This window comes from Streptomyces sp. NPDC017993, assembly GCF_044328065.1.
Taxonomy (GTDB): Bacteria; Actinomycetota; Actinomycetes; order Streptomycetales; family Streptomycetaceae; genus Streptomyces.
This window is the reverse complement of sequence record NZ_JBIRGO010000005.1, coordinates 282,811-338,991: the sequence shown is the minus strand read 5'-3', so window position 1 is coordinate 338,991 and position 56,181 is coordinate 282,811. Positions and strand designations below refer to the sequence as shown.

The following is a 56,181-nucleotide window of genomic DNA, read 5'->3' as shown; positions in this document are numbered from 1 at the left end:
ACCGTGAGCACACCCTGCACTACAGCGTAGGAATGTTTAACCCGATTCGCCCCTTTCGGTGCGCACTACACCTCTGCGTCATCCTTGAGGCCCGCCCCACCCTCACTCCGCGTCACCGTCACCGGCCCGCGCCGCGCGCGCTCCCTCGGCCCGTACGGCAGCGACCGGGCACCCGGCACGGGCAACCGGCCGCAACCGCCGAAGGGGCCATCCGGCCCTGCCTACTCCCCCGGCCAGTCCGGGTCCCGCTTCTCGTTGAACGCCGCGACGCCCTCCGCCCGGTCCCCGGAGAAGGCCACACTGCGCCAGGCGCCGTCCTCCAGGTCCAGCCCCGCACGCAGATCCAGCCCGTGCCCGAGCCGCATGGCACGCTTCGCCGCCCGCAGGCCGACCGGCGAATTGCGGGCGATCCGGGCCGCCAGCGCCAGCGCCTCCGTACGGTCCTGGCCGTCCGCCACCACCTCGTCGACCAGCCCCAGCTCCCCGGCCTCCGCCGCCGGCACCCGCCGCGCGGTGAAGACCAATTCGGCCGCCCGCGCCGCGCCCACCCGGCGCGGCAGCAGCTGCGTGCCCCCACCCCCGGGAATGACGCCCACCGACACCTCCGGCAGGCCGACCACGGCCGTACCGTCCGCGACGATCAGATCGCAGGCCAGCGCCAGCTCGAAGCCACCGCCCAGCGCGAAGCCGTGCACCGCCGCGATGGTCGGCATCGGCAGCTCCAGAACTCCGGTATACGCGGCGCGGGTGTGCGGACGCTGACGCATCAGGTCCGCATCCGTGAAGGAGTTCCGCTCCTTGAGGTCGGCGCCCACACAGAACGCCCGCTCATGGGTGGAGCTGAGCACCACCGCCCGTACGGACCCGTCCGCGGCCAGCTCGGCACACGCCTGCGCCAGGCTGTCGGCCATCGCCGTCGAGACCGCGTTCATCGCCTTCGGACGGTCCATGACGAGTTCCGCCACGAAGCCGTGCCGGTCCACGCCGACGAATTCACCGAACCGTTGCATACAGCCCTCCCGGTTAACGACCGTTGACCTGACTGACCGGGATCATGTCAGGTCGCGGCCCGGCAGGACCAGGACGGGTCGTTCAGCCCCTTCGGCTGAGCAGCCACGGCTCGATGACACCGAGGCCACGCACGGGGCGCTGCCACATCGGCTGCAACGCGAAGCGGTACGACGGCGGTGGGCTGCCCGTGCCCTCCCGCGCGGCCTTCTCCGCGGCCGCGGCCTCCGCCTCGGACACCGGCGCATCGCCCGTACGCCCCAGCTCCTCCGCGAACGCCTCGTCCACCAGCACCGTGTCCTTCGGCGCTATCGACGTGAGCCGGCTGGCGAGGTTCACGGTCGTGCCGAAGACATCGCCCATCCGCGTCGTGACCGTGCCGAAGGCGATGCCGACCCGCAGCTCGGGCATCGTCTCGTCGTTCGCCATCGTCTCGATCAGCCGCAGCCCGATCTCGGCGGCCAGACCCGCGTCATCGGCGGCGTAGAGGACCTCGTCGCCGAGGGTCTTGATGAGCCGGCCGCCGTGCGCCGCCACCAGGTCGGAGCAGGTGGTCTCGAACGCCTCCACCAGCTCGCCCAGTTCCTCCTCCTCCAGCCGGCGGGTCAGGCGGGTGAAGCCCACGAGGTCCGCGAAGCCGACGGCCAGCCGCCGGTCGACCATCTCCTCGTCGTCCTGGGCCCGCACGACCCGGCCGGTGGCCGCGGCGAGCTGCCGCCGCCAGACGTAGACGAGGAACTCCTCCAGCTCCGGGAGCAGCAGCTCGACCAGGGGATAGGTGATTTCCGTACGCGTCAGCCCGGAGTCCTGCGGCTCGGTGAGCCCCTCCAGGAAGGAGTCGATCTGCCAGTCGGCGAGACGGGCCGTGGTCTGGCCGGTGGAGCGCGCGACCTGAACGGCCATCGCCTCGCTCAGCAGCCCCGCCTCGACGAGACCGGCCAGTCGCCGCAGCGCCAGCACATCGGCCTCGGTGAGCGCCTTGACCTGGCCGATATCGGCGAAGCCCATGGCGCGCCAGAAGCGGGCCGCGAGATCCATCGAGACACCGGCGCTACGGGCCGCCTGGAAGGGCGTGTAGCGGCGGTCGGCTCCGAGGATGAGCTGTTCGAGGCGGACGGCGATGTTGTTCTCGTCGTTGTCGACGTGCTCCTCGGCCCCTGTGGGGTCGCCGGTGGTGGGGCCGACGCCTGCGGCACCGTCACCGGCACCGGCAGCGTCGTCGTTATCCGTATCGCGCGGGGTGGCGCCCGAGTCGTCGGCGTTCACCGGCCGCTCCCTGTCCGATCCCTGCGCACTGCCCTTCCGATCACTGCTCGCCCGAGGCCCGCTCCCTGGCGAACCGCCTCAACGATACGGCAGGTGTGCTCTGGCTCACTCTCACATGTCCGCTCTGACCACGGAAGGGGTCTTGACGCGTCGGCGCGCCGGACCCAAGGCGGCGGGGCTACGACGTGCCACCCACCGCGGCCACGAAAGTCCGTGAGACGGGTGCGGCCGTTCGGTGCGAATGCCCGCCGGACGGGGGCGGGGCCCGGGGGCGGGGCCCGGGGTCGGGGTCGGGGTCATGGACGCCTGCCCTGCGCGGCGGGGCTCTGAGGCAGTCTTCCGTCCGGCGCGGTGCCACCGGGTGGCAGACGGCCACGAAGGTCGGAGGGGACGTACCGGGGACTCCCCGCAGGGACCGGAGCGAGACGCGGGGTGCTCAATCCACGTAGCTCCGCGCCCGGCCCGTGGGGGTACCTCCCGGCCGAAGGCCGGGGGAGAGAGGCCCCGGTGCGGCCCCTCCGGCCCCCCGAGGCGGACAACCGCCCCCGCACGGCCCATACGACTCAGCAGAGGGAATCCGACGCCCTCAGCTCGACGAGGCGTCCCCGCCGTCCCCCGCCGGACGCAGATGCACGATGTCGCCCGCTCCGACCGGCTGCTGGACGCCGTCGCCGGTGGCCAGGACCAGCCGGCCGTCGCCGTCGATGGCCACGGCCTCGCCGACGATCGCGGTGTCGCCGGGGAGTTCGGCGCGTACGGTGCGGCCCAGCGTGGCGCAGCCCGCCGCGTACGCCTCCTGCAGGCGGCTGGCCACGGGGTCGCCGTCCGCCGCCTGCCACTCGCCGTACCAGTGGGCGAACGACCGCAGGACGGCCCGCAGCAGCGTGTCCCGATCGGTGTTGTGCGCCCCGGCGAGCGCCAGGGAACCCGCGGTGGGCACCGGCAGCTCCCGCTCGTGCAGCGAGACGTTGAGGCCGATGCCGACGACCACGCCCTCAGCCGCCCGTTCGGCGAGGATGCCACCGGCCTTGCGCTCGGCGCCGTCGACGGTCACGAGCAGGTCGTTGGGCCATTTGAGTGCCGTGTCGACCCCGGCCTCGCGGGAGAGCGCGGCGGCGGTGGCGACGCCGGTGAGCAGCGGCAGCCAGCCCCAGCGCTCCTGCGGCACACGCGGGGTGAGGTAGACCGAGAAGAAGAGCCCGGAGCGGGGCGGTGCCGACCAGCGGCGATCCAGCCGCCCGCGGCCCGCCGTCTGTTCCTCGGCGACGAGTACCGCCCCCTCGGCCACGCCCTCGGCGGCTCGTAGCGCGAGGTCGGTGTTGGTCGAGCCGGTGGTGGTGACGATGTCGAGGCCGGTCCACAGCGTCTCGGGACGCAGGAGGGCCCGGCGCAGCGCCGTGGCGTTCAGCGGCGGACGCTCCAGGTCGGTCCAGCGCCCGGCGTCGGCATCTCCGGAACCGCGCTCCCCGGCCGAGGGGCGGCCATCTTTGTCCCGGTTTTCCGGTGGTTGAGGCGTCATGGGACCAGCCTAGGTGTGGTCAACGACGCAGTGCCTCAGAGCAGTCCCGCCGATACGCTACGAGGCGGTAGCCAACCCCGTATCACTCTCCGTACGAGCACCAGTCCAGGACGAGCAGGAGCCGCATCCCGATGTCCGAGCCGGAAGCAAACATCCACACCACCGCGGGCAAATTGGCGGATCTGCAGCGGCGGATCGATGAAGCCACCCATGCCGGTTCCGCCCGTGCGGTGGAAAAGCAGCATGCAAAGGGGAAGCTGACGGCGCGTGAGCGCATCGATCTGCTTCTGGACGAGGGCTCGTTCGTCGAGCTGGACGAGTTCGCCCGGCATCGCTCGACGAACTTCGGTCTTGAGCAGAACCGCCCGTACGGCGACGGCGTGGTCACCGGCTACGGCACCGTCGACGGTCGCCCCGTGGCGGTGTTCTCCCAGGACTTCACGGTCTTCGGCGGCGCGCTCGGCGGCGTCTTCGGCGAGAAGATCGTCAAGGTGATGGACTTCGCCCTGAAGAACGGCTGCCCGGTCGTCGGCATCAACGACTCCGGTGGCGCGCGCATCCAGGAGGGCGTCGTCTCGCTGGGCATGTACGGCGAGATCTTCCGCCGCAACACCCACGCCTCGGGCGTGATTCCGCAGATCTCGCTGATCGTCGGCCCGTGCGCGGGTGGCGCGGTCTACTCCCCGGCGATCACGGACTTCACGATCATGGTCGACCAGACCTCGCACATGTTCATCACCGGCCCGGACGTCATCAAGACGGTCACCGGCGAGGACGTGGGCTTCGAGGAGCTGGGCGGCGCCCGGACGCACAACAGCACCTCGGGCGTGGCGCACCACATGGCGGGTGACGAGAAGGACGCCGTCGACTACATCAAGGCGCTGCTGTCCTACCTGCCCTCGAACAATCTCTCCGAGCCGCCGTCCTTCCCCGAGGAGGCGGACCTGGAGACCTCGGACTACGACCGCGAGCTGGACGTTCTGATCCCGGACTCCGCGAACCAGCCGTACGACATGCTGAGCGCCATCGAGCATGTGCTGGACGACGGCGAGTTCCTGGAGACCCAGTCGCTGTACGCGCCGAACATGATCACCGGCTACGGCCGCGTCGAGGGCCACTCGGTGGGCATCGTCGCCAATCAGCCGATGCAGTTCGCCGGCATCCTGGACATCAAGGCGAGCGAGAAGGCCGCGCGATTCGTGCGGACCTGCGACGCGTACAACATCCCCGTCCTGACCTTCGTGGACGTGCCCGGCTTCCTGCCCGGCACCGACCAGGAGTGGGACGGCATCATCCGGCGCGGCGCGAAGCTGATCTACGCGTACGCCGAGGCGACCGTCCCGCTGATCACGATCATCACCCGCAAGGCCTTCGGTGGCGCGTACGACGTCATGGGCTCCAAGCACCTGGGCGCGGACCTCAACCTCGCCTGGCCGACCGCGCAGATCGCGGTGATGGGCGCGCAGGGCGCGGTCAACATCCTCTACCGCCGCACGCTCGCCGAGATCGAGGACCCGGCGGAGCAGGACAGCAGGCGCCAGGAGCTGATCCAGGAGTACGAGGACGCGCTGCTGAACCCGTACGTCGCGGCCGAGCGCGGCTACGTGGACTCGGTGATCATGCCGTCCGAGACCCGCCGGCACGTCGTCCGGGGGCTGCGCACCCTGCGCAACAAGCGTGAGTCGCTGCCGCCGAAGAAGCACGGCAACATCCCGCTCTGATCCGGCAGCATCCAGCCGAGGAGGCCGATTCCGATGTTCAAGGTCGTACGGGGCAACCCGACCCCTGAGGAGCTGGCCGCCGCACTCGCGGTGGTCCAGGCCCGCGCGGCGGCCGCCGCTGCCGTCGCGCCGGGCACCGCCGCGGGCAACGAGTGGTCCGATCCGGCGTCGGCGATTCCGGCCCGCCGGCTGCCGCACCCGGGTCCGCACGCGTGGCGCACGAGTTATTGGCCGCGCTGAGCCCGACGCGGTGACTGCCGGGCGTCGCGGCCGGTGGTCACCGCGCCCGGGACAGATCGGTGCACAGTGCACTGACTAGTTCTTTTGCGTCGTGACGCCTGAGTACGCGTACTCAGGCGTCACTGCCGTAACGGGCGCAGGATCGACGTCATGCTGTGGTCAGATCCGCCCGATGAGCCACCCGAGGAGCTGCGCGAGGCGCAGGCGAAGCTCCGACGGATGGGCATCGTGCTGGCCGTGGCCGCGGTGGTGCTGATGGTCCTGCTCGCGGGGAGATGACCCCGCAACCCCGTGGCGGGGTGCCTCCCGGCACGCGCCGGAGGCCGCCGGTGGTTCCCCCTCACGGCGAGGTGACCCTCACAGCGCACACGCGCAACCATCCCCACAGGAAACTCATCTTTCACTCCCGAAGAGAGCAATTCGGGCAGGCGTCGGCGCGGGCAGACCGCCCACGGTGCCCGTGCCGGGAGTGGGAGAGCGATGAACAGGCCGCTGAGGCACATAGCCGTCTTCTGCGGGCTGCTGGTGCTCGCTCTGCTGGTGCGGGCGACATGGGTGCAGTTCGTCCAGGGCGACGCACTCGCCAACGACGCGAACAACCGCCGGGTCAAGATGGAGGCGTACTCCTACCCCCGCGGCAACATCATCGTCGGCGGCAAGCCGATCACGGGGTCCGTGGCGACCCCGGGCGACTTCCGGTACAAGCGGACGTTCAAGAACGGTCCGATGTACGCCCCGATCACCGGATACGCCTCCCAGGCACAGGGCCCGAGCCTCCTGGAGGGGGTCTACGAGAAGGTCCTCAACGGCAAGGACGACCGGCTCTTCTTCCACCGCGCCCAGGACATCCTCACCGGCGAGAAACCGCGCGGCGGCGATGTGATCACGACCATCGACGAGAAGGCCCAGAAGGCCGCCTACAAGGGGCTGACCGACCTGCACGCCAAGGGCGCGGTGGTCGCCCTCGACCCCCGCAGCGGCAAGATCCTCGCGATGGCCGGCACACCGTCCTACGACCCGTCCGACTTCGCGGGCATCTCCGAGGCGGAGGGCAAGCGGTTCCTGAAGCTCGACGCGGACAAAAGCAAGCCGATGAGCAACCGGGCGCTGCGTGAGGTCTATCCACCCGGCTCGACGTTCAAGATCCTCACGGCGGCCGCGGCCCTGGAGCACGGCGCGGTCAGCGACATCAACGCCTCCTCCGGAGCCCCCGCCCCGTACACCCTTCCGCAGACCCGCACCCAGGTCGGCAACGACATCAGCTCCGCCCCCTGCGACAAGGCGTCCATGAAGACCGGTATGCAGTGGTCGTGCAACAACGTCTTCCTGGACGCCGCCCACAAGCTGGGCACGGCCAAGATGCGTCGGACGGCGGAGAAGTTCGGCTTCAACAAGGAGCAGTTCACCCCGGTCCGGTCGGCCGCGAGCGGCTACCCCGCCAAGCTCGACCAGCCGCAGACCGCGCTCACCGGCATGGGCCAGGGCAGCCTGACCAGCACGCCTCTGCAGATGGCAATGGTCACGGCCGGCCTCGCCAACGACGGCAAGCTGATGAAGCCATACATGGTCGAGGAACTGCGCGGTCCTGACCTGTCCACCCTGGAGAAGTTCGAGCCCACGCCGCTGAATCCGAAGGACCCGCAGGCAGTCTCCGAGAGCACCGCGAAGAAGGTGCAGGAGATGATGGAGTACACCGTTTCGGACGGCACCGCCTCCAAGGCCAAGATCGACGGAGTCACCGTCGGCGGCAAGACCGGCACCGCGCAGCACGGTGCGGACGTCGGGGACGAACGCCCCTACGCCTGGTTCGTCTCCTACGCCAAGCAGAGCGACGGCAGTTCCCCCGTCGCGGTCGCCGTCTTCGTCGACCCCGAGGACATGGACATCCCCCGCTCGGAGATCGCCGGCGGCAAGCTGGGCGGCCCGATCGCCAAGTCGGTCATGGAGGCCGTGCTCGGCCGATAGCGTCCGGCGGACGCCACACGCTGTGCGCCGCGCACGGCCTCCGTACGATGGCGGGCATGACCGAAGAGCCCCGCCCCCGCCGTCTCGTACTCGCCTCCCAGTCCCCCGCGCGCCTGGCGCTGTTGCGTCAGGCAGGACTGGCGCCGGAGGTCGTCGTCAGCGGCGTCGACGAGGACGCGATCACCGCCGGGACGCCCGGCGAACTGGCCCGTGTGCTGGCCGAGGCGAAGGCGGCCGCCGTCGCGGCCCGCCCGGAGTCCGGCGGAGCGCTCGTCGTCGGCTGTGACTCGGTGCTGGAGCTGGACGGCCGGGCACTCGGCAAGCCGGCCGACGCCGAGGACGCCACGGCGCGCTGGAAGTCCATGCGCGGCCGCTCCGGCGTGCTGCAGACCGGCCACTGCGTCATCGACACCGCGGCCGGCCGCCAGGTCTCGGCCACCGCCTCCACAACGGTCCGCTTCGGCGAGCCCACGGACGCCGAGATCGCCGCGTACGTCGAGAGCGGCGAACCGCTCTTCGTCGCGGGCGCCTTCACCCTCGACGGCCGCTCGGCGCCCTTCATCGACGGCATCGACGGAGACCCCGGCAACGTCATCGGCCTGTCCCTGCCGCTCCTGCGCCGCCTGCTCGCCGACCTGGACGTGGCGATCACCGATCTGTGGACCTGAGCGACCGCGGTGGCCGCGTGACGCGCGGGCCGTCACGCACTTCTTCGACGCCGGCAAGCCCGTCGCACAGCGCCACAACGAAGGTGCGGCGGGCGGCAGGTGAGCAAAACGGCCGCCTCTCCCGCCGCGGGAGCGCCGCCCGCCCCGGCGCGCCGCCGGGCGGAGTTCAGGCCGAGCTCGGGGCGCCAGGCGCGCCGTTCGGGGTGCCGTCGCCGGTCGCCGGCCGGGTGCCGTCGTTGTCCGGGGCGTCGTAGCCCAGGAGGGTCAGAACGAGCAGCGCCAGCACGACCATCGCCCCGAGGAACGCGACCCAGCCGACCATGCCGACGGCGAAGGCGCCGACCACGCCGTGCACCACCGCGCAGCTGATCAGCGCGATGCGGGTGAAGCCGCCGGGGGCGCGGTCACGCACCGCGGTGCGCACCAGGACGACGGCGCAGAACAGCAGATAGAGCCCGAAGAGGCCGCCGGCCACCCATGCACCCGTGGACATCGCGCGGGGATGCAGGCCCGCCATCGACATCTGCTGTCTGTCCACGACGATGCTGAGGATCCAGTTGAGCAGCACGATCCCGACCGCCTCCAGGACCAGAACCACCGCTGCTGCCAGAGCCACCGGTCTGCGTGCCGTCACCCCGCCCACCCACTTCCGCCGTTTGCCGAACGCTCCGCGCCCCACGGGGCGCCTGTTACCGAGAAGTACAGAAGACATCGCGCACGCTAACGGCGCGCCCCCCTGCTCGTGAAGGGCCCGGGGACGGGTAATCGTCGGACGAGGGGTCGACGCGGTGCGGGCCACGCCTGCTCGCCATGACGGCGTCGGGCGGAGACGCACGCAAAGTTTCCTTCGCCCATTCGTAGGGATTCCACAAAGAATTGACGATTCGCTGAACAACCGGGGCCAGAGACCTAGGCCACACCCAGGAAGGTCCCCGAGGCCGGGAATCCGGGCCTACCCTGGGGTTTCAGGGGGCTTCAGTCCCTCACTGGCGCCCTCTGCACGCTCCGTGTGGGCAAGGTCACCCCTGGGAACGGGTCGGCACGCGGTGTCGTCAGTCCCTAAACTCGCGTCGTTAAATTTGTTGCGGCGAAGCGCCAAGGAAGGATCCATCGTGCGCAAGGTGCTCATCGCGAACCGTGGCGAAATCGCTGTTCGCGTTGCCCGTGCATGCCGGGACGCCGGGATCGGGAGCGTAGCCGTCTACGCCGACCCTGACCGGGACGCCCTGCACGTCCGCGCGGCAGACGAGGCATACGCCCTGGGCGGTGACACACCTGCCACCAGCTACCTGGACATCGCCAAAGTTCTCGCGGCCGCAGCCGATTCGGGCGCGGACGCCATCCACCCGGGCTACGGCTTTCTCTCCGAGAACGCCGAGTTCGCGCAGGCCGTCCTCGACGCGGGCCTGACCTGGATCGGCCCGCCGCCGCAGGCCATCCGTGACCTCGGTGACAAGGTCGCCGCACGGCACATCGCCCAGCGTGCCGGCGCTCCGCTGGTAGCCGGCACCCCCGACCCGGTCTCCGGTTCGGACGAGGTCGTCGCCTTCGCCGAGGAGCACGGCCTGCCGATCGCGATCAAGGCGGCGTTCGGTGGTGGCGGTCGTGGTCTGAAGGTCGCCCGCACCCTCGAAGAGGTGCCGGAGCTGTACGACTCCGCGGTCCGCGAGGCGGTCGCCGCGTTCGGCCGCGGCGAGTGCTTCGTCGAGCGCTACCTCGACCGCCCCCGGCACGTCGAGACCCAGTGCCTGGCCGACCAGCACGGCAACGTCGTCGTCGTCTCCACGCGTGACTGCTCGCTGCAGCGCCGCCACCAGAAGCTGGTGGAGGAGGCCCCCGCGCCGTTCCTGTCGGACGAGCAGAACGCCGAGCTGTACCGCGCCTCCAAGGCGATCCTCAAGGAAGCCGGCTACGTCGGCGCCGGCACCGTCGAATTCCTCGTCGGCCAGGACGGCACCATCTCCTTCCTCGAGGTCAACACCCGCCTCCAGGTCGAACACCCCGTCACCGAAGAGGTCACCGGCGTCGACCTGGTCCGCGAGATGTTCCGCGTCGCCGACGGCGAGGAACTCGGCTACGACGACCCGGCCGTGCGCGGCCACTCCTTCGAGTTCCGCATCAACGGCGAGGACCCGGGCCGCAACTTCCTGCCCGCCCCCGGCACGGTCACCCGCTTCGACGGCCCTGCGGGCCCCGGTGTCCGTCTGGACGCGGGCGTGGAGTCCGGCAGCGTCATCGGCCCCGCCTGGGACTCGCTGCTGGCCAAGCTGATCGTCACGGGCGCCACCCGCGAGCAGGCGCTGCAGCGCGCTGCCCGTGCGCTGGACGAGTTCACCGTCGAGGGCATGGCCACCGCCATCCCGTTCCACCGCACGGTGGTCAAGGACCCGGCGTTCGCCCCGGAACTGACCGGCTCCGCCGACCCGTTCACGGTCCACACCCGCTGGATCGAGACCGAGTTCAAGAACGACATCCCGGCCTTCGCCGCGCCCGGCGCGGACGAGGGCGAGTCCGACTCCCGCGAGACGGTCGTCGTCGAGGTCGGCGGCAAGCGCCTGGAGGTCTCGCTGCCGTCGTCGCTCGGCATGCCGCTGGCCCGTGCCGCGGTCGCCGGTGGCGCCAAGCCCAAGCGCAAGGCCACCAAGAAGTCCGGCAGCGCCGCCTCCGGTGACGCGCTGGCCTCGCCGATGCAGGGCACCATCGTCAAGATCGCCGTCGAGGAGGGCCAGCAGGTCGCCGAGGGCGAACTGGTCGTGGTCCTGGAGGCGATGAAGATGGAGCAGCCGCTGAACGCCCACCGCTCCGGCACGATCAAGGGGCTGACCGCCGAGGTCGGCGCCGCGCTCACGTCCGGCGCCGTGATCTGCGAGATCAAGGACTGACGCGGTAGCACGCACGAAAAGCGCCCGGCGGCTCGACCGCCGGGCGCTTTTTTCTGCCCCCCCGCCCTGAGCGCCTGCCTACGAGGCGCCGACCACGTCCTCGGGGAAGGTCAGGGAGGAGCTCATCCAGCGGAGCGCGGCGGGCAGTTCGCGCCGCCAGGTGGCGAAGTTGTGGCTGCCGTGGTCGAGCACGAGGGCGTCCGCCCGCATCGGCGGCCGGACCGCGTCCAGGAACTCCCGCGCCGCAGGATGATTCCGCTCCCCCGTGCGGCTGGTGCCCACCAGCACGTTCACCTGCGGCACGGGCAGATGCGCCAGCCGCCAGAGCAGGTCGTGCTCCTGGCGCCGGCGGACGCGGTCCTTGCCGTCCCCGAAGAGGTTGCCTGTGGTGGGGTCGTTGGCGACCCGGAAGTCGGGCGAGAGGGCGGCCGCCGAGGTGTACGTCCGCGGGTGCCGCATCACCAGTTGCAGGGCGCAGCTGCCGCCCGAGGAGTAGCCCAGGACGCCCCAGCCGCCCGGGTCGTGCCCGACGCGGTAGTGCGAGCGCAGCGCGTCCGGCACCTCGCGCGTGAAGAACGTCTCGGCCTGCGGGCCGTCCGGGACATCGACGCACTGGGTGTCGCGCGGCGGCGCGATGGTGGGCCGCAGCATGACGATGACGGTGGGCTGCATCCGGCCGGCCCGGATCAGCGCGGCGGCCGTCTGCGGCACCCGCAGGTGCTGTGCCAGCAGGAACGTCCCGCCCGGGTAGCCGCTGAGGGCGACGATGACGGGGAACCGCTGCCGGGCGTACTGCGGCTGGAAGTACTGCGGCGGCAGGTAGACGTAAGCGGGGTTCACGACCCGGCTCCGTCTGCCGACGATCCGGACGGTCTCCACCTTGCCTGCCAGCTCAGGTGGCCCCTTCGGCAGCCCGTGGACCGTGTCCAGGCCCTCGGGCCCCGAGGGCTGTACGAGACCCTTCGTCGGGTCGCCCGCGGGTGCCGCGGCCCCCGCGTCCGCCCACTTGCCGACGGCGGCCGGGGCGTCGTCGTAGCGGCCGAGGAGTTCGTGCCAGGAGGTGTAGAACTGGAAGTTGGCGTTCACCGCCAGGCCGAGGGTGGCGAGGACGGTCAGCTGGGTCCCGGCGAGCATGCCGAGCCGCCCCAGCAGCGCCCGCGGCCCGCGCCCGGCGAACCGCGGCCACAGCCACAGGGTGAGCAGCACACCGACCACGGCGGCCGCGGCCATGACGTACAGCAGCGAGCGGCTGGTCAGTCCCATGACATGTCCTCGGATTCCCGCGACGTGTTCCCCGGCGGGGTCCGCACGCCGTGCCCGGCGCCTCCCTGGTGTTACCGGGAGACCTGATCGCCAGGTTTGATGGCGGGCGGGGCACAGGCGTTGCCGGGGTTTCGCGGAGTTCGGCCAGGCGTCCGCCGCGGTATGCCGGCAGGTCATCCGCCGTCCGCCGGCCGTCCACCGGCGGCCGGGTGGGGCACCACCTACGGGCGGAGACGTGCCGGCCGGGGCCACAGCTCCGCGGAGCCGGGCCGGGGTGCGCGGCGGGAAGGCCGGGAGGCGGAACACACGCGTGCGGAGGAGGGCTCCGCTTGCGCAATGGCATCCTGGAGCCACCGGGCCGGGACCGGCCCGGTCGAGGGAGGACGGCGATGGCGACCGAGACGGCAGGGCAGCGGCACGCAGGACGGGGTCCGGCGGCAGACGCGTCGGCGGGCCGGCATGCCGTACGCCCGATGCGGGCCGATGCGCGCCGCAACTACGAGCGGCTGCTGACCGAGGCCCGTACGGCCTTCACCGAGCACGGCACGGACACCTCCCTGGAGGACATCGCCCGCCGGGCCGGCGTCGGCATCGGCACCCTCTACCGCCACTTCCCCAACCGCACGGCCCTGATGGGCGCGGTCTTCCAGGGGGAGGTGGACGCGCTGCTGGCGCACGCCAAGGAGCTGGCGGACGCGCCGCAGCCGTGCGTCGCGCTGGTCGAGTGGCTGCGCGCGATCATCACGCACGCCAGCACCTACCGGGGCCTGTCCCGCGCGCTGATGGCGGCCTCGGCCGACGACAGCGACAGCTCGGGGATGGCGCGGTGCAGCGTGCCGATGCGCGAGGCCGGGGGCGCCCTGCTCACCCGCGCCCAGGAGGCCGGTTCGGTGCGCCCGGACGTGAGCATCGGCGATCTGCTGCAGCTGACGAACGGCATCGCCCTGGCCGTCGAGGAATCCCCGGGCGACGCGAAGCTGGCCGACCGGCTGCTGACCCTCACCCTGAGCGGCCTGAAGGCAGGCAGCCGGCAGGCCGCGGGCTGAGCCGGCGCGAGCCGCACCGATCCGCGCGGTTACGCGGCCGCGCGGTCGCGCCACGGCGGCGCGCCGTTCCGCCGCATCCGGTCGCCGGCCGGCTCAGCGCCGCCGGGGCGCCAGATCCGCGACCCGGCCGCCCGGTGCCTCCGCGAGGGAGGCGGCCGAGCGCAGCTGCGGTGCCGCACCGCCACCACCCGGCGGGTGGTTGCGCCGCTGCCCCGGCAGCGGGACGTCCCGCCGAGGGCCCCGCCGGTCTGCCGCCGCACCCTCCATGCCCGGCTGCCCGCCGGCCTGTCCGGCGCCGCAACCGCCCGCGACGGCGATCTGCACTCCCTGGTCCGCCAGGGCCTGCAGTTCGGTCCCGGCCCGGTCGTCGTGCCCCGGCGGCTCGTCGGTGACCAGCCGAGTGATCACGTCCGTCGGCACCGTCTGGAACATGGTGTCGGAGCCGAGCTTGGTGTGGTCGGCGAGCACCACGACCTCCCCCGCCGCCTGCACCAAGGCCCGATCGACGCTGGCGGAGAGCATGTTGGAGGTGGACAGGCCGCGCTCCGCGGTCAGGCCGCTGCCCGACAGGAAGGCGCGGGAGACCCGCAGCCCCTGGAGGGACTGCTCGGCACCGCTGCCGACCAGCGCGTAGTTGGATCCGCGCAGGGTGCCTCCGGTCATCACGACCTCGACACGGTTGGCATGGGCCAACGCCTGCGCGACGAGAAGGGAGTTGGTGACCACGGTCAGGCCGGGCACGCGGGCGAGCCGGCGGGCCAGCTCCTGCGTGGTGGTCCCGGCGCCGACGACGATGGCCTCGCCCTCCTCGACGAAGCTCGCGGCGAGATCGGCGATGGCCGTCTTCTCCGCGGTCGAGAGATGGGACTTCTGTGGAAAGCCCGACTCCCGGGTGAAGCCTCCCGGTAGGACCGCACCGCCGTGTCGGCGGTCGAGCAGTCCTTCTGCCTCCAGCGCCCGCACGTCCCGCCGTACGGTTACTTCGGAGGTCTGGACGACACGGGCGAGCTCCCGGAGCGAGACCGCTCCGTTCGCCCGCACCATTTCAAGGATCAATTGGCGACGTTCTGCAGCGAACACGAAACTGACAGTAACGCCAACGACCGTCTGTTTTCAGCAGGTTGCACCAATTAACGGAAGTTGTGCACACCACGGAGAGCGACGTGGTATGCGGCGCGCATATGTCGAACTCCTGGGCGACGAACGTACTGTGACCCCTGGTCAGCCGCGTCGACGGGGCGTTGGGGCCGTGCGGCACGGTCCGGCACCAGAGCGGTGCATTTCATCCCAAGTGCTCAGTAGGGGCACAAATTTTCCCGCCGTCACGTCCGGAGCGAGAGCCCGGACGTGACGCGCGGAGCGCCCGCCCGCGGAGCTACTCGTTGCCCGACTTGCGCGTGTGGAGCTGCCGGGCGACCTCGGCGATGGAGCCGGAGAGCGAGGGATAGACGGTGAAGGCGCTGGCGATCTGCTCGACGGTGAGGTTGTTGTCGACCGCGATCGAGATCGGGTGGATCAGCTCGCTGGCGCGCGGGGAGACCACCACGCCGCCGACGACGATGCCCGTGCCGGGGCGGCAGAAGAGCTTCACGAAGCCGTCGCGGATGCCCTGCATCTTGGCGCGCGGGTTGCGCAGCAGCGGGAGCTTCACGACCCGGGCGTCGATCCTGCCGTTGTCGACGTCCGCCTGGGAGTAGCCGACGGTGGCGATCTCCGGGTCGGTGAAGACGTTCGCGGAGACCGTCTTGAGGTTCAGCGGCGTGACCGCGTCGCCCAGGAAGTGGTACATCGCGATCCGGCCCTGCATGGCGGCGACGGACGCGAGCGCGAAGACCCCGGTGCAGTCGCCGGCCGCGTAGACGCCGGGAGCGCTGGTGCGGGAGACCTTGTCCGTCCAGATGTGGCCGGATTCCTTGAGGGTGACGCCCGCCTCCTCCAGGCCGATGCCGGCGGAGTTCGGGATGGAGCCGACGGCCACCAGACAGTGCGTGCCGGAGATCGTCCGGCCGTCGGCCAGCGTCACCTCGACGCGGTCGCCGACCCGCTTGACGGCCGACGCGCGGGAGCGGGCCATGACGTTCATGCCGCGGCGGCGGAAGACGTCCTCCAGGACGGCGGCGGCGTCCGGGTCCTCGCCCGGCAGCACCCGGTCACGGGAGGAGACGAGGGTGACGCGGGAGCCGAGGGCCTGATAGGCACCGGCGAACTCGGCGCCGGTGACACCGGAACCGACCACGATGAGCTCCTCGGGGAGCTCGTCGAGGTCGTAGACCTGCGTCCAGTTCAGGATGCGCTCGCCGTCGGGCAGCGCGTCCGGGATCTCCCGCGGATGCGCGCCCGTGGCGATGAGCACGGCGTCGGCGGTCAGCGTCTCCTCGGTCCCGTCGGCCGCGGTCACCGTCACCCGGCGCGAACCGTCCGGCGACTGGCCCGGCTCCAGGCGGCCGCGGCCGCGCATGACCCGGCCACCGGCCCGGGTCACCGACGCGGTGATGTCGTGGGACTGGGCGAGCGCGAGGCGCTTGACGCGGCGGTTGACCTTGCCGAGGTCCACGCCGACGACCCGCGCGGGGCGGTCGACGTGCGGCGTGTCGTCCTCGACGATGATGCCCAGCTCCTCGTACGAGGAGTCGAAGGTCGTCATCACCTCGGCCGTCGCGATAAGAGTCTTCGACGGGACGCAGTCGGTGAGCACCGACGCCCCGCCCAGACCGTCGCAATCGACGACGGTCACCTCCGCGCCGAGAGAGGCGCCCACCAGGGCCGCCTCGTATCCGCCGGGTCCGCCACCGATGATCACGATCCGAGTCACGTACTCCATTGTCCCGTACGCCCTCGTGTCATTCTCCTTGGGGGGCGGGGTGCGTGACTTTTGACCGCCAGTGTGCGCTCCCTCCTGCGGCGTTGTGTGAAGCTCCGGCGCCAAGAGCCGACTCGGCAACCTCCCGTACCCTCAGAACCATGTCGCTCTACGCCGCGTACGCCGGCAACCTCGACGCGCGGCTGATGTCCCGCCGCGCACCGCACTCGCCGCTGCGCGGCACGGGCTGGCTCAACGGCTGGCGTCTGACATTCGGCGGGGAGCAGATGGGCTGGGAGGGGGCGCTGGCGACGATCGTCGAGGCCCCCCGCTCCCAGCTCTTCGTCGCGCTCTACGACATCGCGCCCATGGACGAGGACTCCATGGACCGGTGGGAGGGCGTGGGCCTGGACATCTACCGCCGGATGCGGGTGCGGGTGCACACCCTCGACGGTGACGAGGCCGCCTGGATCTATGTCCTCAACGGCTACGAGGGCGGCCTGCCGTCGGCCCGCTACCTGGGCGAGATCGCGGACGCGGCGGAGTCGGCGGGCGCCCCGCACGACTATGTGATGGAGCTGCGCAAGCGGCCCTGCTGACGGCCGCCGGTCGCGGCGGCCCTCAGCGCACCGGCGGCGCCCCGCCCCGGCCGCACCCGTGCTCCGTACGGGTGACGCGACGCGCCCGGGCGTCTTTTCGTCGAAAGACACAACACAACGATCCCAGGACAGTGGGCAGCAACATCTACGCGCGTAGGGGATTAGCGGCTACCCTCGTCGGCGTGAACGCATTTGCTACTACCGACATCGAGGCAGACCCGCAGGGTGCCGCCGACGCCGCCGCTGCCCGCCTGAGCGAGCTGACCGGCGCCGAGACCCACGACGTCGCCCTGGTGATGGGCTCCGGTTGGGCTCCGGCCGCCGACGCGCTCGGCGCGCCCGAGCACGAATTCCCGGTGACCGAGCTGCCCGGCTTCCCGCCCCCGGTCGTCGCCGGTCACAGCAGCAAGGCCCGCTCCTACAAGATCGGCGAGAAGCGCGCGCTGGTCTTCCTGGGCCGGACCCACTACTACGAGGGCCGCGGTGTCGCCGCTGTCGCGCACGGCGTCCGCACGGCCGCCGCCGCCGGCTGCAAGACCGTCGTCCTCACCAACGGGTGCGGTGGCCTGCGTGACGGCATGCGCCCCGGTCAGCCGGTCCTCATCAGCGACCACCTCAACCTCACCGCCACCTCCCCGATCGTCGGCGCGAACTTCGTCGACCTGACGGACCTGTACTCGCCGCGGCTGCGCGCGCTGTGCAAGGAGGTCGACCCGAGCCTGGAGGAGGGTGTCTACGCCCAGTTCCCCGGCCCGCACTACGAGACCCCTGCCGAGATCAAGATGATCCGGACCCTGGGCGCCGACCTGGTCGGTATGTCCACGGTCCTGGAGGCCATCGCGGCCCGCGAGGCCGGTGCCGAGGTGCTCGGCCTCTCGCTGGTGACGAATCTCGCCGCCGGCATGACGGGCGAGCCGCTCAACCACGCAGAGGTCCTGCAGGCCGGCCGCGACTCCGCGACGCGGATGGGCAGCCTGCTCGCCCAGGTGCTCGGCAAGCTCTGAGACCTCACCCGTGGGGCCGGCCCGGCAGGTGCCTGACACCCGCCGAGCCGGCCCTCGCCGGGCCTCTGCCCGCCGCAGCGCACCCGGTGTCCCCGCCGGGCCCGCGGCTCCCGTCGAGCGCCGGCGCCGGACGCACCGCCCGGTGCGACCGCCACCCCCGCCGGCACGCACGCCGTCGTACGGCATTGGCCGGATCGGCGGCTCGAAGTACCCGCGCGCCGGGTAAGCGTGACGAGCAGCCGAGCGCTCCCCCACCCGCATCCACCGTCAGGAGCATCACGTGGCTACCGATCCCGCGGAGCTGACCAACCGGGCCAGGGCATGGCTGGCCGAGGACCCCGACCCGGAGACCCGGGAGGAGCTGTCCAAGCTCATCGCCACCAAGGACCTCGAAGAGCTGGCCGCACGGTTCTCCGGCACGCTCCAGTTCGGCACCGCCGGGCTCCGGGGTGAACTGGGCGCGGGTCCGATGCGGATGAACCGCGCGGTGGTCATCCGCGCGGCGGCCGGCCTCGCGGCCTATCTGAAGGGCAAGGGCGACGGCGCGGGCCTGGTCGTCATCGGCTACGACGCGCGCCACAAGAGCGCCGATTTCGCCCGGGACACCGCGGCCGTGATGGTCGGCGCGGGACTGCGGGCGGCGGTGCTGCCCCGCCCGCTGCCCACCCCCGTACTGGCCTTCGCCATCCGCCACCTGGGTGCGGTCGCCGGCGTGGAGGTCACCGCCAGCCACAACCCGCCGCGCGACAACGGCTACAAGGTCTACCTCGGGGACGGCTCGCAGATCGTGCCGCCGGCCGACGGCGAGATCGCCGCGGACATCGCCGCCATCGGCTCGCTGGACGACGTGCCCCGGCCCGAGGACGGCTGGGAGACCCTCGGCGACGACGTCCTGGCGGCCTACCTGGCGCGTACGGACGCCGTGCTGACGCCCGGCTCGCCCCGCGACACCCGCGTCGTCTACACCCCCCTGCACGGCGTCGGCCGCGACACCCTCGTCCAGGCATTCGCGCGGGCCGGCTTCCCGGCGCCGACGGTCGTCCCCCAGCAGGCCGAGCCGGACCCGGACTTCCCGACGGTCGCCTTCCCCAACCCGGAAGAACCCGGCGCGATGGACCTCGCCTTCGCCACCGCCCGGTCCCTGGCCCCCGGCAGCGTCGATCTCGTCGTCGCCAACGACCCGGACGCGGACCGCTGCGCCGTCGCCGTGCCGGCCCCCGGTACCCAGGACGGCTGGCGGATGCTGCGCGGCGACGAGGTGGGCGCGCTCCTCGCGGCCCACCTGGTCCGCAAGCACCGCGACGGCCGGGGCGGATCGGGCACCTTCGCCACCACGATCGTGTCGTCGTCGCTGATGTCCCGTATCGCGGCCGCCTCCTCGCTGCCGTACGTGGAGACGCTCACCGGCTTCAAGTGGCTGGCCCGCGTGGACGGGCTGCGCTACGCCTTCGAGGAGGCGCTGGGCTACTGCGTCGACCCGGAGGGCGTCCGCGACAAGGACGGCATCACCGCCGCCCTGCTGATCACCGAGCTGGCCGCCGAACTCAAGCGGTCCGGCCGCACGCTCACCGATCTGCTGGACGACCTCGCGCTGGAGTTCGGGCTGCACGCCACCGACCAGCTCTCGGTCCGCGCCGAGGACCTGTCGCTGATCGCCGACGCCATGCGGCGGCTGCGCGAGCAGCCCCCGACGGTCCTCGCGGGCCTGACGGTCGGCCGGTCCGACGACCTGAACGAGGGCACCGAGACGCTGCCGCCGACCGACGGACTGCGCTACTACCTGGCCGGTTCGCCGGCGGCCGGAGTGGAGAGCGGCCGGGTCGTGGTGCGCCCCAGCGGCACCGAGCCCAAGCTCAAGTGCTACCTGGAGGTCGTGGTTCCGGTGGCCTCGGCGCAGGCACTGCCGGAGGCCCGGACGCAGGCGGCCGCGGCGCTGGCGGCGATCAAGGCCGACCTGTCGGCGGCGGCCGGCATCTGACGACGGCACGAAACGCTGAGCGGGTCCCGTCCGTCGCGGGGCCCGCTCACCGTCTCCGGCCCGCGGCCCGACTCCTGCCGGAGGGGCCGCGGGCCGCCTCGTCTCTCGTACGGGTGACTCCCTTTACGCCACCTGTCGCAGCACTTCAGGGCGGGCGCGCCCGGAGCACGGAAGCCTGGACCCGGACGTACACGCCGCCAGTCCTCCAGGAGTCGCGCAGTGCCCACGACCGCGCCCCCGCCGATCCCCGCCGGCCCGGCCCCGCCGGCATCCCTACCGTCAGGGCCCGGACGGCTGACAGGAGCGCTGGCCGCGGCGCTGCGCAGGGCCGCGCCCGCGCTGCTCGGTTACCTCGCCGTCCGCCTGCTGGGTGCGCTGGTGCTGATGAAGTGGGCGCACCTCAAGCAGCACGGCCTATGGCCCTACCTCGCCTCCCATTGGGATTCGCGCTGGTATCTGGGCATCGCCGAACACGGCTACGAGCAGACCCTCGACGAGCAGTTTTTCAATGCCAACAATCTCGCGTTCTTCCCGCTGTATCCGGTGATCGTCAAGGCCGTCGCCGGGGTCACGCCGGGCTCCCGGGCCAGCATCGGGCTGATCGTCGCCGTCGTCTGCTCGCTCATCGCCGCCTGGGGCGTCTTCGCGGTGGGCGACCGGCTCCACGGGCGCCGGGTCGGCACCGTGCTCGCCGTCCTGTGGGGGGCGACGCCGGTGGCCGTGGTCCAGTGGATGGGCTATACGGAGTCGCTGTTCACGGCCCTGGTGGCCTGGTCGCTGCACGCCGTGCTGACCGGCCGCTGGATCGGGGCCGGCGCCCTGGCCCTGCTCGCCGGCCTCACCCGCCCCACCGGCCTCGCCGTGGCGGCGGCGGTCTCGGTGGCCGCCCTGGTCGCCCTGTGGCGTCTGTGGCACCCACCTGCGGGCCGGGCCGAGGAACGGCCGCCCCCGCGCCACGCCGCCCCGAGGCTGATGCTCGCCGCGCTGCTCGCTCCGCTCGGCTGGCTCGGCTACGTCGGCTGGGTGGGGCTGCGGCTCCACCGTGCCGACGGCTACTTCGCGGTCCAGCGGATGTGGCACAACGAGTGGGACGGCGGCATCGGGACGCTCCGCACCCTGCGCTCGATACTCGGCTACCAACCGCGCCCGCAGCTGTTCTTCGTCGTCGTCTCGCTGGTCCTGATCGCGTCGGTGGTGCTCTATCTGCTGTGCGTCGCCGACCGGCAGCCGCTGCCGCTGCTGGTGTTCAGCGGCGTGCTGCTCGCGGTCGTGCTGGGCAGCGGCGGCGTCTACTTCCCGCGTGCCCGCTTCCTGCTACCCGGCTTCCCGCTGCTGCTCCCGCTGGCCCTCGCGATCGCCCGCGCCCGCCGCAGGACCGCCGTACTGGCCCTCGGCGGCTCGGCCCTGGCGTCCGCCTACCTGGGCGCGTACATGATCCTGGTCTACGGCGGGGCACCGTAACCGCGCCGTCGTGACGCGGGGGCGTCGGGGCGGTGGATCAGGCAAGGCCCGGCCGGCCGGACGCCGTTGCCCCGACTCCCGCGACGATGATCCGTAGTCCCGCCTCGAACCCGGCCTCCACATCGCCGAACATCTCCTGCCCCGCCGCTGCCGCGAGCGGGTGCTTCGCGCCGAGCCGCCGCGCGCGGCTGTCGAGGTCATAGGCCGGGTCGCGGTCCGTCGGATCGTCCGGGTCGGGATGGATCGACTGCTCCTCGATCACCAGCCCGATGGTGAAGTTGTAGACGGTCCACCAGGCCCGCACCGCCTCTTCGAGGGTGAAGCCCTCCTCGGTGAGCCGGCCCAGCAGGCCCTCGATCGGCGCGGCATAGCTCCCGTCCGTCATCCGCGTACCGCTGAAGACCTTGCCGCCGTCGCGGTAGGCGAGCAGTTCCCGGCGCAGCGACCGGGCGCAGGTGAGCAGGGTGTCCTGCCAGGTGCGTGCGAATCCGTCCGCCTCCGGGCCGTCCCCCGACAGCAGCGGCCAGATCATCCGCCGGAACATCTCGGTGGCCATCTCGTCCAGCAGCTCCTGCTTGTTCTTGAAGTGCCAGTACAGGGCGGGAGCCTGGACGTTCAGCTCCTTCGCGATGCGGCGCAGGGTGAGGCCGTCGAGCCCCACCTCGTTCAGCAGGCGCAGCGCGGTGGCCACCACTTGTTTCCGGTCGATGCGCGAAACCATGTTGACAACTTAACACCGTTAAGCGGATGCTCGAAACATGGAACTTAACAGCGTTAAGGAAGCGTGTGAGGCAGCCGCCACGGAGCCCGTTACGGCCGTCGACGTTCTGATCGCGGGCGCCGGCCCCACCGGCCTCGCCCTCGGCATCGATCTCGCGCGGCGCGGCGTCCGCGCCCTGATCGTCGAGCGGCAGCGCAGCCTGTCCCCCGGGGCCCGCGGCACCGGCCTCCAGCCGCGCACCCAGGAGGTATACGACGACCTCGGCGTGCTCCCCGCCGTCCGGGCGGCCGGCGGCCCCTACCCGCCGATGGCGCTGTGGGAGGACGGCCGGATCGCGCGCACCCACGAGATGGTCGAACGCGTCGACCCGACGCCCGGCACGCCGTACTCCAACACCCTGATGATTCCGCAGTGGCGCAATCTCCAACTGCTGCACGAACGACTGTCGGAGCTGGGCGGCCGCGTCCTCCACGGCACCGAGCTGACGGGGTACGAACAGGACGCGGACGGAGTGACGGCCCGGCTCGGCCTGGCGGACGGAGGCTCCCGGACCGTACGGGCCGGCTATCTGGTCGCCGCGGACGGCGGGCGCAGCACCGTCCGCAAGGGGCTCGGCGTCGGCATGAGCGGCCCGCAGCTGACGTCGGGGGCGTGCGTCCTGGCGGATGTGCGGGTCGACGGCCTCGACCGGGACCACTGGCACCGCTGGATGCTGCCGAACGGCGGCTTCGTCGCCCTGCTCCCGCTGGCCGGCACCGACCACTTCCAGGCCTTCGCCGTGGCGTCCCCCGACGAGCCGGACACCTCGCCCGATGGCGTCCGCGCCCTGATCGCCAGGTGGACGCACCTCGTCCCCGAGCAGCTCGGCGAGGTCCTGTGGACCTCCGTCTACCGCCCCCGGGCGGGCATGGCCGACCGCTACCGCCAGGGCCGGATCTTCCTCGCCGGCGACGCGGCGCACATCCACTCCCCGGCCGGCGGCCAGGGCCTGAACACCAGCGTCCAGGACGCCTACAACCTCGGCTGGAAGCTCGGCCAGGTGCTACGCCACGGCGCGCCCGACGCGCTCCTCGACACCTACGAGAGCGAGCGCCGCCCGATCGCCGCCCGCCTCCTGGAGACCAGCACCCGCCTGCACCGCTCCGGCTCGCTGCGCCGCGGCCGCGACCTCCACCAACTCGACATCGGCTACCCCGACAGCCCCCTGAGCAAGGAACTGCGCACGGCCGTCGCCGAGGGCGCACGCACCGCCGGCGACCGTGCCCCCGACGCCCCCTGCCACACCGCCGACGGCCGGCCCACCAGCCTCTTCGACGCCTACCGGGGCCCGCATTTCACCCTGCTCGCCCTGGGCGACACCGATCTCGACGAGGCTGCCCTGCCCGTCGGCCCGGACCTGCTGCGCACCGTCCGCGTAGGTGGACCGGACCCTGATCTGATCGACAAGGACGGCCACATCGGGGACGCCTACGGGGAGGACCCCGGCGTCTTCCTCATCCGGCCCGACGGCCATCTCGCCGCCGCGGCCCCGGCAGAGCGGGCCACCGCGCACCTGACCGACGCCCTGATCCCGTTCATCGCCGGGGGCAGGGCGCGGGCGGCGCGGTAGTTCAAGAGGCCGCCGGGCGCCACATGGTGGTCACGACATGGCCGGTGGCGACGGTGACCCGGCCATGGGCGGCGAAGCCGGCCCTCTCGTACCGCGCGAGGTTCGCCGGGTTGGACGACTCCAGGTAGGCGGGCGCCCCCAGGGCATCGATGCGCGCGAGCCCCTCGGCCAGCAGGCCCATGCCCAGCCCCTTGCCGCGGTGCGCGTCGTGGGTCCCCAGGAGGGTCAGATAGAAGTGCGGCTCGCTCGGGCGGGCCGCCTCCAGCCGGCCGTAGATGCCCAGGATCCCCTCGGCCACTTCCGGGCTCGCCCTGTCGGCCAGGAGGTTCTCCAGGCCGGCTTCCTCCTCCGGCGTCAGCTCGGTGCCGCCCGGCGGGATCCAGACGGCCGCGGCCTCCGCGTTCCGCGTCACCAGCGTCCAGGGATAGCGCAGGGCCGAGGCCACGAAGAGCCGCCACATCGCCGCCGCCTGCCGCGCTCGGCGACCGGGGTCGGGGAAGGCCGGGCCCCACAGCGGGTCGTGGAAGAACGCGGTCGTCATGGTCTCGACGACGGCGTCGAGGTCGGCGGGGCCGGCCACCCGCGCGGGTACCGGCCGAGGTGCGGAGGCCATCGGCCCACCGTAGCCGCGCCGGCGCGAGACACACCCGGCCCCGGTTGCACCATGAGCCACCGGGGCCGCGCGGCGCCCTTGAAGGGGCGGTCCGCCTACTGGAGCCCGATCATGACGGCCAGTCCGACCGCACCCGCCACGCACGGCGCGATGAACTCGTACGCCCAGCGCACCACCGGCTCGCCCGTGGCGCTCTCGCGGTGCGCGGCGCTCTCCTTGATCTCGCGCAGCTCGTCGAGGGTCTGGTCGGCCATGGCGCGCGGGACCGGGCCGTCGTCGCCGCCCAGCCCGAAGCGGCTCCGGGGTGCGCCCGCGCCCCGCGCCGCCTGCTTGCTGACCTTCTTGCGCTGCCGCAGCGAGACCGGCACGGCCCAGAGCTGGTACTTCCCGGCGCTGGTGAAGACCTCGGCGGAGAACGTCGCCCGCAGGTTCTCCACCGCGCCCCAGGGCAGCGTGATCGTGCGGAACGGATTGCGTACCGTCAGCCGGTCCTCGTTCGCCCTGACCCGCGGCCGGAGGGTGAAGGCCGCCACCAGCGGCACGCCGAGGAGCAGCGTGAACAGCGCCGTCAGCTTGGTCCGCGCGTCGCCCCGCAGCAGCGCGTCGCCGCCGAGCCATAGCCCGAGCAGCAGGAGCAGCACACCGCCGACGAGGGCCGCGGGCGAGCGGTAGCTGCGCTCGGCGAACTGCTGTTGCGGCGGGGAGGACCGTTCCGGGCTCGTCATGGTGCCGATTCTGCCTGACGTCCCAGGATGCGGACATTGCGGTACGACAACAGCTCGCGCCCCGCGTCCGGTCAACTCCGCGACGCCGTCGGGGTCCGGAACCGGCGAGCGCAGAGGATCTTGAGGGCAGCGAGGCGCTCCGCACTCCCGGGACGGACGCCCCGCGTGCCGTGTCGGCGAAATCGCAGCGCAGGGGGGTGGCATGCCGCTACGCGCGTAGATATGCTCCTCTCGTGACCATGCCCATCACTGTTCCCGCATACGGCAAGGAAGCCGCGGAACGTCTGGCGTCGATGGCGGACGTGACCGCCGACGACGGTGCGCTGCGCCGCTTCCTGCACGGCCTCCCAGGCGTCGACGCGGTCGGCCTGCAGGCCCGCGCCGCCACCCTCGGCACCCGCTCGATCAAGACGACGGCGAAGGCGTACGCCATCGATCTCGCCATCTCGATGATCGACCTGACGACCCTCGAAGGCGCGGACACCCCGGGCAAGGTCCGGGCGCTGTGCGCCAAGGGCATCTCCCCGGACCCCACCGACCGCACCGCTCCCCGGGTCGCGGCGATCTGCGTCTACCCCGACATGGTCGCGACGGCCAAGGAGGCGCTCGGCGACTCCGGCATCCATGTCGCGTCCGTCGCCACCGCCTTCCCGGCCGGCCGGGCCGCGCTGCCCGTCAAGCTCGCCGACACCCGTGACGCGGTCGCGGCCGGCGCCGACGAGATCGACATGGTGATCGACCGGGGCGCTTTCCTCTCCGGGCGCTACCGCGAGGTCTTCGACGAGATCAAGGCCGTCAAGGAGGCGTGCGCCCGGCCGGACGGCACGGTCGCGCACCTCAAGGTCATCTTCGAGACCGGTGAACTCCAGACGTACGACAACGTCCGCCGGGTCTCCTGGCTCGCGATGCTCGCGGGCGCCGACTTCATCAAGACCTCGACCGGCAAGGTGTCGGTGAACGCCACCCCGCCCGTCACGCTCCTGATGCTGGAGGCGGTCCGCGACTTCCACGCCGCGACGGGCGTGCAGGTCGGCGTGAAGCCGGCCGGCGGCATCCGTACGACCAAGGACGCGATCAAGTACCTGGTGATGGTCAAGGAGACGCTCGGCGAGAGCTGGCTGACCGGCGACTGGTTCCGCTTCGGCGCCTCCAGCCTCCTGAACGATCTGCTGATGCAGCGCCAGAAGCTCAGCACCGGCCGCTACTCCGGCCCCGACTACGTCACGGTGGACTGAGGCACCCATGACCTTCGACTACGCACCCGCCCCCGAGTCCCGCTCGGTCGTCGACATCGCGCCGTCCTACGGCCTGTTCATCGACGGCGAGTTCGCACCCGGCTCCGACGGCAAGGTCTTCAAGACCGTCTCCCCCTCGTCCGAGGAAGTCCTCTCCGAGGTCGCCCAGGCGAGCGCGGAGGACGTCGACCGCGCCGTGCAGGCCGCCCGCAGGGCCTTCGAGAAGTGGTCCGCGCTGCCGGGCGCCGAGCGCGCCAAGTACCTCTTCCGGATCGCCCGGATCATCCAGGAGCGCTCGCGCGAGCTGGCCGTCCTGGAGTCGCTGGACAACGGCAAGCCGATCCGCGAGTCCCGCGACGCCGACCTGCCGCTGGTCGCCGCGCACTTCTTCTACTACGCCGGCTGGGCCGACAAGCTCGACCACGCCGGCTACGGCGCCAACCCCCGCCCCCTGGGCGTCGCGGGCCAGGTCATCCCCTGGAACTTCCCGCTCCTGATGCTGGCGTGGAAGATCGCCCCGGCGCTGGCGACGGGCAACACCGTCGTCCTCAAGCCGGCCGAGACGACCCCGCTCTCCGCCCTCTTCTTCGCGGACATCTGCCGCCAGGCCGGTCTGCCCAAGGGCGTCGTCAACATCCTCACCGGCGACGGCTCCACGGGCGCCGCCCTGGTCGCGCACCCGGACGTCAACAAGGTCGCCTTCACCGGCTCGACCGAGGTCGGCAAGGCCATCGCCCGCACGGTCGCCGGCACGGACAAGAAGGTGACGCTCGAACTGGGCGGCAAGGCCGCGAACATCGTCTTCGACGACGCTCCCGTCGACCAGGCCGTCGAGGGCATCGTCAACGGCATCTTCTTCAACCAGGGCCACGTCTGCTGCGCCGGCTCGCGCCTGCTGGTCCAGGAGTCCGTCGCGGAGGAACTCCTGGAGTCCCTCAAGCGCCGGATGCAGACCCTCCGGGTCGGTGACCCGCTCGACAAGAACACCGACATCGGCGCCATCAACTCCGCCGAGCAGCTCGCCCGCATCACCTCGCTGGTCGACGCGGGCGAGGCCGAGGGCGCCGAACGCTGGGCCCCGGCCTGCGATCTGCCGTCCGCCGGCTACTGGTTCGCGCCGACGATCTTCACCGGCGTCACCCAGGCGCACCGCATCGCGCGCGAGGAGATCTTCGGCCCGGTCCTCTCCGTCCTCACCTTCCGCACCCCCGCGGAGGCGGTGGAGAAGGCCAACAACACCCCGTACGGCCTCTCGGCGGGCATCTGGACGGAGAAGGGCTCCCGGATGCTGTGGATGGCGAACAAGCTCCGCGCCGGGATCGTCTGGTCCAACACGTTCAACAAGTTCGACCCGGCCTCGCCGTTCGGCGGCTACAAGGAGTCGGGCTACGGCCGCGAGGGCGGCCGGCACGGCCTGGAGGCGTACCTCGCCGGGCCCACCGGGCCAACGAGTGAGCGCGGCGAACGAGAAGGGGAGGGCGACCGATGAAGCAGCCTGATCGTTTGAGCGTGCTCAAGACCTACAAGCTGTACGTCGGGGGCAAGTTCCCCCGGTCCGAGAGCGGGCGGGTGTACGAGGTGACCGACTCCAAGGGCAAGTGGCTGGCGAACGCGCCGCTGTCCTCCCGCAAGGACGCCCGTGACGCCGTCGTCGCCGCCCGCAAGGCGTTCGGCGGTTGGGCGGGCGCCACCGCCTACAACCGCGGCCAGATCCTCTACCGGGTCGCCGAGATGCTGGAAGGCCGCCGCGACCAGTTCGTCGCGGAGGTCGCCGACGCCGAGGGGCTGTCGAAGTCCAAGGCGGCGGCGCAGGTGGACGCGGCCATCGACCGCTGGGTCTGGTACGCGGGCTGGTCCGACAAGGTCGCCCAGATCGCCGGCTCCGCCAACCCGGTCGCGGGCCCGTACTTCAACCTCTCCTCCCCCGAACCGACCGGTGTCGTGGCGACGCTGGCCCCCCAGGACTCGTCCTTCCTCGGCCTGGTCTCGGTCATCGCCCCCGCCATCGTCACCGGCAACACGGTCGTTGTGGTGCCCGCGCAGGACGCCCCGCTGCCCGCCCTCTCCCTGGCCGAGGTGCTCGCCACCTCCGACCTGCCGGGCGGCGTCGTCAACATCCTCTCGGGCCGCACGGCGGAGATCGCGGCACCGCTCGCCGCCCACCAGGACGTCAACGCCATCGATCTGACCGGCGCCGACGCCGCGTTGGCGAAGGACCTGGAGACGGCCGCGGCCGACAACCTCAAGCGCGTGCTGCGCCCGGCACCGGCGGACTGGACCGCCGACCCGGGCACCGGCCGGCTGCTGGCCTTCCTGGAGACCAAGACGGTCTGGCACCCGATGGGCGTGTAGGACAGCACAGGCGCGCCCCGGCGCCGACCGGTCAACTGTGCGGGGCCTCGCCTTCCTTGGGCGGGGCCCCGCATCGCTGTCCGCGTTGACCACTCCGGCCGGAGCGGCGCCCCGGCCCGTACGGCTCAGCCCGGCAGCACCGACATCGCCGCCCCCACCACCGGCAGGTCCTGCACGGTGGCGCCCTCCGACAGGGGGCCGGTCGCCGCGGCGGTGCTCACGGGCTTGAAGTCGGCGATCTGGGTGCCGACGATGTTGTTGAGCGGGTCGACGGGGGTGTTCGCCAGCGGGTCCAACTGGACGTGCTTGACGCCGGAGACGCTGCCGCCCGCGGCGTCCAGCAGGGCGCCGGCCAGGGCGGTTGCCCTGCCACCGGAGTCGTTGGCGGCCGGCGTGGGTGCGGCGTGCGCGCCGGCCGCGCCGCCGGCCGCGAGCGCGGCGCCGGCCGCCGAGACGACCAGACCCGCCCGCAGAAGGGCGCGCGGGAAGCGGCCGGGGTTGGGACGCGCGTGTGAGGTCATGTGCTGCCACCTGCCTGTGGGTCGGAAGGCATCCACCGGAAGGAGACCTTCTGCGAGAGCGGAGAACGATTTGGGTAATCGTTTGGCTGCGTAGAGTAGTTGAGGGGGCGGGGGTCGATCCACCTCGGACGCAGGGGGGTACCCCTCTCGGCCCAATGCACGACAATGGCTACCCGTGAGCTCCCACTCCCCCGCCCGGCCGCCCGCCGCCCGCGTCGTCCTGCTGACCGGCCCGTCCGGTTCCGGCAAGACGTCCCTGGCCGCCCTGACCGGCCTGCCCGTCCTGAACCTCGACGACTTCTACAAGGAGGCCACGGATCCGACGCTGCCGCAGCTGCCGGACGGCGGCGGCGCCGACTGGGACTCCCCGCTCTCGTGGGACGCCGGGGCCGCGGTCGCGGCCATCGAGGCGCTGTGCCGCACGGGACGTACCACCGTCCCCGTGTACGACATCTCCGTCAGCGCCCGTGTCGGCGAGGCCGAGATGGGCCTCACAGGGGCGGCGCTGTTCATCGCGGAGGGCATCTTCGCGGCCGACGTCATAGCGGGCTGCCGCTCGGCGGGGCTGCTCGCCGACGCACTGTGCCTGCGCGGCCGCCCCACCACGACCTTCCGGCGGCGGCTGGCCCGGGATCTGCGCGAGGGCCGTAAGTCGGCGCCGTATCTGGTGCGGCGCGGGCTGCGGCTGCTGCGCAACGAACGCACCATCGTCGCCCGGCACAGCGCCCTGGGCGCGCACCCGTGCGCCAAGCCGGAGGCGCTGGCCCGGATATCCGCGGTACGGGCGCAGGACGCGGTCGGCGACACGGTCCGTTCCTGACGAGGCGCCGGTCCGGGATCATCCGCGGGGCCGCCGTGCCACGGGTGACGGGTGACGGGTGAGGCAGGCATCGGCGTGCACGAAAAACGGGTTCGGACAGACCCCCCGGCCGTCCGAACCCGCCTCGTTTCCCCCGTCCCCCCTACTTTCCCCCGTATCCCCCGATACGCCGGCCTCCCCGGAGCGCTCCGGTTCGGCCGTTCCCCCGTATCCCCGTCCCCTCGGGCATTTCCCCCGGTCCTCAGGCCACCAGCTCGCCGAAGGACTCCTCCTCGTCACGGCCGAAGCTGAGGACCTCGTCCTCGCGCAGCCGGCGCAGGGAGCGCCAGATGCTCGACTTCACCGTGCCGACACTGATGTCGAGGATCTCCGCGATCTCCGGGTCCGTGCGGCCTTCGTAGTAGCGCAGCACCAGCATGGTGCGCTGCGTCTCGGGCAGCCGGGCCAGCGCCTGCCACAGGACGGCGCGCAGCTCGGTGCCGCGCATCGCGTCCACGTCGCCGGCCGTCTCGGGCAGTTCCTCGGTCGGGTATTCGTTGAGCTTGCGCCGGCGCCACGCGCTGATGTGCAGATTGGTCATCGTGCGCCGCAGGTAGCCGCCGAGCGCCGCCTTGTCACTGATCCGGTCCCAGGCCCGGTAGGTCGAGAACAGCGCGCTCTGCAGCAGGTCCTCGGCCTCGTAGCGGTCGCCGGTCAAGTGGTAGGCGGTGGCGTACAGGGAGGCGCGGCGCTCCTGGACGTAGGCGGTGAAGGCCGCTTCGGCCTCCGCCGTCTCCGACGTGGAACGCCGTTCCCCCGTGTCCTCCCTGTACGCCGCTCCCCCGGTGTTCCCGGAGCCGTCTCCCCCGATGGCTCCGTTGCCCCCGTTGCGTCCCCCTACGGTCGCGTCGACGGCCACCATGTACGGCGGCCGCTGGCGGCCGACGCCGCGAGCGCACCCGCGCCCTACCGCACCGGACTGGGCCGTGCCGGCCCGTCCGATGTCGTGGAGGCGCGTGATTACTGCGCTGGTGGTGGTGCCGTGCAGTGTGTTCATGTCGCGCCCCCCGTCGGTTGAGCCGGTCGTTCGGTATCTCTCCGGGTGGTGATCTCTCCCGGTGACCCAAAGACTGCCAACCCAGTTTCATCGCGTTGTCCGTCGACTGTCACAGCCCTGTCACAGGGGTGAGGGGGGTGCGGCGCGGGGTCGCCACGGGTGCGGGCCTTGTGTGGGAGGGCGCCACTGGTCGATCTCGTGGCGTCCCATGGGCCAGAATGGCCAACGTGCCTTTCCTGTTGCTGATCGAGGACGACGACGCCATCCGCACGGCCCTCGAACTCTCGCTGTCGCGCCAAGGTCACCGTGTGGTGACCGCGGCGACGGGCGAGGACGGCCTGAAGCTGCTGCGCGAGCAGCGCCCGGACCTGATCGTGCTGGACGTGATGCTGCCGGGCATCGACGGCTTCGAGGTGTGCCGGCGGATCAGGCGTACGGACCAACTGCCCATCATCCTGCTCACCGCGCGTAACGACGACATCGACGTCGTGGTGGGCCTGGAGTCCGGTGCCGACGACTATGTCGTCAAACCGGTCCAGGGGCGGGTGTTGGACGCCCGGATCAGGGCCGTGCTGCGCCGCGGGGAGCGCGAGTCCAACGACTCGGCGACCTTCGGCTCACTGGTGATCGACCGCTCGGCGATGACGGTCACCAAGAACGGCGAGGATCTCCAACTGACGCCCACCGAGCTGCGCTTGCTGCTGGAGCTGAGCCGCCGACCCGGGCAGGCGCTGTCCCGCCAGCAGTTGCTGCGGCTGGTGTGGGAACACGACTATCTCGGGGACTCGCGGCTGGTGGACGCCTGTGTGCAGCGGCTGCGCGCGAAGGTGGAGGACGTACCGTCCTCGCCGACGCTGATCCGTACGGTCCGCGGCGTCGGGTACCGGCTGGACTCCCCGCAGTGACCGCACGCCCCGATGACGGCGGCTCGCACGACGGCACCGAGGACTCCGCGGCGCCCGCGCCCGGCAGGCGCCCGGTGCGGCTGCCTCGGTGGATACGGCGCGCGTCCGGGCTGCTGCGCTGGACGAGTCTGCGGCTGCGGCTGGTCGTCGTCTTCGCGCTGGTGGCGCTGACCGCCGCGGTCTCCGCGTCCGGCATCGCCTACTGGCTCAACCGCAACACCGTCCTGGACCGCACCCAGAACTCCGTGCTGAACGACTTCCGCAAGGCACTGGAGGACAGCACCCGGTCGCTGCCGCTGCATCCCCGGTGCGCCGAACTCCAGGACGCCGCGCGGCGGATGGCGGGCGGGCCGCAGAACTACGCGGTACTGCTGATCGGGGTGGACGGCGCGGGCAAGGACTGCGCGGCCACCACCAACAAGAACCTCCTCACGCTCAAGAACGTCCCCCAGTCGCTGCGGACCGCGGTCAACGACGTGCGGAAGGTCGACGAGTCGAACCGCTACGCGCATCACCTGTACTGGCAGCGCAGGGAGGTCGGCGATGTCCCCTATCTCGTGGCCGGCGCGAAGGTCATCGGCGGTGGCCCGACCGGCTACATGATGAAGTCGCTGGCCGCCGAGCGGCAGGACCTCAACTCGCTGGCCTGGTCGCTGGGGATCGCCACCGCGCTCGCGCTGGTCGGCTCGGCGCTGCTGGCGCAGGCCGCCGCGACGACCGTGCTGCGGCCGGTGCAGCGGCTCGGGCACGCGGCGCGGCAGCTGGGCGAGGGCCGGCTGGACACCCGGCTGCGGGTGACCGGCACGGACGAACTCGCCGATCTGTCGCGGACGTTCAACCGCACCGCGGAGCGGCTCGAACAGCGGGTGGAGGAGCTGAGCGCGCGGGAGGCGTCCTCGCGCCGGTTCGTCGCCGACATGTCGCACGAGTTGCGGACGCCGCTGACGGCGATCACGGCGGTCTCCGAGGTGCTGGAGGAGGAGGCCGACTCCCTCGACCCGATGATCGCGCCCGCCGTGCAGCTGGTCGTGAGCGAGACGCGGCGGCTCAACGACCTCGTGGAGAACCTGATGGAGGTCACCCGCTTCGACGCGGGGACGGCCCGGCTGGTGCTGGACGACGTCGAGGTCGCGGACCAGGTGACCGCCTGCATCGACGCACGGGCCTGGCTGGACGCGGTCGACCTGGACGCCGATCGCGGCATCGTGGCCCGTCTGGACCCGCGGCGGCTCGACGTCATCCTGGCGAACCTGATCGGCAACGCCCTCAAGCACGGCGGCTCGCCGGTGCGGGTGTCGGTGCACACCGAGCCGGCGGCCGGCGAGGACGGCGCGGGGGCAGGCCGGCGCGGACCGGACGCCGGGGCGGAGTCGCCGGGCGCCCACGGCACGGCCGCGGAGCGCGGGGTGCAGGGCGGCCGTCCGGCCCCCACCGATGACGGCGGACGCGAGCAGCCGGACGAGGCAGGCCCGGAGGCGGACGCGCACCGGGGCGGCGCGGGGGATCTGGTGATCCGGGTACGGGACCACGGCCCCGGCATCCCGGAAGAGGTCCTGCCGCACGTCTTCGACCGCTTCTACAAGGCGAGCGCCTCCCGGCCACGGTCGGAGGGCAGCGGTCTCGGCCTGTCGATCGCGCTGGAGAACGCGCACATCCACGGCGGCGAGATCACCGCCGCCAATCTGCCCGAGGGCGGCGCCGTCTTCACCCTGCGGCTGCCGATGGACGCCTCCCGGCTGGCGGACGGCGGCGGGCGGGACGGCGGGGGCGTCACCAAGGGGCGCGGCGGCGCGTCCGGCGAAGGCCGGGCGACCGGCGGCGCGTCGGGTGCGGCCGACGGCGGCACGGAGGGCGACCGATGAGACAGCCCGGTTCGCCGCGGCCGGAACCGCGTGAGCCGCGGTCCGGCTCGGTACGGACGTGGTGGCGTACTGCCGCGGTGGCCGCCCTGGCGCTGGCCGCCGCGGGCTGCGGGGTCCGCGGCACGTCCGTGCCGGTCGACGCCGGGGGCGCGCCCTCGCGGGTGAGCTGCAAGGTTCCCGAGGGCGATACGCCGACTTCCCCCGATGCTGTACAGGTCACCGTGTATTTGGTGTGCAGCTCGGCGCTGACCCCGGTGGAGCGGACCGTGTCCCGCCCCAAGGCGCCGGCGGACGGCGTGCGCCTGCAGGCCGCTCGCGCCCTGCTGCGTGAGCTGCAGAAGCAGCCCTCTTCGGCAGAGGAGGGGGCGGGGTTCAGCAGCGCGGTGCCCGAGGACGTGGAAGTCGCCGGGCCCCGGGCGGGCGATGCCGCGGACGCGCTGCGGCTGAGCGTCCGTCCCGACGATCTGCCGTCCTTCGCGCTTGCCCAGCTGGTCTGCAGCTACGGCAAGAGCACGGCGCTCGGCCGTACTCCCCCATCCCAGGACGGGGCGGGGGGAGCCCCATCGGCGCTCCTGGGCGGTCCCGGCGACGACACACCGCACCGCTACGAGTGCTCCGACGAGGTGCTGACCCACCCGGACATCGCCCAGAACACGAACTGGGGCGGCCCGCTGACCCGTAAGGGCTGAGGCGGGGCAGGGCCGGGGCCGGAGCGGGCACCGGGGCCACCAGGCTGTGAGGCCCGCACGTGGGACCGCCTCCGGGCGAGCCCCGAGACCCTCGGCGACGGCGGCACCAAAACGGGCGCGACAGGGCGGAACCGCGGCCCCCGCTACCGGCGTCCTGGGCTTTGTGCAACGTCATGGCCCCGGCGACACCGCCGCCCTCCGTTTGCGCGCCACCGGACTTCTTCTCCTCGTGGCGCATCTTGTGCTCGTCGGCTGGCTGATGCTGCGTCCCCGCACGGTGCCCTGGGTGCCGGCCCCGAACCTCGAACCGCTGGCGTCGATCAACGCCGAGCTGACGCTCGGGCCGTGGGAGGCGCTGCAGCATCTGGGCGGTTCGGCGCTGCTGCTGGCTCCGCTCGGAGTGCTGCTTCCGATGTCGGCCGGCCGGTTGAACGTTTCGCCGCTGGTGTCACTGACCCGCACGGTGTTCGCCGGCGCCATGATCGCGCTGGCCATCGAGCTGCTGCAGACCGGGGTGCCCGGGCAGGTGCCCGACATCGACACGGTGCTGCTGAACACGGCCGGGGTGGCGCTGGCGCACCTGGCCGTCGTCCCCGGGTGCCGGTCCCGGCTCCGTCGCCGGAACGAGGATCTCAGGGGTGCGACCCCGACGATCCCCAGGGTTGGACTGGCCCCGCAGGCGGATGTTCTCTCCGGCTCACGGACTTACCTTTGAGACATCGGGGCAAACGCCTCAGCTCGTAGCAAAGGAGCCGTCATCATGGCCGCCGAACTGGTCCGTCCCCGCGACAACCGAATGATCGCCGGAGTGTGCGCGGGCCTGGCCCGTCGCTTCGGTACGACCCCGACCACCATGCGCACGATCTTCGTGGTCTCGTGCCTGCTCCCCGGCCCGCAGTTCCTCGTCTACCTGGCGCTGTGGATAATCCTGCCCTCGGAAAAGACCACCACCGGCGCCGCCGCCTGGTAGCAGGCGCGGGCGCTCCGGCCTCGACCGCCCCCGGCACGCCGAAGGCCGTGCCCCGGCACGCACACCGGATACGGCGTACGGCCGGGGCACGGCCAGGCGTACGTCCCCTACGGGACGGACGGTGCGGCGTGCTCAGCCACCCAGGGGGAGACCCTTGGCGACGGCGCCGGCGGGCAGGTTCTTGCCGACCGGCAGGCCGCCCAGCAGGTTGCCCTTCGCGTTGGGCTTGGCCTTGGTCTTGATGACGCCGCCGACCGGCTTGGCGTCCGTGGACTTGGAGACCGCCTTGGCGGCCTGCTCGACCGGGAGGCCGTGCAGCACACCCGCGGTGTCGATCGCGTCGGCAGCCGGGAGCGCCGGGGCAGCCGGGGCAGCGGCGGCGGTGCCCGCGGCGGTGACGGCGAAGGCGGCACCGAGCGCGGCGACACCGAGGTTCTTGATGGTTCCCTGCTTCATCGCTTTTACGTCCTCGTGATGGGGGCTTGACCGGCTAGGAACCTACTGACGGGGCCACCGGCGCCGCAAACAGCGAGAAGCGAAGAAAAAACGGCCGGTGGACAATCCACCGGCCGTTCGAATAGCACCTTCAACTGCCGTTACACAGCGTCATATCCACTGTTCACGGCGGGCGTGGTGCCCGCGTGCCGGAAGAGCCATTCGGCTCGCAGCGCCGCGTATTCCGGCTTGATCACGTCATTGATCATCGCTAGACGTTCATCGAAAGGAATGAAAGCTGATTTCATCGCATTGACTGTAAACCACTGCATGTCATCGAGCGTGTACCGGAATGTCTTGACCAGGTGCTCGAATTCCCGAGACATGTTCGTACCGCTCATCAACCGGTTGTCGGTGTTGACGGTGAGACGGAACTGGAGCCTGCGCAGCAATCCGATCGGGTGCTGCGCGTAGGAGTCCGCGGCACCGGTCTGGAGGTTGGAGGTCGGGCACATCTCCAGCGGGATGCGCTTGTCCCGTACGTACGAGGCGAGCCGGCCGAGCCTGACCGAGCCGTCGTCGTCGACCTCGATGTCGTCGATGATCCGCACGCCGTGGCCGAGGCGGTCGGCGCCGCACCACTGCAACGCCTGCCAGATGGACGGCAGTCCGAAGGCCTCACCGGCGTGGATGGTGAAGTGGTTGTTCTCCCGCTTGAGGTACTCGAAGGCGTCGAGGTGACGGGTGGGCGGGTAGCCGGCCTCGGCGCCCGCGATGTCGAAGCCGACGACGCCGAAGTCGCGGTAGCGGTTGGCGAGTTCGGCGATCTCCAGCGCGCGGGCCGCGTGCCGCATGGCGGTCAGCAGCGCGCCGACCCGGATGCGGTGGCCGTTGGCCTTCGCGCGCCGCTCGCCTTCGCGGAAGCCGTCGTTGACGGCCTCGACGACCTCTTCAAGGGTCAGGCCCGCTTCCAGGTGCTGCTCCGGCGCGTACCTGACCTCGGCGTAGACGACACCGTCGGCGGCGAGGTCCTCGGCGCACTCGGCGGCCACCCGGGTCAGCGCCTGGCGGGTCTGCATGACGGCACAGGTGTGCGCGAAGGTCTCCAGATAGCGCTCCAGCGAGCCGGAGTCGGCGGCCTCGCGGAACCAGATCCCGAGCTTTTCCGGGTCGGTCTCGGGGAGCCCGGCGTAACCGGTCTCGCGCGCCAGGTCGACGACCGTGCCGGGGCGCAGGCCGCCGTCGAGGTGGTCGTGGAGCAGCACCTTGGGGGCGCGGCGAATCTGTTCACTGGTCGGGAGGTTGGTGGTCTCGCTCGTCATTTCGGCACTCTAGCCCCTACGCGCGTAGATCTCATCGAACGATACGTAACAGTGACCCGTCGGCGGGGTGGCCCGTACGCCTCCTTCTGCCATCGTTCTCGTCATGGCTCAGCAAGCGCTGCCGGTGCGCGAGGCCCGGCTGGGAAAACCGCTGGGATCGGCCGGCGAGGACGTGACGCGCGCGGCACTGCGATGGCGGCGTGCGGAGGGGCGGTCGGCGGGCCCGGTGAACGGTGTCGCGCTGTTACTGCCGGCGGGCGAGCCCACCGGGGTGCGGCGCCCGTCCCCGATGTCGGCGCTCGCGGTGCGCCCGTTCGCCGTCCGGCTGGCGAAGGCGGGGCGCCCGGAGGGGCTGACCGCCCATGTGGTGCGCTACCGCTGCCGCGGCTGGAACGGCGCGGCAGCCCATCCCGCGCGGGATGCGATGTGGGCGCTGGAGGAGGTGGTCCGCCGCTACGGCGATGTGCCGGTCTGCCTCGTCGGGACGGGCATGGGCGCCCGTGCCGCGCTGCACGCCGCCGGGCACCCGGCCGTCCATTCCGTCCTGGCCATCGCCCCGTGGTTTCCCGAGCCCGGCCCGGACGCGGCGAAACCGGATCCGGTGAAGCAGCTCGTCGGGCGGCAGGTGCTGCTCGTCCACGGCACGAACGACGCGCGCACCGACCCCGAACTGTCCTACCGCTACGCCGAGCGCGCCAAGAAGATCAATCGCGACACCTGCCGGTTCGAAGTGCACTCCGACGGCCACTCGCTGAGCCAGCACCGCCCCGAAGTCCTCGCCCTGGCGGCCGACTTCATGCTCGGTTCGCTCTTCACCCAGGATTACGCCCGGCCGGTGCGGGACGCCCTGGCGGCGCCGCCGCCGCTCGGTCTGCGGATGCCGCTGGCCGCCGGCTTCGGTGCGTCGCTGCGACGCTGAACGGCACCGCGGGCGCCCGGGGGCCGCGGCCGCTCCCGGCCGCTCATCTCGGCAGCAGCAGCCCCCGCCGGCTCAGCAGGAACTTCTTGAAGGCGGCCACCGGCGGGGTGTCCGGGTGGCCGTCCAGCCAGGCCACGCCGATCTCGCGGACCGCGCGCGGTGCCGTCACGGTCAGTTCGGCGACACCGGGACGCGGCACCGCCGGTGGCGGCAGCAGCGCCACGCCCAGACCGGCGGCGACAAGGCCGCGCAGCGTCTCGGCCTCCTCCCCCTCGAAGGCGATCCGCGGGGTGAACCCCGCCTCGGCGCACAGCGCGTCGGTGATCCGGCGCAGCCCGTAGCCGGGTTCGAGGGTGACGAACAGCTCGCCCGCGGTCTCCGCGAGGCGGACCCGCTTGCGGCCGGCCAGTGGATGGTCGTCCGGTACGACCAGGCGCAGCTTCTGCTCGTCCAGGCGGCGGGCGACCAGGTCGGGATAGTCCGGGACCGGTGAGGTCAGGCAGAGGTCGAGGTCGCCGGCGCGCAGCCGCTCAATCATCGCCTCGCCGTAGTTCTGCACGAGTTGGAAGCGCACGCGGGGGTGGTCGGCGCGGAAGGTGCGGATGAGGCCGGGGACGGTCTCGGGTCCGAGGGTGTGCAGAAAGCCGAAGGCGACCTTGCCGGCGGTGGGGTCGGCGTCGGCCTGTACGGATTCGGTGGCCCGCTCGATGTCGGTCAGCGCGCGCTCGGTGGAGGCGAGGAAGGCGCGGCCGGCCGGGGTGAGAGAGAGGGTGCGGCCGTGCCGGGCGAAGAGGGCGACGCCGAGGTCGTCCTCCAGCCGGACGATGGCGCGGCTGAGGGTCGGCTGCGGCATGCCGAGCTCCTGCGCCGCGCGGGTGACGTGCTCGTGCCGGGCGACGGCCGTGAACTGCGCAAGGCGCGGGGCCAGCGTCAACGCCCAGGAGTCGACGCCGAGCTCGGCGGCCTCCCCCGTGTCCGCCGCGCCTCCCACTGTTCGGCTCCGTGTTCCCGACGTCTCATTTCTGTTGCGAGCTTGCGACAGAGGTGCTCGTGAACTGGGATCATGTGTCACAGCATCGATTATGGCGTTTCTATGCATTGGACGCATGAAACGGCGACGCCTACTTTCGAAGCATGCCCTCCGCTGATACCGGGGCGTCCGTCACCGACCGTGCGGCCGCCTCTCCCCAGTCGTCCTCCGACACCTCTCGCACCGCCGCCGCCGTCGACCCCGAGTCCGGCAAGCTGCACCCGGGCGGCCCCGGCTACCGCCGGATGAGCTTCGCTCTCTTCGCCGCCGGAGTGGCGACCTTCGCACTCCTCTACTCCACCCAGGCGCTGCTGCCCGCGATCTCCACCGACCTCGGTGTGACACCGGATCAGGCCAGCTGGACCGTCTCGGCGGCCACCTTCGGACTGGCGCTCGCGGTGATCCCGCTCAGTGCGCTGTCCGAACGCCTCGGCCGCCGCACGCTCATGACCGCCTCGCTGACCGTCGCCGCGATTCTCGCGCTGCTGGTGCCGTTCGCCCCGTCGCTCGGCTGGCTGATCGCGCTGCGCGCCGTCCAGGGCGTCGCACTGGCCGGACTGCCCGCCTCGGCGATGGCCTTCCTGGCCGAAGAGGTACGTGCCAAGGCCCTGGTGGCGGCCATCGGCCTGTTCGTGGCGGGCAACAGCATCGGCGGCATGTCCGGGCGCATCGTGACCGGCTGGGTCGCCCAGCTCTGGGGCTGGCGGGCCGGGCTCGGCGCGGTGGGCGCGCTGGCCGTGCTGTGCGCGGTGACCTTCCGGCTGCTGGTGCCCAAGGCCCGTCATTTCGTGCCCCGTTCGGTGGGACCGCGGGCGCTGGCTCGCACCCTCGGCGGTCACCTCGCCGACCCGCTGCTGCGGCGCCTGTACGGCATCGGCGCGCTCTTCATGACGGTCTTCGGCGCGGTCTACACCGTCATCGGCTACCGCCTGGTGTCCGAACCGTTCAACCTCCCGCAGGGCATCGTCGGTTCGATCTTCATCGTCTACCTGGTCGGTACGGTCTCCTCGGCCGCGGCGGGCAAGCTCGTCGGCCGGATGGGCCGCCGGGGCGCGCTCTACCTGGCGGTCGGCGCGACCTCGTCAGGTCTGCTGCTCTCGCTCGCCGACTCGGTCGCCGCGGTGCTGGTGGGCCTGGTCCTGATCACCGCGGGCTTCTTCGCGGGCCACGCGGTCGCCTCGTCCTCGGTCAGCCGCACCGCCAAGACGGCGCGCGCCCAGGCGTCGGCGCTCTACCAGTGCGCGTACTACATCGGCAGCAGCCTGGGCGGCGCGCTCGGCGCCCTCGCGTTCCACGCCGCCGGCTGGGAGGGCACCGTCCTCCTCGGCCTGCTCGCGATGGTCGGCGCCGCCGGCATCACGCTGTACGCCACCCGCAAGGCCGTGGCCGAACGCCGCCTCCTGCACCTTGAGAAGGCCGCGTAACGCCGCACGGCTCCCCGTACCGAAGGGCCCGCCCCACCACCTGTCCTGGTGGGGCGGGCCCTTCGCCGTCAGGCACCGAGGGGGAACACGCCGGTGTCGAGGGTGAGTCCGAAGGGCGCGGGAAGGCGGACGTCCTCCCCGAACTTCACCCGCTGGAGCTCTTGGTAGACCTCGTCCTTCGGCTCCCCGTGGAGCGTGACCGTGGGCCCGGCAGGGGCGAAGCGGTCGATGAGGACGTAGAGCGGAACTCCCGCCTGTGCGTAGGCGGCTGCCTTGTCGATGCGGTCGTAGCTCGCGTTGCACGGCGAGGTGACCTCGACGACCAGTTCGGCGGCTGTGAGGGGGGCGGGGTCGCCTCCGTCCAGCTCGTCGACAACCGCGTCCGGGATCACGACAAGGTCCGGGATGTAGAGGCGGCCGCGCGAGGGATGAGCGACTCCGAGGGTCTGGTAGACCCCCCACTCCTCGGGAAGCACGGTGTACAGACTGCGCTGAACTCTCGCGGCAATACGGTGGTGGGGCACGGCCTGCGGTGGCGTCACCACAATGGTCCCGTCAGTGATCTCCACCTTGCTGCCTTCGGGCCAGTCCGACTCTCCCCGGAAGCGGACGAGCTGTTCCCAGTGCTGCCTCGGTGCGGGCTCAGCCGGAGTTGCACTCATGGTGGTCCCTTCACTCGGCATGCCACCGATCCCAGCATGGCGAACGGGACCCGCGGCAGGCCACGGATCCCGTTCATCCATACGGGAAACCCCAGGTCAGCCGATACGTTCCAGCACCACCGGGGTGGTGGCGAAAGCCGCGTCCTCCGGGCCGACGAGCACGCCGCCGTCCAGTGCCTCCAGGGCGTAGGGGAACTTCTCGGGGGTGTCGGTGTGCAGGGTCAGCAGCGGCTGGCCCGCGGTGATGGTGTCGCCGGGCTTGGCGTGCAGTTCGACGCCGGCGCCGGCCTGCACCGGGTCCTCCTTGCGGGCGCGGCCGGCGCCCAGGCGCCAGGCGGCGAGGCCGACGGCGTAGGCGTCGAGGGTGGTGAGGGTGCCGGAGGAGGAGGCGGTGACGACGTGCTGTTCACGGGCCACCGGGAGGACTGCGTCAGGGGCGCCGCCCTGGGCGGTGATCATGCGCCGCCAGTGGTCCATGGCGGAGCCGTCGGCCAGTGCCTTGGCGGGGTCGGCGTCCTTCAGGCCCGCCGCGTCGAGCATTTCGCGGGCGAGGGCCAGGGTCAGGTCGATGACGTCCTGCGGGCCGCCGCCGGCCAGCACCTCGACGGATTCGCGGACTTCGAGGGCGTTGCCCGCGGTGCGGCCGAGGGGGGTGGCCATGTCGGTCAGCAGGGCAGCCGTGCGGACACCGTGGTCGGTACCCAACTCGACCATGGTGGAGGCGAGTTCACGGGCGTCGTCGATGTTCTTCATGAACGCGCCGGAGCCGACCTTGACATCCAGGACCAGGGAGCCGGTGCCCTCGGCGATCTTCTTGGACATGATCGAGGAGGCGATCAGCGGGATCGACTCGACGGTGCCGGTGACATCGCGCAGCGCGTAGAGCTTCTTGTCGGCGGGCGCCAGGCCGTCGCCGGCGGCACAGATCACGGAGCCGACGTCGTGCAGCACGCCGAGCATCTCGGCGTTGGAGAGCTGGGCGCGCCACCCGGGGATGGCCTCCAGCTTGTCGAGGGTGCCGCCGGTGTGGCCAAGGCCGCGGCCGGAGAGCTGGGGGACGGCCGCGCCGCAGGCGGCGACGAGCGGGGCGAGCGGCAGGGTGATTTTGTCGCCGACGCCGCCGGTGGAGTGCTTGTCCGCGGTGGGGCGGGGCAGGGAGGAGAAGTCCATCCGCTCGCCGGAGGCGATCATGGCGGCGGTCCAGCGGGCGATCTCCGTGCGGTTCATGCCGTTGAGGAAGATGGCCATCGCCAGGGCCGACATCTGCTCATGGGCGACCTCGCCCCGGGTGTACGCGTCGATCACCCAGTCGATCTGATCGGGGGTCAGTTCACCGCGGTCACGCTTGGTGCGGATGACGGAGATGACGTCCATGGAGGCTTCCTTTCGAACGGTTAACTCCCGTTCTACACGCATAGACCGCACGGAGGCGAGGGGACGGTGGCGAGCGGGCGCACGGGGCGCTATCCGGCGAGGTGGCCCGGCCCGAAGGCGTCGGGCAGCAGCTCCGCCAAGGGGCGGATGCCCGCGGCCGTGTCGACCAGCAGCTCCGGTCCGCCGTGCTCCCACAGGAGTTGGCGGCAGCGCCCGCACGGGACCAGCGGCTCGCCCTCGCCGTCGACGCAGGTGAAGGCGGTCAGCCGGCCGCCGCCGCCGGCGAACAGCGCGGAGATCAGGCCGCATTCGGCGCACAGGGCGAGGCCGTAGGAGGCGTTCTCGACGTTGCAGCCGGTGACGGTGCGGCCGTCGTCGACGACGGCCGCGGCTCCGACGGGATAGCCGGAGTAAGGGGCGTAGGCCCGGGACATCGCGTCCCGGGCCTGCCGCCTCAGCGACTCCCAGTCGGGAGCTGTGCTCACTTGCCCTGACCTCTCCGATACGTCTTGCCGATGGCCTTCGGCGGTCGCAGCCGCTGTGCGGCCAGCGAGAGGACCAGCAGCGTGGCGATGTACGGGGCGACGCCGACGATCTCCAGCGCGACCGTATCGGACGTCGCGTACCAAAGGCCGAGCAACGCGGCGACGACCAGGCTGATCACGCCCTGGGTGAGCCGGCCGGCCCGCAGCTTCCAGATGGCCAGGCCCACCAGCAGCACGGCGAGCAGGAGCAGCAGCGCGTGGACGGTGGGGCCGCCGCCGCGCAGCTGGAGTGCGTCCATGAAGCCGAACAGGCCGGCGCCCATGGCGACGCCGCCGGGCCGCCAGTTGCCGAAGATCATGGTGGCGAGGCCGATGTAGCCGCGGCCGCCGGTCTGGCCGTCCTGGAAGATGTGCACGTAGATCGCCAGGAACGCGCCGCCGAGGCCGGCCAGCGCACCGGAGGCGACCACTGCGGCGTACTTGTAGCGGTAGACGTTGACGCCGAGCGACTCGGCCGCGATCGGGCCCTCGCCGCAGGAGCGCAGCCGCAGCCCGAAGGAGGACCGCCACAGGACGAAGAAGCTGAGCGCGAAGACGGCCACGGCGAGCACGGTCAGCCAGGAGACGTTGCTGACCAGGGAGCCGGCGATGCCGGCCACGTCGGAGACCAGGAACCAGTGGTGCTTCTCGACGGAGTAGAGCCACTCGGACAGGCCGGGGACGGTGAAGGTCGGCATGTCCGTCATCGGTGGCGACTGCTTGTCGTTGCCGCCGGCCGCCGAGGCCGCGCTGCCGTCGGCGCCGAACCACAGCTTGGCGAGGAACTGCGTCAGGCCGAGCGCCATGATGTTGATGGCGACGCCGGAGATGATGTGGTCGACGCCGAAGGTGACGGTGGCGAGGGCGTGCAGCAGCCCGCCGAGCGCGCCGCCGAGGACGCCGGCCAGCGCGGCGGCCCAGGGTCCGTACTGCCAGCCGATCGCACCGGCGGAGAAGGCGCCGAGCATCATCATGCCTTCGAGGCCGATGTTGATGACGCCGGAGCGCTCGGCCCACAGGCCGCCGAGACCGGCCAGGCCGATCGGCACGGCGGCGTTGAGCGCCGCGGTGTACTGGCCGGAGCCGGTGAGGTTGTTGGCGCCGGTGACGACCCGCAGCAGGGACAGCAGGACGAGGCTGCCCGCGATGATGAGCAGGACCTTGGGGTAGGTGAGCTTGCGCCGGGAGGCCGTGGGCCTGTTCTTGCCACCGAGGCCCTTGGTGGCCGGGGCCGTGAGGTTCGTGCTCACGAGGAGACCTCCGCCGTGTCGGTCTTGCGGGTCTGGGCGGCGAGCTGCTCGCCGACCTGCCGCTGCTGGAGTCTGAGGCCGTAGCGGCGTACGACTTCGTAGGCGATGACGACACACAGCACGATGACGCCCTGCATCACGCCGACGATCTCCTGCTCGTATTCCTCGAATTCGAGCTGGGTGCCGGTCCGTTCGAGGAAGCCCCACAGCAGCGCGCCGGCAGCCATGCCGACCGGGTGGTTGCGGCCGAGCAGCGCGATGGCGATACCGGTGAAGCCGATGCCGATGGGGAAGTCGGTGCCGTAGTTGTACGAGACGCCGAGCAGGGTCGGCATACCGATCAGACCGGCCGCGGCTCCGGACAGCAGCATGGAGGTGACGACCATGCGCTTGACGCTGACGCCACCGGCCTCGGCCGCCGACTCCGACTGCCCGACGGTGCGCAGGTCGAAGCCGAAGCGGGTGCGGTTGAGGACGAACCAGTACGCGAAGCCGACGATGACGGCGACGACGATGAAGCCGTCGATGGGCTTGGGCGTGGTGGGGAGGGTGAAGAAGTGGCTGGAGACCGGGAGGTCGGGCGTGTGGAAGAGGTTGCCGTCCCGCTCCGCGAGCCGGCCTTCCTGGAGGAAGTAGCCGATGACCGCGGCCGCGATCGCGTTGAGCATGATCGTGGTGATCACCTCGCTGACCCCGCGGGTGGTCTTCAGCAGACCCGCGATGCCGGCCCAGACCGAGCCGACCACCATCGCCACGATGATGATCAGCGGGATCTGCAGGAAGCCGGGGAGGGTCAGGGCACCGCCGACCACCGCCGCGAAGAACGCCGCGATGCGGTACTGGCCGTCCACGCCGATGTTGAAGAGGTTCATCCGGAAGCCGATGGCGACGGCGAGCGCGGACAGGTAGTACGGGATCGCCTTGTTGATGATCCAGACCTGGCTGTCGCTCTTGGAGCCGAAGTCGACCATCACCGTGTAGGCATGGATTGGATCCTTGCCGGTGGCCAGGATGATCACCGACGTGATGATCAGCGCCGCGACGATCGCCAGGACGGGCGCCGCGATCCCCAGGATCAGCTTGTTCTTGTCGAGCTTCTTCTTGGCGAGCTTCTTCACTCGGAATCCGCCTCCTCGGACGACGGGGACGGCTCGGACTGGCGCGGCACCCGCGCCGCGTCGGCGTCGCCGCCGGACGCGGTGAGGTGGCCGCTGGCGGCACCGGTCATGGCCGAGCCCAGCTCCTCGGGGGTGATGGTGGCGGGGTCGGCGTCCGCGACGAGCCGGCCGCGGTACATCACCCGCAGGCCGTCGGACAGGCCGATCAGCTCATCGAGGTCCGCGGAGATCAGCAGGACCGCGAGGCCCTCGCGGCGGGCGGTGCGGATCTGGTCCCAGATCTGCGCCTGGGCGCCGACGTCCACGCCCCGGGTGGGGTGCGCGGCGATCAGCAGCTTGGGGTGGTGGCTCATCTCGCGGCCGACGATCAGCTTCTGCTGGTTGCCGCCGGAGAGCGAGGCCGCGGTGACCTCGATGCCGGGGGTGCGTACGTCGTAGGCGGCGACGATTCGCTCGGTGTCGGCGCGGGCCGCTTTCAGGTCCAGCAACCGTCCCTTGGCGTTGGGCTTCTCCGTGACGTGGCCCAGGATGCGGTTCTCCCACAGCGGGGCCTCCAGCAGCAGCCCGTGCCGGTGGCGGTCCTCGGGGATGTAGCCGATGCCGTCCTCGCGCCGGGTGCGGGTGGGCGCGTGGCTGATGTCGGTGCCGTCCAGCGCGATGGTGCCGCCGTCGGGGTCGCGCATGCCCATGATGGCCTCGACCAGTTCGGCCTGGCCGTTGCCCTCCACGCCCGCGATGCCCAGGACCTCGCCCTTGTGGATGGTCAGCGACACATCGTCCAGGACGGTGCGCTCGACCCCCTCGGCGTCCGTGGTGAGCAGCCGCAGCCCCTCGACCTTGAGCATCTCCACGTCCGTGACGGTGGATTCGCGGGTCTGCGGCGACGGCAGCTCGCTGCCGACCATCAGCTCGGCGAGCTGCTTGGGCGTGGTCTCGTCGGGGACGACCGAGGCGACGGTGGTACCGCGCCGGATGACGGTGATGTCGTCGGCGACCGAGAGCACCTCGCCCAGCTTGTGGGAGATGAAGATGACGGTCAGGCCCTCGGCCTTGAGCTCGCGCAGGTTGTCGAAGAGGGCGTCGACCTCCTGCGGGACGAGAACCGCGGTCGGCTCGTCGAGGATCAGCGTGCGGGCGCCGCGGTAGAGGACCTTGAGGATCTCCACGCGCTGGCGGTCGGCGACGCCGAGGTCCTCGACGAGGACGTCGGGGCGGACGCCGAGGCCGTAGCGGTCGGAGATCTTGACGATCTCGGCGCGGGCCCTGCCGCTGATGCCGTGCAGTTTCTCACCGCCGAGAACGATGTTCTCCAGGACGGTGAGGTTGTCGGCGAGCATGAAGTGCTGATGCACCATGCCGATGTTGCGGGCGATGGCGTCGGCCGGGCTGTGGAAGCTGACCTGTTCGCCGTCGATGCCGATGGTGCCCTCGTCCGGCTTCTGCATGCCGTAGAGGATCTTCATCAGGGTCGACTTGCCCGCGCCGTTCTCGCCGACGAGGGCGTGCACGGTGCCGCGGCGGACGGTGATGTCGATGTCGTGGTTGGCGACAACGCCCGGGAACCGCTTGGTTATCCCGCGGAGTTCCACCGCCGGTGCCGCGGCGGAGGCACTGTCTGCCTGGGGGCTGCTGGACGCTTTGATGGCGCACTCTCCTCGGGGGACAGGGAGTGGTACGGAGGAGCGGGGAAGCGACGATATCGCGCCAACTGGGCGCTACGCGCGTAGTGTTGACGACGGGCGACTGCCGCGGAAAAGGCCGGCAGCACGCCGGCGCGGAGGCCCGGCGCGGAGGCCGTGGCCACCGCGCCGGGCCCGATGGGCTGCTACCGCTTGGCGGGGGTGTCGCTGACCTTGACCTCGCCCGACGCGATCTTCTTCTTGGCCGCGTCGATCTTGGGCTGGAGGTCGTCGATGAAGCCGCCCGAGGTGGACAGCCGCACGCCGTCGTCCTTGAGCGTGTAGCTCTTGTTGCCGTCCAGCGGCTTCTTGTCCTTGACGCTCTTGACCAGGTCGTAGACCGCGACGTCGACGTTCTTCATCACCGAGGTGAGGATGGAGCTCTTGTACTGCGCCAGGCCGGGCTGCTGGTACTGGTCGGAGTCGACGCCGATCGCCCAGGTGCCCTTCTTGCCGGCGACCGTCTCGATCGAGCCGTTGCCGGACTGGCCGGCCGCGGTGTAGATGACGTCGATGCCGGCGTCGAGCATGCCCTTGGCCTTGCCCTTGGCGGCGGCCGGGTCGTTGAAGCCCTTGTCGTCGTTGGCGTAGAGGTACTCGGAGGTGATCTTCGCCTTGGGGTCGGTGTCCTTGACGCCCTGCTCGAAGCCGGCCTGGAACTTCTGGATCAGGGCGTTGTTCACGCCACCGATGAAGCCGACCTTGTGCGTCTTGCTCTTCAGCGCCGCGGCGACACCGGCGAGGTAGGAGCCCTCGTGCTCGGCGAAGACCATGCCGTAGACGTTCTTGGCCTCGGAGGGCGAGTCGACCACGCCGAAGGTGGTGTCGGGGAAGTCCTTGGCGATCTTGTTGACGGACTTGCCGTAGTTGAAGCCGACGCCGATGACGGGGTTGAAGCCGGCCTCCGCCAGCGAGGACAGCCGCTGCTCGCGGTCGGCCTCGGTCTCGCCGTTCTTGGCGGTCATGAGCTTGGACTTCACGCCGAGGTCCTTCTCGGCCTTGTCCACGCCACGGGCCGCGGCCTCGTTGAAGGAGTGGTCGTCCCGGCCGCCGACGTCGAAGGCGAGTCCGACGCCCTTGTTCTTGCCACCGGCCTCGGTGGACGATTCGCCGCAGGCGGTGAGGGAAACAGCGAGGGCCGCGGTGGCTATGCCCGCGGCAGCAATCTTGGATACCCGGCGCACGAGGGGCCCCTTCGACTCGTAGCGCCTCCGTCGGCGCTGATTCCGCCGCATCGTAACGCGCGTAGATGCCAGAAAAAGGGGCCGTTCGAAGCCGTTATCGGATCGTCGCGAACGAGGGCCGACGGCCGGGTTACGGGCGGGCGTTGTCGATCAACGCCGCCGCGGTGAACATCTCCACGCCCACCTGGATCGCCCACTCGTCCACATCGAAGTCCCCGCGGTGCAGATCGTGCCGCCCCATCTCGCCGGGCGGGCGCACCCCGAGCCGGGCCATCGCCCCCGGGACGTGTTCGAGATACCAGGAGAAGTCCTCGCCGCCGAGGGACTGCTCGGTGTCCTCGACGGTGTGCGCGCCCAGCCGGGCGGCCATCGCGTCGTGCAGCAGCTGGGCCGAGGAGGCTTCGTTGACCACCGGCGGCACCCCGCGCACGTAGGTGATCTGCGACTTCGCACCGTGCAGCGCGGCGACCTCGTCGATGGCGGCGTGCACCAGGTCGGGCGCCTGGCGCCAGGCGGTCAGATCCAGGCAGCGGACCGTGCCGGACAGGCCGGCGCGCTGCGGGATCACGTTGCAGGCGTGGCCGGACTCCAGCCGGCCCCAGGTGACGGCGAGCCCGGCCCGCGCGTCGACCCGGCGGGCCAGCAGCGCCGGCACGTCGAGGGCGACCCGCGCGGCGGCGGTGACCATGTCGGTGGTCAGATGCGGACGCGCGGTGTGGCCCCCGGGGCCGTCCAGCGTGACCTCCAGCCGGTCACAGGCCGAGGTGATCGCGCCGGTCCGCAGTCCGATCCGGCCGGCGTCGACCCGCGGGTCGCAGTGCACGGCGAGGATCCGGCCGACGCCGTCCAGGGCGCCGGACGCGATGACGTCGGGGGCGCCGCCCGGCAGCACCTCTTCCGCGGGCTGGAAGACCAGCCGCACCGGGCGCGGCAGCTGCCCCCTGCGGGCCAGCTCGGCCAGGACCAGGCCGGCGCCGAGGACGACGGTGGTGTGCACGTCGTGGCCGCAGGCGTGCGCGCGGTCGGGGACCGTGGAGCGGTAGGGGACGGTCTTGGTGTCCGGGATGGGCAGGGCGTCGATGTCCGCGCGCAGGGCCAGCAGGGGCAGGGTGGGGTCGGTGGCCAGCGCGGGGGCGGGAGCCGCCGCGGCCTCCGCGTCGTCCGCTGCGCTCGTGGTGGGAGCCGTACCGATGTCGCACACCAGACCGGTGCCGGTGGCCAGGACGCGGGGCCGCAGACCGGCCTGCTCCAGGCGCGCCGTGATCGCCGCGGTGGTCCGGAACTCCTGGTTTCCCAGCTCGGGGTGCATGTGCAAGTCGCGGCGGAAGGCGATGAGTTCGGCGCGCAGATCCTCGGGCAGCACACCCGGGAGCGGAGGCCCGGGGGGAGTGTCGTCGGCACCGGTATCGCGGGACATCAGTTGGTTCACCTGGTGAAGGTTACGGGGCTCCGCGGGGCAACTGTCTCTCGATCAACAAAAGTTCAGCCCGTTAGGGGAAGAAAATCTAGGCCGCCCGGCGCATGGACCACCGACGGCAGGGGTATGCCCTATGGCTTCATCCGGCTGTTACATGCTGGGTGAACGGCAGTCGCTGCACGTCGCGGGCGGTGCCGGTGACCCCGTCCAGGAAACCTTGCGCGCGCGGCGACGCCTTGCTCGTCAGCCACGCCGGATCGACATCGCAGACGGCGACCTTGACGCCCGTGCCGAGCAGGGCCAGCGGCAGGGTGTGGACCACGGTCGAGGGGAAGCTGAGGATCAGCTTCCCGATGGGGCCGCGCCGGGCGATCAGCTCCAGCGGCAGATCGGGGCGTACGACCTCCAGGCCGGTCTCGGTGGCGAGCCGGTGGAGCTTGTCGGCGCTCTCCCGGCGGTGTGCGAAGTAGCGGGTGGCGCCGTGCGTACGGGCCAGGGCACGCACCGCCTCCAGGTAGCGGTCGGCGTCCACCACTCCGGTCTCGACCAGCGAGGTGCCGACGAGGTCGGTGCCGCGGGTCAGCCGGGGCGGGCCGAAGCGGCTGCGGGTCCAGGCGAATTCGTTGGTGGTGACGCGCACGCCGGGCGGCGGGTCGACCGGCATCGAGCTGAAGAGGCCGACGGTGCGCCGGCCGCCCTCGGGTTCCGGGGTGAGCCGGCGGCGCGCGGTCGCCGAGAAGGGCGCGAAGATCACATCCCGGGCGCCGCGTCCGCTGCCGTGCCGGTGCCAGCGCACCAGCCTTTCGCCGCGGGCGAGTTGGCCGATGAACTCCATGGTGGCGGTGCCGTCGTCGACGACCACCAGGTCACGTGCCCGGGTGAGGGTGAGCAGCAGCTGGACGTAGCGCGAGAACGGGTCGCCGATGACGACGCGGCGGGCGCGGCGCAGCAGCGGGGTGAGCCCGCCGATGGTGCGCACGGGGGCGCTGGGGCCTCCACGGGCCTCTTCCCAGCGCACCGTGTGGCCTTCGTCGCGGGCGAGTTCGGCCATCCGGCGCAGCTGGCCGCGGGTCATCGGGTCGTGCGGGGAGAGCACGACGACGGTGAGCGCTTCGGCCTGCGCGGTGTGTGCCCACTCCAGGACGTTGAGCAGCTGCACCGGGCTCTCCACGAAGGCGAGGGTGCTGCCGGTCTCCGCGGCGGCTGCGCGGGCCCGGCCGTTGGACGGCGCGCGCCTGCGCTGCCGGGGCACCCCCAGGAGACGGCGGGCGGGAGTACCCGCCGTCTCCTGGGGCGGGACCTGCGCACCGGGCACGGACGGCTCGGCGCGGGTCCCCTCGGGTGAGCTCACGATGGGCGTCCCGTCGTCCGCTCAGACTGCGGCCGGCTCGCGGTCGGCGTCGGCCGCCTCCGTCTCGGCCACCACGCCGGTGACGCGGCGCAGCTTCTTCATCGGGCCGAGCTCGCTCTCGTAGACCTTCTTGACGCCGTCACCGAGGGACTCCTCGATGGTGCGGATGTCGCGGACCAGGCGGGTCAGGCCGCCGGGCTCGACGGAGGCGGCCTGGTCGGAGCCCCACATGGCGCGGTCGAGGGTGATGTGGCGCTCGACGAAGGTGGCGCCGAGGGCGACGGCGGCGAGGGTGGTCTGCAGGCCGGTCTCGTGGCCGCTGTAGCCGATCGGGACGTTCGGGTACTCGTCCTGCAGGGTGTTGATCATGCGCAGGTTGAGCTCCTCGGCCTTGGCCGGGTAGGTGCTCGTGGCGTGGCAGAGCAGGATGTTCTCGCTGCCCAGGACCTCGACGGCGTGCCGGATCTGCTTGGGGGTGGACATGCCCGTCGAGAGGATGACGGTGCGGCCGGTGGCGCGCATGGCGCGCAGCAGCTCGTCGTCGGTGAGCGAGGCGGAGGCGACCTTGTAGCAGGGCACGTCGAACTTCTCCAGGAAGGCGACGGACTCGACGTCCCACGGGGAGGCGAACCAGGCGATGCCGCGCTTCTTGCAGTACTCGTCGATGGCGCGGTAGCCGTCCTCGTCGAACTCCACGCGGTGGCGGTAGTCGATGTAGGTCATCCGGCCCCAGGGGGTGTCGCGCTCGATGTCCCACTGGTCGCGCGGGGTGCAGATCTCCGGGGTCCGCTTCTGGAACTTCACGGCGTCACAGCCGGCGTCGGCGGCGGCGTCGATCAGCGCGAACGCGTTCTCCAGGTCGCCGTTGTGGTTGATGCCGATCTCGCCGGTGACGTAGACGGGGCGGCCGGGGCCGGCAACGCGGTCGCCGAGGGAGCGGAGACGGGAGTTGGTGCTCATGGGGAGGTTCCTTCTTCGTGGGTGATTCGTGGGTATGGGGTGTGGAGGGGGTTCAGGGGGTGGCTCAGAGGGACGGGCCCAGGAGCCAGGAGGCGATCTCGCGGATCGCGCCGCTGCCTCCGGGCGTCGCGGTGACCGCGCGGGCCGCGCCGCGCACCACGTCGTGCGCCCCGGCGACCGCCACCGGCCAGCCGACGAGGTCGAAGCAGGGGAGGTCGTTGACGTCGTTGCCGACGTAGAGGACGCGCTCGGGCGCGATGCCCGCTTCCTCGCACCACTGCTTGAGGGCGAGGTCCTTGCGGTCGATGCCGTGCAGGACGGGCACCTGGAGCTTGCGGGCCCGTGCGGCGACGACCGGGTTCTTCTCCGAGGACAGGATCAGCAGCTTCAGCTCCGCCTTGCGCAGCGCGGCGATGCCGAGGCCGTCGCCGCGGTGGACCGCGACGAGTTCCCGTCCGTCGGCGTCGATCAGCACCCGGTCGTCGGTCTGGGTGCCGTCGAAGTCCAGTACCACCGCGTCGACGTCATCGGTGGTCGGCAGGTGGGCGGGGGACGTCGCGGAAAGATGGGTGGCGAAGTCCGTGGGTGCGCCGGGGCGCGGGGCGTCCAGCAGCGGCGCGAGAGCGCGGGCGCGGGCGAGGTCGTGCGGATCGTCGACCTCCAGCACCCGGGCGGGGTCGGTGCGGACGGGTTCGGTGCGGCCGAAGAAGCGGTGGCCGCCGGCGCGGAAGCCGGCCGCGTCCATGGCGTAGGCGGCGCCGGTCTCCAGCAGGTCCTGGGGGCGGTCCTGGCGGCGGGGCCGGAAGGACTTGTCGTGGTTGACGCCGTAACCGCCGGCCGTGGTGACGGTGGCAGTGGCGGTCCGCGGGCCCGCCACGGACGCGGCGACGGCGGAGGCGGCGTCGCCGACGCCGGTGACGTCGCTGCCCGCGTCGTCGGCGGCGTCGCGCCAGACGAAGCCGTGGAAGGGCGCGACGGTCAGTGCGCTGTCCGCGCCGCCCTCGACCACCGCGGCGGCCACCGCGTCGATGTCCTCGGGGACGAGGAAGGGGCTGGTGCACTGGACGAGGAGGACGGTGTCGACCGGTGTGCCGTGCTCGGACTCGTAGCCGTCCATGGCGTGCAGGACGGCGGCCTCGCTGGTGGCGGTGTCGCCGGCGATGTCGCCTGGCCGGCGTATGACCACCGCTCCGGCGCCGCGGGCGGCGGCCGCGATGCCCGCGTCGTCGGTGGAGACCACGACGTCGGTCACCAGGCGCGCGGCGCGGCAGGCGCGGATCGCGCGGACCACCAGGGGCACTCCCCCGACGGGGGCGAGGTTCTTGGCGGGCACGCCCTTGGATCCGCCGCGGGCGGGGATGACGGCCACCACGGTCGGCCTGCCGGGCTGACCTGGCCGGTCCTGCGGACTGTGCGGCATTTCGGGCTCCTTCCGGGGGCCGTGCGGGCTCCGGGGGCTGACGGGCGGGGTGCTCACAGCTGCCCCCAGCGGCGGATGGCGGGGGCTACGCGCTGCACGCCGTGGCGGTAGGCGCCTCTGGCGGCCTCGCGGACGGTGTCGCGGGCGACCCGGCGCAGACCGCCGGCCTGCTCGGGGGCCTCCGTGTAGCCGGCGACCGGCTCGCCGTGCGGGTCCAGGCCGTGGCGGGCAAGGATGCCGGGGAGGTAGCCGGGGGCGGTGCGGGGTGTGTAGTACGGGGTGATCGGCGGCAGCCGGTCGGCGGTGCGCAGGGCGGTGACCCGGGCGTGGGCCGCGTCGAATGCCCTCTCGTACGGGTCGTGGTCCGCTGCCGCGGATGCCGGTGACGCGGGGGCGACGCCCTGCCGGGCGAGCCATGCCGCATCCGGCTCCGGGCGGTGTCCGGCGTCCAGCTCGTCCCAGGAGGCCAGGCAGCCGGAGCCGAGGAAGTGGTGGTTGCCGAGGACCTCGCGGATGCCGAGGTCGGTGAGGACGGCGGTGGGGATGCCGCGGTGCAGGGATTCCAGGGCGGCGGTCGAGCTGACGGTCACCATCAGGTCGGTGCGGTCCAGGACCTCGCCCATGTTGCCGTACACCAGGCGGCAGTTGGCGGGCAGACCGCCGGGCGCCTTGGCGGCGAGCTTCTGGTAGGGCAGTTCCTCGATGTGCGTGGTGTGCTCGCCCGGCTTGCTGCGGAGCTTGATCAGCACCTCGCGGTCGGGGTGCTTGCGGGCGTGCTCAACGGCCCTGCGCAGCAGGTACGTCCGGTCGGTGCGGCTGTCCGGCACGGACGGCTGGGCGGCGAACACCACGGTATAGGGGTCGTGTTGGCCGGTGTGGCGCTCGCCGCCGAGGAAGGGGAGGGCGCATTCGACGACGCTGCCGTCGTCCGCGCCGACGCCGCGGTAGACCTCGCGGAAGCGGTCCGCGTCCTGCCGGGAGTTGGCGAGTACGACATCGGCACCGTGCCGCAGCAGCAGTCCGTCGGCGAGCTTCTCGTAGACCACGCCGACGTAGCCGGTGACGACGACGGGGCGGCGGTGCTCCGCACCGGCCGGGGCGTCCGCTCCCTGCCAGGCGCGGGCGAGGCCGTGCAGCATCGCCTGCACCGCGCCACCTACGCAGGCCAGCACGACGACGTCGTAGCGCGTACGGTCGATGGACCGGACGAAGTCGACCCCTCGGATTTCGCGCAGCGAGTCCGCACGGGCGCCGACCTCGTCGAGCTGGCGGACCGTGGGAGTGGCGCGGCCGCGGAGGAGATAACCGTCGAGCCGAATGTCCGATTGGAGTCGGTACGCCGTGAGAGCGCCCCATTTCCACCGGGTATCCGAGTCGGCGAGTACGGCGACCCGCGGCGAGGAATTCGTACGTGTTGGCACGACGATGACGCTAGGAAGCCATTCCGGTCAGCGGGCCAACTGGGTCGCAACAAACGGTTAACAGCGGGTCGACGAATGACGAACCGGGCCGGTTATCCGTCCGGTTAACCATCCCGCCATTCTTCGTTCACCCTGTGGCCCGCACCCGGTAAAGACGAATGCCGGCTCCGCGCCTAACGTCACCCAGGTGGTTAAGCTCTCCGTCATCGTGCCGTTCTACAACGTGCAGACATACGCGCCCGACACCCTGAAAAGCCTGGCAGCAAACGCCCGCGAGGACTTTGAATTCCTGCTCGTCGACGACTGTTCGCGCGACGAGACCCCGGAGATCCTCGCGCGCGCCGAGCGCGAGCTCCCGGGCGCCAGACTGCTGCGGCACGAACAGAACGGCGGTCTGGCCACCGCCCGCAACACAGGACTGGACGAGGCCCGCGGCGAATACATCACCTTCCTCGACGGTGACGACTGGCTGGCCCCCGGCTACTACCGGGAACTCCTCGGCGCGATCGAGGAGTTGGAGTGCGACTTCCTGCGCACCGACCATGTCCAGTGCACCGCCCGCGCCCGCACCGTCCATCGCGTCCCGCACGGCCGGCGCGGCGTCGTCATGGACCCGCGCAGCCTGATCATGCCCGCCGACCGCTCCACCTCCGTCGACTACGCCTTCGCCTGGGCCGGTATCTACCACCGCAGGCTGCTGGACGACGGTCTGCTGCACTTCACGCACGGCCTGCGCACCGCGGAGGACCGCCCGTGGATCTGGCGGCTGCACCGCGAGGCCCGCTCCATGGCGGTGGTGGGGCAGCTCGGCGTCTTCTACCGGCGAGGGGTCGCGTCCTCGCTGACCCAGATCGGCGACGTACGACAATTGGACTTTATTCGCGCGTTCGACCAGGTGATCGAGGAAACCGCTCGGGACCGCGATGCGGAAGTTCTCCTTCCGAAAGCGGTGCGCACCTATTGCGCGATCATTTCTCACCACCTCGGATCGATCGAACGATTCGAACCGCAGGTCGCCCGGAAACTGCGCTCGATGAGTGCGGCGGCCATGAAACGCATGCCGCAGGACGTACTGAAGGAAGCACTGAATTCGATGGATGTGCAGCGCGCGTCCCGTTTGCGGCGGCTGCGCCGCCGCCCCGCCCAGGTGGAGGTCGCGGCCTGATGCCCAGCCGACCCACCACCCAGATCTTCATGGCCTCCACGCTCTACG

Annotated in this window: 52 protein-coding genes (1 of these 52 only partly in view); 25 read left to right on the top strand and 27 right to left on the bottom strand. The window is 71.7% G+C overall.

Annotation, left to right across the window (positions count from 1 at the left end):
• Positions 1-221 precede the first annotated feature (221 nt).
• The 3 genes from ACH4FH_RS11115 to ACH4FH_RS11105 form a co-directional block, all read right to left on the bottom strand.
• The gene (locus ACH4FH_RS11115) at positions 222-1,010 is read right to left on the bottom strand and encodes an enoyl-CoA hydratase/isomerase family protein (RefSeq protein WP_398555488.1); all 789 of its coding nucleotides are present in this window, start codon (positions 1,008-1,010) and stop codon (positions 222-224) included.
• Positions 1,011-1,092: 82 nt separating this feature from the next.
• On the bottom strand, positions 1,093-2,274 hold the full coding sequence (locus tag ACH4FH_RS11110; protein WP_398555487.1) for an adenylate/guanylate cyclase domain-containing protein: 1,182 nt from the start codon (positions 2,272-2,274) through the stop codon (positions 1,093-1,095).
• A gap of 586 nt (positions 2,275-2,860) precedes the next feature.
• A complete protein-coding gene (locus tag ACH4FH_RS11105; protein ID WP_398555486.1) occupies positions 2,861-3,793 on the bottom strand; it encodes a biotin--[acetyl-CoA-carboxylase] ligase in 933 nt (310 codons plus the stop codon).
• Positions 3,794-3,924: 131 nt separating this feature from the next.
• Here ACH4FH_RS11105 and ACH4FH_RS11100 point away from each other — a divergent pair, with 131 nt between their 5' ends.
• From ACH4FH_RS11100 to ACH4FH_RS11080, 5 genes are all read left to right on the top strand, one after another.
• Complete coding sequence (locus ACH4FH_RS11100) at positions 3,925-5,514, top strand: acyl-CoA carboxylase subunit beta (protein ID WP_398555485.1); 1,590 nt, start codon at positions 3,925-3,927, stop codon at positions 5,512-5,514.
• Between the two features lie 33 nt (positions 5,515-5,547).
• On the top strand, positions 5,548-5,754 hold the full coding sequence (locus tag ACH4FH_RS11095) for an acyl-CoA carboxylase subunit epsilon (protein WP_398555484.1): 207 nt from the start codon (positions 5,548-5,550) through the stop codon (positions 5,752-5,754).
• Positions 5,755-5,904: 150 nt separating this feature from the next.
• On the top strand, positions 5,905-6,033 hold the full coding sequence (gene mmpB, locus ACH4FH_RS11090; RefSeq protein ID WP_398555483.1) for a morphogenic membrane protein MmpB: 129 nt from the start codon (positions 5,905-5,907) through the stop codon (positions 6,031-6,033).
• A 201-nt stretch (positions 6,034-6,234) separates the two neighbouring features.
• On the top strand, positions 6,235-7,719 hold the full coding sequence (locus ACH4FH_RS11085; protein ID WP_398555482.1) for a peptidoglycan D,D-transpeptidase FtsI family protein: 1,485 nt from the start codon (positions 6,235-6,237) through the stop codon (positions 7,717-7,719).
• Positions 7,720-7,775: 56 nt separating this feature from the next.
• Positions 7,776-8,387: a nucleoside triphosphate pyrophosphatase gene (locus ACH4FH_RS11080; RefSeq protein ID WP_398555481.1), complete on the top strand. Its 612-nt coding sequence runs from the start codon at positions 7,776-7,778 to the stop codon at positions 8,385-8,387.
• A 166-nt stretch (positions 8,388-8,553) separates the two neighbouring features.
• On the opposite strand, the gene ACH4FH_RS11075 is transcribed toward ACH4FH_RS11080, so the two are convergent.
• Positions 8,554-9,030, bottom strand: coding sequence for a hypothetical protein (locus tag ACH4FH_RS11075; RefSeq protein ID WP_398555646.1), 477 nt, complete (start codon positions 9,028-9,030; stop codon positions 8,554-8,556).
• Positions 9,031-9,499: 469 nt separating this feature from the next.
• On the opposite strand from ACH4FH_RS11075, the gene ACH4FH_RS11070 reads away from it, so the two are divergent.
• Positions 9,500-11,269 (top strand): acetyl/propionyl/methylcrotonyl-CoA carboxylase subunit alpha, encoded by a 1,770-nt coding sequence (locus ACH4FH_RS11070; RefSeq protein WP_398555480.1) that lies wholly within the window; start codon positions 9,500-9,502, stop codon positions 11,267-11,269.
• A 78-nt stretch (positions 11,270-11,347) separates the two neighbouring features.
• Here ACH4FH_RS11070 and ACH4FH_RS11065 read toward each other — a convergent pair whose 3' ends face one another.
• Complete coding sequence (locus ACH4FH_RS11065; RefSeq protein ID WP_398555479.1) at positions 11,348-12,532, bottom strand: alpha/beta hydrolase; 1,185 nt, start codon at positions 12,530-12,532, stop codon at positions 11,348-11,350.
• Positions 12,533-12,921: 389 nt separating this feature from the next.
• On the opposite strand from ACH4FH_RS11065, the gene ACH4FH_RS11060 reads away from it, so the two are divergent.
• On the top strand, positions 12,922-13,578 hold the full coding sequence (locus tag ACH4FH_RS11060; RefSeq protein WP_398555478.1) for a TetR/AcrR family transcriptional regulator: 657 nt from the start codon (positions 12,922-12,924) through the stop codon (positions 13,576-13,578).
• Between the two features lie 93 nt (positions 13,579-13,671).
• Here the strand turns inward: ACH4FH_RS11060 and ACH4FH_RS11055 are convergent, their stop codons facing one another.
• Entirely contained in the window at positions 13,672-14,658 is a 987-nt protein-coding gene (locus ACH4FH_RS11055) for a DeoR/GlpR family DNA-binding transcription regulator (protein ID WP_398555477.1), read from the bottom strand.
• Positions 14,659-14,953: 295 nt separating this feature from the next.
• Positions 14,954-16,399: an NAD(P)H-quinone dehydrogenase gene (locus tag ACH4FH_RS11050; RefSeq protein ID WP_398555476.1), complete on the bottom strand. Its 1,446-nt coding sequence runs from the start codon at positions 16,397-16,399 to the stop codon at positions 14,954-14,956.
• Between the two features lie 140 nt (positions 16,400-16,539).
• Between ACH4FH_RS11050 and ACH4FH_RS11045 the strand changes: the two genes are divergently transcribed.
• The 4 genes from ACH4FH_RS11045 (at position 16,540) to ACH4FH_RS11030 (ending at position 21,420) form a co-directional block, all read left to right on the top strand.
• Entirely contained in the window at positions 16,540-16,977 is a 438-nt protein-coding gene (locus tag ACH4FH_RS11045; RefSeq protein ID WP_227048110.1) for a gamma-glutamylcyclotransferase, read from the top strand.
• Between the two features lie 182 nt (positions 16,978-17,159).
• Entirely contained in the window at positions 17,160-17,981 is an 822-nt protein-coding gene (locus ACH4FH_RS11040) for a purine-nucleoside phosphorylase (protein ID WP_398555475.1), read from the top strand.
• Positions 17,982-18,261: 280 nt separating this feature from the next.
• On the top strand, positions 18,262-19,959 hold the full coding sequence (locus ACH4FH_RS11035) for a phospho-sugar mutase (RefSeq protein WP_398555474.1): 1,698 nt from the start codon (positions 18,262-18,264) through the stop codon (positions 19,957-19,959).
• A 219-nt stretch (positions 19,960-20,178) separates the two neighbouring features.
• Entirely contained in the window at positions 20,179-21,420 is a 1,242-nt protein-coding gene (locus ACH4FH_RS11030) for a hypothetical protein (RefSeq protein ID WP_398555473.1), read from the top strand.
• Positions 21,421-21,457: 37 nt separating this feature from the next.
• Here the strand turns inward: ACH4FH_RS11030 and ACH4FH_RS11025 are convergent, their stop codons facing one another.
• Positions 21,458-22,141, bottom strand: a complete 684-nt coding sequence (locus tag ACH4FH_RS11025) for a TetR/AcrR family transcriptional regulator C-terminal domain-containing protein (RefSeq protein WP_398555472.1) — start codon at positions 22,139-22,141, stop codon at positions 21,458-21,460.
• Positions 22,142-22,178: 37 nt separating this feature from the next.
• On the opposite strand from ACH4FH_RS11025, the gene ACH4FH_RS11020 reads away from it, so the two are divergent.
• Complete coding sequence (locus ACH4FH_RS11020; protein WP_398555471.1) at positions 22,179-23,750, top strand: FAD-dependent monooxygenase; 1,572 nt, start codon at positions 22,179-22,181, stop codon at positions 23,748-23,750.
• A 1-nt stretch (position 23,751) separates the two neighbouring features.
• Here ACH4FH_RS11020 and ACH4FH_RS11015 read toward each other — a convergent pair whose 3' ends face one another.
• Both ACH4FH_RS11015 and ACH4FH_RS11010 read right to left on the bottom strand, forming a co-directional pair.
• The gene (locus ACH4FH_RS11015; protein WP_398555470.1) at positions 23,752-24,363 is read right to left on the bottom strand and encodes a GNAT family N-acetyltransferase; all 612 of its coding nucleotides are present in this window, start codon (positions 24,361-24,363) and stop codon (positions 23,752-23,754) included.
• A gap of 95 nt (positions 24,364-24,458) precedes the next feature.
• Positions 24,459-25,088, bottom strand: a complete 630-nt coding sequence (locus tag ACH4FH_RS11010; RefSeq protein ID WP_398555469.1) for a PH domain-containing protein — start codon at positions 25,086-25,088, stop codon at positions 24,459-24,461.
• A gap of 239 nt (positions 25,089-25,327) precedes the next feature.
• On the opposite strand from ACH4FH_RS11010, the gene deoC reads away from it, so the two are divergent.
• The 3 genes from deoC to ACH4FH_RS10995 are packed head-to-tail and all read left to right on the top strand — an operon-like array spanning position 25,328 to position 28,675.
• Entirely contained in the window at positions 25,328-26,323 is a 996-nt protein-coding gene (gene deoC, locus ACH4FH_RS11005) for a deoxyribose-phosphate aldolase (protein ID WP_398555645.1), read from the top strand.
• A 7-nt stretch (positions 26,324-26,330) separates the two neighbouring features.
• Entirely contained in the window at positions 26,331-27,812 is a 1,482-nt protein-coding gene (locus tag ACH4FH_RS11000) for an aldehyde dehydrogenase family protein (protein ID WP_398555468.1), read from the top strand.
• The gene (locus ACH4FH_RS10995) at positions 27,809-28,675 is read left to right on the top strand and encodes an aldehyde dehydrogenase family protein (RefSeq protein ID WP_398555467.1); all 867 of its coding nucleotides are present in this window, start codon (positions 27,809-27,811) and stop codon (positions 28,673-28,675) included. The genes ACH4FH_RS11000 and ACH4FH_RS10995 overlap by 4 nt, the downstream gene beginning before the upstream one ends.
• A 125-nt stretch (positions 28,676-28,800) precedes the next feature.
• Here the strand turns inward: ACH4FH_RS10995 and ACH4FH_RS10990 are convergent, their stop codons facing one another.
• Entirely contained in the window at positions 28,801-29,196 is a 396-nt protein-coding gene (locus ACH4FH_RS10990; RefSeq protein ID WP_398555466.1) for a hypothetical protein, read from the bottom strand.
• 175 nt (positions 29,197-29,371) lie between these two features.
• On the opposite strand from ACH4FH_RS10990, the gene ACH4FH_RS10985 reads away from it, so the two are divergent.
• Positions 29,372-30,016, top strand: coding sequence for a uridine kinase (locus ACH4FH_RS10985; RefSeq protein WP_398555465.1), 645 nt, complete (start codon positions 29,372-29,374; stop codon positions 30,014-30,016).
• 241 nt (positions 30,017-30,257) lie between these two features.
• Here the strand turns inward: ACH4FH_RS10985 and ACH4FH_RS10980 are convergent, their stop codons facing one another.
• Positions 30,258-31,052: a SigE family RNA polymerase sigma factor gene (locus ACH4FH_RS10980; protein WP_398555464.1), complete on the bottom strand. Its 795-nt coding sequence runs from the start codon at positions 31,050-31,052 to the stop codon at positions 30,258-30,260.
• A 227-nt stretch (positions 31,053-31,279) separates the two neighbouring features.
• Between ACH4FH_RS10980 and afsQ1 the strand changes: the two genes are divergently transcribed.
• From afsQ1 to ACH4FH_RS10955, 5 genes are all read left to right on the top strand, one after another.
• On the top strand, positions 31,280-31,957 hold the full coding sequence (gene afsQ1 / locus ACH4FH_RS10975) for a two-component system response regulator AfsQ1 (RefSeq protein WP_181924064.1): 678 nt from the start codon (positions 31,280-31,282) through the stop codon (positions 31,955-31,957).
• A complete protein-coding gene (locus ACH4FH_RS10970) occupies positions 31,954-33,819 on the top strand; it encodes an ATP-binding protein (protein WP_398555463.1) in 1,866 nt (621 codons plus the stop codon). The genes afsQ1 and ACH4FH_RS10970 overlap by 4 nt, the downstream gene beginning before the upstream one ends.
• Positions 33,816-34,508 (top strand): hypothetical protein, encoded by a 693-nt coding sequence (locus ACH4FH_RS10965; protein ID WP_398555462.1) that lies wholly within the window; start codon positions 33,816-33,818, stop codon positions 34,506-34,508. Before ACH4FH_RS10970 ends, ACH4FH_RS10965 begins: the two co-directional genes overlap by 4 nt.
• A 163-nt stretch (positions 34,509-34,671) precedes the next feature.
• Positions 34,672-35,223, top strand: coding sequence for a VanZ family protein (locus ACH4FH_RS10960; protein WP_398555461.1), 552 nt, complete (start codon positions 34,672-34,674; stop codon positions 35,221-35,223).
• Between the two features lie 45 nt (positions 35,224-35,268).
• On the top strand, positions 35,269-35,478 hold the full coding sequence (locus ACH4FH_RS10955; RefSeq protein WP_398555460.1) for a PspC domain-containing protein: 210 nt from the start codon (positions 35,269-35,271) through the stop codon (positions 35,476-35,478).
• 132 nt (positions 35,479-35,610) lie between these two features.
• On the opposite strand, the gene ACH4FH_RS10950 is transcribed toward ACH4FH_RS10955, so the two are convergent.
• Both ACH4FH_RS10950 and ACH4FH_RS10945 read right to left on the bottom strand, forming a co-directional pair.
• On the bottom strand, positions 35,611-35,934 hold the full coding sequence (locus tag ACH4FH_RS10950) for a hypothetical protein (RefSeq protein WP_398555459.1): 324 nt from the start codon (positions 35,932-35,934) through the stop codon (positions 35,611-35,613).
• 140 nt (positions 35,935-36,074) lie between these two features.
• Complete coding sequence (locus ACH4FH_RS10945; RefSeq protein WP_398555458.1) at positions 36,075-37,235, bottom strand: adenosine deaminase; 1,161 nt, start codon at positions 37,233-37,235, stop codon at positions 36,075-36,077.
• A 103-nt stretch (positions 37,236-37,338) separates the two neighbouring features.
• Here ACH4FH_RS10945 and ACH4FH_RS10940 point away from each other — a divergent pair, with 103 nt between their 5' ends.
• Positions 37,339-38,154, top strand: a complete 816-nt coding sequence (locus ACH4FH_RS10940; RefSeq protein WP_398555457.1) for an alpha/beta hydrolase — start codon at positions 37,339-37,341, stop codon at positions 38,152-38,154.
• 43 nt (positions 38,155-38,197) lie between these two features.
• On the opposite strand, the gene ACH4FH_RS10935 is transcribed toward ACH4FH_RS10940, so the two are convergent.
• On the bottom strand, positions 38,198-39,145 hold the full coding sequence (locus ACH4FH_RS10935) for a LysR substrate-binding domain-containing protein (RefSeq protein ID WP_398555456.1): 948 nt from the start codon (positions 39,143-39,145) through the stop codon (positions 38,198-38,200).
• Positions 39,146-39,288: 143 nt separating this feature from the next.
• Between ACH4FH_RS10935 and ACH4FH_RS10930 the strand changes: the two genes are divergently transcribed.
• A complete protein-coding gene (locus ACH4FH_RS10930; protein WP_398555455.1) occupies positions 39,289-40,608 on the top strand; it encodes an MFS transporter in 1,320 nt (439 codons plus the stop codon).
• A gap of 68 nt (positions 40,609-40,676) precedes the next feature.
• On the opposite strand, the gene ACH4FH_RS10925 is transcribed toward ACH4FH_RS10930, so the two are convergent.
• From ACH4FH_RS10925 to ACH4FH_RS10870, 12 genes are all read right to left on the bottom strand, one after another.
• On the bottom strand, positions 40,677-41,270 hold the full coding sequence (locus ACH4FH_RS10925) for a Uma2 family endonuclease (RefSeq protein ID WP_398555454.1): 594 nt from the start codon (positions 41,268-41,270) through the stop codon (positions 40,677-40,679).
• Positions 41,271-41,366: 96 nt separating this feature from the next.
• Positions 41,367-42,644: a thymidine phosphorylase gene (locus ACH4FH_RS10920; RefSeq protein ID WP_398555453.1), complete on the bottom strand. Its 1,278-nt coding sequence runs from the start codon at positions 42,642-42,644 to the stop codon at positions 41,367-41,369.
• Between the two features lie 89 nt (positions 42,645-42,733).
• Positions 42,734-43,129, bottom strand: coding sequence for a cytidine deaminase (locus ACH4FH_RS10915; protein ID WP_398555452.1), 396 nt, complete (start codon positions 43,127-43,129; stop codon positions 42,734-42,736).
• On the bottom strand, positions 43,126-44,418 hold the full coding sequence (locus ACH4FH_RS10910; RefSeq protein WP_398555451.1) for an ABC transporter permease: 1,293 nt from the start codon (positions 44,416-44,418) through the stop codon (positions 43,126-43,128). Before ACH4FH_RS10910 ends, ACH4FH_RS10915 begins: the two co-directional genes overlap by 4 nt.
• Complete coding sequence (locus tag ACH4FH_RS10905) at positions 44,415-45,536, bottom strand: ABC transporter permease (RefSeq protein ID WP_398555450.1); 1,122 nt, start codon at positions 45,534-45,536, stop codon at positions 44,415-44,417. Before ACH4FH_RS10905 ends, ACH4FH_RS10910 begins: the two co-directional genes overlap by 4 nt.
• Positions 45,533-47,125 (bottom strand): ABC transporter ATP-binding protein, encoded by a 1,593-nt coding sequence (locus tag ACH4FH_RS10900; protein ID WP_398555449.1) that lies wholly within the window; start codon positions 47,123-47,125, stop codon positions 45,533-45,535. The genes ACH4FH_RS10905 and ACH4FH_RS10900 overlap by 4 nt, the downstream gene beginning before the upstream one ends.
• A 236-nt stretch (positions 47,126-47,361) precedes the next feature.
• Positions 47,362-48,399 carry a BMP family protein gene (locus ACH4FH_RS10895; RefSeq protein WP_398555448.1) on the bottom strand — a complete coding sequence of 346 codons (1,038 nt, stop codon included), beginning with the start codon at positions 48,397-48,399 and terminating at the stop codon, positions 47,362-47,364.
• 130 nt (positions 48,400-48,529) lie between these two features.
• Positions 48,530-49,816 (bottom strand): amidohydrolase, encoded by a 1,287-nt coding sequence (locus ACH4FH_RS10890; RefSeq protein WP_398555644.1) that lies wholly within the window; start codon positions 49,814-49,816, stop codon positions 48,530-48,532.
• Between the two features lie 139 nt (positions 49,817-49,955).
• Complete coding sequence (locus ACH4FH_RS10885) at positions 49,956-51,167, bottom strand: hypothetical protein (protein WP_398555447.1); 1,212 nt, start codon at positions 51,165-51,167, stop codon at positions 49,956-49,958.
• 21 nt (positions 51,168-51,188) lie between these two features.
• Positions 51,189-52,127 carry an N-acetylneuraminate synthase family protein gene (locus tag ACH4FH_RS10880; RefSeq protein WP_398555446.1) on the bottom strand — a complete coding sequence of 313 codons (939 nt, stop codon included), beginning with the start codon at positions 52,125-52,127 and terminating at the stop codon, positions 51,189-51,191.
• 64 nt (positions 52,128-52,191) lie between these two features.
• Positions 52,192-53,547 carry a cytidylyltransferase domain-containing protein gene (locus tag ACH4FH_RS10875; RefSeq protein WP_398555445.1) on the bottom strand — a complete coding sequence of 452 codons (1,356 nt, stop codon included), beginning with the start codon at positions 53,545-53,547 and terminating at the stop codon, positions 52,192-52,194.
• Between the two features lie 53 nt (positions 53,548-53,600).
• Positions 53,601-54,968, bottom strand: a complete 1,368-nt coding sequence (locus ACH4FH_RS10870; RefSeq protein WP_398555444.1) for a DUF6716 putative glycosyltransferase — start codon at positions 54,966-54,968, stop codon at positions 53,601-53,603.
• Between the two features lie 187 nt (positions 54,969-55,155).
• Between ACH4FH_RS10870 and ACH4FH_RS10865 the strand changes: the two genes are divergently transcribed.
• Together ACH4FH_RS10865 and ACH4FH_RS10860 are read left to right on the top strand one after the other, a co-directional pair.
• Positions 55,156-56,133, top strand: a complete 978-nt coding sequence (locus ACH4FH_RS10865) for a glycosyltransferase family 2 protein (protein WP_398555443.1) — start codon at positions 55,156-55,158, stop codon at positions 56,131-56,133.
• Positions 56,133-56,181: the start of an alpha-2,8-polysialyltransferase family protein gene (locus tag ACH4FH_RS10860; RefSeq protein WP_398555442.1), read on the top strand. 1,301 nt of this gene lie beyond the right edge of the window; the window shows 49 of its 1,350 coding nt (coding positions 1-49); it begins with the start codon at positions 56,133-56,135; the stop codon falls past the right edge of the window. The genes ACH4FH_RS10865 and ACH4FH_RS10860 overlap by 1 nt, the downstream gene beginning before the upstream one ends.

Excerpts from the sequence above, each read along its gene's own strand:
- ACH4FH_RS11115 (WP_398555488.1), bottom strand. The coding sequence starts at position 1,010 with ATGCAACGGTTCGGTGAATTCGTCGGCGTGGACCGGCACGGCTTCGTG.
- ACH4FH_RS11105 (WP_398555486.1), bottom strand. The coding sequence starts at position 3,793 with ATGACGCCTCAACCACCGGAAAACCGGGACAAAGATGGCCGCCCCTCG.
- ACH4FH_RS11100 (WP_398555485.1), top strand. The coding sequence starts at position 3,925 with ATGTCCGAGCCGGAAGCAAACATCCACACCACCGCGGGCAAATTGGCG.
- ACH4FH_RS11095 (WP_398555484.1), top strand. The coding sequence starts at position 5,548 with ATGTTCAAGGTCGTACGGGGCAACCCGACCCCTGAGGAGCTGGCCGCC.
- mmpB (WP_398555483.1), top strand. The coding sequence starts at position 5,905 with ATGCTGTGGTCAGATCCGCCCGATGAGCCACCCGAGGAGCTGCGCGAG.
- ACH4FH_RS11085 (WP_398555482.1), top strand. The coding sequence starts at position 6,235 with ATGAACAGGCCGCTGAGGCACATAGCCGTCTTCTGCGGGCTGCTGGTG.
- ACH4FH_RS11080 (WP_398555481.1), top strand. The coding sequence starts at position 7,776 with ATGACCGAAGAGCCCCGCCCCCGCCGTCTCGTACTCGCCTCCCAGTCC.
- ACH4FH_RS11065 (WP_398555479.1), bottom strand. The coding sequence starts at position 12,532 with ATGGGACTGACCAGCCGCTCGCTGCTGTACGTCATGGCCGCGGCCGCC.
- ACH4FH_RS11060 (WP_398555478.1), top strand. The coding sequence starts at position 12,922 with ATGGCGACCGAGACGGCAGGGCAGCGGCACGCAGGACGGGGTCCGGCG.
- ACH4FH_RS11050 (WP_398555476.1), bottom strand. The coding sequence starts at position 16,399 with ATGGAGTACGTGACTCGGATCGTGATCATCGGTGGCGGACCCGGCGGA.
- ACH4FH_RS11045 (WP_227048110.1), top strand. The coding sequence starts at position 16,540 with ATGTCGCTCTACGCCGCGTACGCCGGCAACCTCGACGCGCGGCTGATG.
- ACH4FH_RS11025 (WP_398555472.1), bottom strand. The coding sequence starts at position 22,141 with ATGGTTTCGCGCATCGACCGGAAACAAGTGGTGGCCACCGCGCTGCGC.
- ACH4FH_RS11020 (WP_398555471.1), top strand. The coding sequence starts at position 22,179 with ATGGAACTTAACAGCGTTAAGGAAGCGTGTGAGGCAGCCGCCACGGAG.
- ACH4FH_RS11015 (WP_398555470.1), bottom strand. The coding sequence starts at position 24,363 with ATGGCCTCCGCACCTCGGCCGGTACCCGCGCGGGTGGCCGGCCCCGCC.
- ACH4FH_RS11010 (WP_398555469.1), bottom strand. The coding sequence starts at position 25,088 with ATGACGAGCCCGGAACGGTCCTCCCCGCCGCAACAGCAGTTCGCCGAG.
- deoC (WP_398555645.1), top strand. The coding sequence starts at position 25,328 with ATGCCCATCACTGTTCCCGCATACGGCAAGGAAGCCGCGGAACGTCTG.
- ACH4FH_RS11000 (WP_398555468.1), top strand. The coding sequence starts at position 26,331 with ATGACCTTCGACTACGCACCCGCCCCCGAGTCCCGCTCGGTCGTCGAC.
- ACH4FH_RS10995 (WP_398555467.1), top strand. The coding sequence starts at position 27,809 with ATGAAGCAGCCTGATCGTTTGAGCGTGCTCAAGACCTACAAGCTGTAC.
- ACH4FH_RS10990 (WP_398555466.1), bottom strand. The coding sequence starts at position 29,196 with ATGACCTCACACGCGCGTCCCAACCCCGGCCGCTTCCCGCGCGCCCTT.
- ACH4FH_RS10980 (WP_398555464.1), bottom strand. The coding sequence starts at position 31,052 with ATGAACACACTGCACGGCACCACCACCAGCGCAGTAATCACGCGCCTC.
- ACH4FH_RS10965 (WP_398555462.1), top strand. The coding sequence starts at position 33,816 with ATGAGACAGCCCGGTTCGCCGCGGCCGGAACCGCGTGAGCCGCGGTCC.
- ACH4FH_RS10955 (WP_398555460.1), top strand. The coding sequence starts at position 35,269 with ATGGCCGCCGAACTGGTCCGTCCCCGCGACAACCGAATGATCGCCGGA.
- ACH4FH_RS10950 (WP_398555459.1), bottom strand. The coding sequence starts at position 35,934 with ATGAAGCAGGGAACCATCAAGAACCTCGGTGTCGCCGCGCTCGGTGCC.
- ACH4FH_RS10945 (WP_398555458.1), bottom strand. The coding sequence starts at position 37,235 with ATGACGAGCGAGACCACCAACCTCCCGACCAGTGAACAGATTCGCCGC.
- ACH4FH_RS10940 (WP_398555457.1), top strand. The coding sequence starts at position 37,339 with ATGGCTCAGCAAGCGCTGCCGGTGCGCGAGGCCCGGCTGGGAAAACCG.
- ACH4FH_RS10930 (WP_398555455.1), top strand. The coding sequence starts at position 39,289 with ATGCCCTCCGCTGATACCGGGGCGTCCGTCACCGACCGTGCGGCCGCC.
- ACH4FH_RS10925 (WP_398555454.1), bottom strand. The coding sequence starts at position 41,270 with ATGAGTGCAACTCCGGCTGAGCCCGCACCGAGGCAGCACTGGGAACAG.
- ACH4FH_RS10920 (WP_398555453.1), bottom strand. The coding sequence starts at position 42,644 with ATGGACGTCATCTCCGTCATCCGCACCAAGCGTGACCGCGGTGAACTG.
- ACH4FH_RS10890 (WP_398555644.1), bottom strand. The coding sequence starts at position 49,816 with ATGTCCCGCGATACCGGTGCCGACGACACTCCCCCCGGGCCTCCGCTC.
- ACH4FH_RS10880 (WP_398555446.1), bottom strand. The coding sequence starts at position 52,127 with ATGAGCACCAACTCCCGTCTCCGCTCCCTCGGCGACCGCGTTGCCGGC.
- ACH4FH_RS10875 (WP_398555445.1), bottom strand. The coding sequence starts at position 53,547 with ATGCCGCACAGTCCGCAGGACCGGCCAGGTCAGCCCGGCAGGCCGACC.